Origin of the sequence: Microcoleus sp. D2_18a_B4, assembly GCF_036702475.1 — a bacterium.
Classification (GTDB): Bacteria; Cyanobacteriota; Cyanobacteriia; order Cyanobacteriales; family Microcoleaceae; genus Microcoleus.
In genome coordinates, this window is record NZ_JAUBTL010000005.1 from 1 (window position 1) to 57,671 (window position 57,671).

The window sequence follows — 57,671 nt, forward strand, 5'->3', positions numbered from 1 at the left end:
GTCAACAGTCAACAGTCAACAGTCAACAGTCAACAGTCAACAGTCAACAGTCAACAGTCAACAGTCAACAGTCAACTATTAACTAATGACTAGAGAGGCTTATTAGTAGGTTTAAAGCCCTGCTTTTGAAAATAGGTTCGGAATACCTCTTGAGCAATTGGTGCCGCCGATACAGAACCAAATCCGCCGCCTTCAACTATAACTGCGATCGCAACTTCCGGTTTGTCAGCAGGAGCAAAACCCACAAACATAGAATTGTCAGGATGACCGGGCATTTCCACCGTCCCAGTCTTACCAGCACTTAAAGGAATAGTACCATCATTCATGCGTTTGCCAGTACCTTTTTTCACCACGTCAATCAATCCCTGGCGAACAACATTCAAAGTTGCAGGCTTAATACCTGTGGGAACTTTTTTGGTAATAGGAGTATTGGTTTGAGAAGCCAATAAATGCGGCTGAACTCGATAACCGCCATTAGCAACAGTTGACACCATCACAGCCAATTCTAAGGGAGTACAAAGTACCAAACCTTGACCGATCGACATTGTTACTGTATCGCCAACGTACCAATCTTCACCATACATTTTCTGTTTCTCAGCAGGTATCGGAACTTGACCGTGATTGGCGGATTCCAACCCCAAAAGGTCTAAATTAATAGTACCGCCAATGCCCATCGCTTTAGCCGCTTTTGCCATTTGTTCGGGGCCAGCAGCCATACCTACTTGATAGAAAAACGTATTGCTGCTGTATGCTAAAGCGTCGCGGAAACCGATAACGCCGTAACCGCCGCTGTGTTCGTTAAAAGAAATTCCGCCGATCGTAATTGAAGAAGAAGTAGCCACAGTCGAGTCAGGAGAAAACTTGCCCGACTCCATCCCCGCTATAGCAGTGACAATTTTAAAAGTGCTACCGACTGGATAGCCTTGAACCGCTCGATTTAAAAACGGTTTTTCTGGCCCTTGCAGTCGATCCCATTCTGTTTGAGTCACCTTGCGGGTGAAAATATTGGGGTCAAATGTCGGCCAACTAGCCATTGTTAAAAGAGCTCCGGTTTTTACGTCGATCGCCACAACTGCACCCAGGCGATCGCCCAAAGCTTTTTCTGCAGTTTTCTGCATATCTAAATCTAAAGTTAGCTGCACCGGTTTGCCGGGGATAGGGTCTTTGACACCTAAATCTTGGATTTCTTCGCCCTTAGCATTCACCTCGATTAAACGGTTTCCCCAAACGCCCTCTAAAGTTGAATTGGCTAATTTTTCAACTCCCATTTGACCCACGAGCATCCCCATCGGATATGCAGGATTAGCTTTTAATTGCTCTAAACTAGCTTCGCCGACGTATCCCAAAAGGTGAGCTGCTAATTGCTGGTGGGGATTGTCTCGGCTCGATTCTACGCGAATTTCCACTCCCCGCAAACTATTAGCTTGTTCTCCCAAAGCGACGAAAGTACCTACATCGATATCCTTACTAATTCGCACTGGCAGGGCCGATCTGTAGCCAGCGGCATCGATTTTTTTGACAATTTCGGCCGCGGGCAGTTTGACGATCGGGCCCAGTGTAGCGGCGATCTCTTGCCACTCCTTGGCAGATCGCTCTTTTGGCCACACATAGACCGATCGAGATACGCGGCTGGCCGCAAAAATTTTGCCGTTGCGGTCTAAAATTTGACCGCGAGTCGCTGGGACTGAAACAGGGCGAATGCGGTTATTTTCCGCCCGCTGTCGGTTGTAGGCTCCCTGTACCAGTTGCAGTTCGGCTAGACGAAATATTGGTAGCGCCATCAAGGTAGTGACGATCAGCATAAAAATCATAACTTGGAGCGATCGGCTGCGTTGCCGTGAAGCATTGTCCAAGCCATTTTTGTCGAATCGGACTTTAGAGTTAAAAGAAAAATCGCCAGCCATATTAATTAATCTGCTCTTTTTATTCAACTAACAGGTTGATACGGGCCCCATCCGGATGATTGGGCAGATGATTACAGGGATTATAACTTCTAACTCTTTAGTAACAGACATAAATTCTGTCGATTGGCAGACGAATCAGCCGGATTGTTTAATTAAGGTATATAAGATATATGTTAAATATCAGGTTTTTCTGACAATTCAACTGTTAAGGAGGTAGGGGCGCTGTGGAACCGATCGATTTTTTGATTGCTTGGCTGGTGACGGGCAGCAGCTTGCTGCTAATTTCTCAACTGCCGATCGGCGTACAAATTGACAGCACACCGAAAGCAGTAATTTCCGCTGCGGTTTTGGGAATGTTGAATGTTTTAATTTTGCCAATTCTGAAAGCAGTTTTTTTCGTGCCGAACTTGCTGACGCTGGGATTGCTTTCCGGCGCGTTTGCTTTTGTAATGAACGTGATTGTTTTTGCCTCGGCTGCGAAGTTAGTTGAAGGATTTAGTTTGCGGATGGGCCTTTGGAGCGCGGTACTGGGGGCGATCGCCTTGGCTGTAGTTAGCAGCTTTATCAACGGCGCGCTGATTTAGCAACTTCCCCTGATAAAGGGCGATTGAAATCGCCCGATATTTCCCACCATTACCTTGCGCGTTTCGTTTCTCTACAAGCGATTTCTATCGCCGAATCTTTCTCCCCCCTTCTTCCTTCAATCCGTTACATCCGTTACATCCGTTAAATAATCCGTTGCCGAACTTCCTTCAATCCGTTACATCCGTTACATCCGTTAAACAATCCGTTGCCGAACTTCCTTCAATCCGTTACATCCGTTACATCCGTTACATCCGTTAAACAATCCGTTGCCGAACTTCCTTCTTCCTTCCCCATCAGCGACTTATAGGCTGTCACCTTAACATCGATCCCAGTAATATCTGCCCCGACAACAACAGCCACCGCTCCTAAATCCAAGGCTTTTTTAGCCATTTCCGGCCCCGATATCCCCCCTTCGCAGATAACGGGAACCTTAAGCTTTTCTACCATTTCCGCAAGCAAATCAAATCCCGGCGGCGATAAATTTTCCGTCTGGGCAGTATAGCCAAAAAGAGTAGTTGCTACAGTATCTGCACCAGCTTCGGCTGCCGCGATCGCAGCTTCTATTGTATCTACATCCGCCATCACTAATTTGCCCAATTCACTGTGAATTTGGGCGATTAATGTCTTTAAATCTTCGCCGCCAGCAGGACGGTTTCTCAGAGTAGCATCAACGGCGATAATATCGGCTCCAGAAGCGGCGATCGCCCGCGCGTCTTCAAACCGAGGAGTAATGTAAATCTCGCATCCCGGCAATTGCTGCTTCCAAATCCCAATTATGGGAGCGGATATCTGTTTTCGCACCGCCGCAATGTGAGCCGGAGTGTCAATCCGCACGCCCGATGCACCTCGATTGATAGCGGTTCGAGCCATTGCCGCAATTACGATCGGATCGTGCAGCGGCGAATCAGTAGGTGCTTGACAAGAAACAATTAATCCTGTAGGAATTCGACAATTAATCATGGGGAATTGCGGATGGGGAATTGGGCATCGGGCATCGGGCATCGGGCATCGGGCATCGGGCATCGGGCATCGGGCATCGGGCATCGGGCTTTTTTTGTAATTTATTCCCTGTGCCCTATTGAACTCAAATAAGCGTTAAGTTTTGGTAGTAATTTATCGACAATTGGTTTAAATTTGCTTACTTCTTCGCTGGTGATAAGTTGTCTAGCATAGGCTAATCTTAACCAATTTATTGTTTCGTACAAAGAGCCTCTCGCAATTTTTACAAAACGCCGATTATCTTGGTCATTATAACGACCTCTTCCTTCAGCAATATTAGCACAGACACTATCAGCAGACCGAACGATCTGTTTGCCCATCGTATCTTTTGTGAAATTATCCCATTTTTTAACAATTTCCCAAATCTGATTCGCCAAACTTTCCGCCAACTTATAAACCTCTAATTCCTCAAAATCAGGTCTTCCCATAATTACCTAAAAAACTCAATTATATTAAATGCCCCATGCCCAATGCCCAATGCCCCATGCCCCATGCCCAATGCCCCATGCCCCATGCCCGATGCCCCATGCCCAATGCCCCATGCCCAATGCCCCATGCCCAATGCCCAATGCCCCATGCCCCATGCCCAATTACCCATTACCAATCCCAGCCATTAAAGAAATAATTTTGTCAAGCAATTGCTCAGGGTGAATCGGTTTAGCCAAACAATCGTTAGCTCCCGCCGTCACGAAAGATATCTGATCTGCGGGAATTTCATTAGCGCTTAAAGCCAGAATTTTGATATTTTCAGTAGCGGGTTTTTGGCGCAGTTGGTGAATTATTTCGCAGCCACTCATACCGGGCAAACGCATAGCGACGATCACAGCATTGGGCTGCAAAAGTTCAATTTGTTCCACCGCCGCCGAACCTTCAATCATCCACACCACTTGCATTCCTGCGACTGTCAGGATATCGCAAATCAGCATGGCAGTTTCTTCATCTTCTTCGACGAGCACGAGGCTGCCGCGCAAGGAGGAAGAATGCAGCGGTAAAGATGAATTCGATTTTTCATATTTAAATTTTGTGGATTCATCTTTGCTTTGAGTTTGGATGGGTATAAAAACGGTAAAAGTAGAGCCGACATCAACTGTAGAGTTAACTTCGATCGCACCGCCGTGAAGCTCTACTAACTGTTTAGTTAAAGCCAATCCTAGACCGGTGCCGCCGTATTCGCGGCGGTAGGGGGAATCCAACTGCTGGAATTTTTGAAACAAAAGCGATCGCTGATTTTCGGGAATTCCAATGCCGGTATCTTTGATTTGAAAAACAGCGGTACTGCCAGCAGGTGCAGTACCGGGCTGCCGCACTGCAGGCGTTCGATTTTTATCTTCTGTCACCCAAACTCGCAGGATTACTTGCCCGCCTTCGGGAGTAAATTTAATCGCATTTCCTAAAAGATTGAAGAGAATTTGTCTCAAGCGGCGCGGGTCAGCGATGAAGCGATCGCACTCTTGTTTTATCCGCTGTTCTTGCAGCAGTTCCACGCCTTTAGCTACAGCTTTTTCTTTGAGGGCGTGCAGGCTCTGAGAAGCTAATTTAGAAAGTGAAAATTCACTAATTTTTAATACTGCTTTTCCAGCTTCTACTTGCGATAAATCTAAAATATCGTTGATTAATTCTAATAAGTGGTCGCCGCTGTCTCGGATAGTTTGCAGGTACTGCCGCTGCTTTTCCACTGGAACTTCTTTACTGCCAACTTTGCCGTAAGACCACCGCAGCAGCGTGTCGGAAATGCCGATGACGCAAGTGAGAGGAGTCCGCAATTCGTGGCTCATAGCTGCCAAAAATTCGCTCTTGGCGAGGCTGGCAGACTGGGCGGCAACCAGTGCATCGCGCAGTTCTCGCGTGCGCTCTATTACGCGCTGTTCTGAGGTGCGCTTTTGCTGCTGGACTTGTGCATAAAGTTCGGCTTGGTAAATGGCGATCGCCAAATGTTCTGCTATTTGTCGCAAAAATGTTTTTTTGCTTTCTTCCCACTCGCGAAAAGTACACTGGTGGGCAATTAGCAGCCCCCACAAGTCGTCTTGAACTACGATCGGCACTAGCAACTTTGCCCGCACCTTCGCCCGCCGCATCAACTCTAAAAAACAAGGCTGCGAAGAGTAAGTTGTTTCCACATCCGCGACGCACAAAGCCAAACCTTTGTGATATTTCTCTCGGTCAATGACTCCCTGGGTAAAACACTGCGCGTCTTCACTAAAATTTAGTACAGACGAGATAGCATCGTTGGCTAAAGCTTCGTAGGTAACGCGACCTAAATACAAGTAAGACCCGGATTTTTCTGGGATTTCGCCAGACCCCGAAACCGCCGCAGGTATTTCTTTAGCTAACTCGCCCTTGTGCGGCGCTGGCACTTTTTCAAATTGATAAATTAACAGGCGATCGACCTCCAAAAACTCTCGCACTTGCTCGACTGCTTTTGACAAAATTACAGGCAATTCTAAACTCTGGCGGATTTGAGTTGTCACCTGATTCAAAAGTCGCTCTTGTTCGAGCTGCTGCTGCAAAGCATCTTCCACTGGCTGACAAAATGAAATGCAGGGAGTGGCTATTTGTAATTGATTGACTGCTTCGGCAATCTGGCTCTGTAGCGTTTCTGGATCTATAACTTTGGGCGCCGATTTTCCCTCTATTTCTGTTTGGCTGTGTAGGGGCAGGCGATTATTTGGGCTGGCATGGGCAGCGAGAATATCCAGCAAATTTAGGGTAAATTCGCTTTGAAGAACGGCCGAGTTGGGCTGTATATTTTTAATTGCTTGTTTGAGGGCGGGAATGTCAATTTGCCACGAGGGTGCGGGCGTTATTTCTGCGAGTTTGTCTGCGAGGGGAGACAGGAAATTGGCGATCGCCCCGGGGTCGAAAGTCAACTGCACATTCAATTGCGAAGGGAGATTTTTTTCGCTGTGCTTGTGTCCGTTGGTTGCGAACTCATCTAATAGATTGCCCTGCAGCAGCGCGCTAAAATGCTCTGATACTACTGCTGCAAACCTTTCCGACGAATTTTCCCGATTTTGAGAATCAGCGATCACATCGTCGGTCAGCCAAATCGCCCCTGGGATTTCAGCCATTTGCTGTAACAACTGGTAAGCAGCCTCAAAGGTTGCTAGTGGCAAAGTCCGATTTAAGGTTTTTGGTTTCAATCTAGATATTTTCCCGGTTGTTTTAAAGAACAAAATATGAATGCCCCTGTTGTGAGGACGGAACCTGGGGCACAGCAGGCGCGGTCGATCCAACAGACTGGAGATGACAGTAGTCAGAAAGTAGGTAATAGAAGGCCCCGGAGCCAGAGAGCTAATTTGTCCCTATAGTTGTCCTCTTTCTTCTGGGCGAGTGACCCGCGCTCCAGCGCTTTACGAGCGCGAAAGCGGTAGGAGAAAACGGGGGGAAGGGATACGGCTGTATAATCGATCGCTTCTGGTCGTGTTTGTGAACCGGGTTGTTGATGGAAACTAAGCAATTCCACTCCCATTGCTGGGGTGAAGTTAGCACGCGCCTTTGTTTTCTGAGCTGATTCGGCTAATGGTACGTCCTTAACCCAAATAAAAATGTTTAACCCTTAACGACAGAACAGGGGGCTAGCTACGCATCCGCTTGGTGTCATTACTGCTTTGTAAAACTTACCTAAACTTATCTAAAGCCATCTTTAGAGCATCCGAGTTTACTTCCTACGCTATTGGGTAGTCGGCTATCCCAAGATCAGTAGGCTATCCCCCTCCAGCCGAGGGTTCCCAGTTCAAAATATTTATACTGGCGTTGAGGTCGCGATCGATTGATATACCACAAGCAGGACAATCATAAGTCCGAAAACCCAATGACATATCTTTTTTGCTGCCACAATTAGAGCAAGTTTTAGAACTAGGAAACCATTGGTCTACCAGCACTAAATTCGCTCCATACATCAGGCTTTTGTAATCGAGTTGACGCTTGAACTCGTAAAACCCAATATCTGATATCGCCCCCGCCAGCTTGTGATTTGCCATCATCCCCAAGACATTCAAGTCTTCAATCTTGATTAAATTGAAAGTCTTGGCTAAGTAAGTTGTTAACTTGTGTAGGAAATCTTGACGAATACAAGCTATTTGTGCGTGAAGTCGGCTGATTTTATTGTAGGTTTTACGCTGGTTCTTGGAACCTTTTACCTGTCTTGAAGCTTTTCGCTGTAAAGTAGCAAGCTTGGTTTTCGCACTGGCTCTTAACGGTTTTGGTGCATCAAAAACTTGCTGGTTTGATAGCGTGGCCGCATATTTAATACCTACGTCAATTCCTACAGAGCTTTCAGGCTGTTGAATTGGTAGACGTTCTGCATCCACACAGAATGAGACAAACCAGCGACTTCCTTCTTTTGAGATAGTGAAAGTTTGAGACACGTAACCACATTCTAGGCCTTCGTAAAGTCTAAACGTTCCCAATGTAGGAATCTTGATGGTTTTGCCAGCACTTAGCAGAACTTTCCCATTGGATGAATCGACCCTAAAAGATTGGCCATTCCGGCGGCTGGCGAATTTTGGATGGCCTGCTTTCCCGGAACGATAGCGACTAAAGGCATCTTTCAAGTCAATTAAAGCGTTCTGGTAAACTCGGCTAGACAACTGGTTCATCCAAGCAAATTCAGGCTGTTTCTTGACGTGGTTAGTGAGAACTTTTTTAACTTCGTCTATCACCTTCGAGTCCGAAAGATTGCCCTCACTATACATTTGAGTCCGCAAGCTTAACCCGAAATTGAAGACGAGCCGCCTCCATCCTGCGTGTTTTGCCATCAAGGTCGCTTCGTTGTTATTCAATTGTAGCGCTCGTTTGACGGCAAACATAGTTAAGCTTACCTAGACTAGGGGGTTTGGTAAATTATAGACAAGTTTAGCAAACTATTTGGCGATTTAGTCTAACTCAAAAAACCTAGACATCAAAGGTGTCAGGCTGCTCAACTGAAAATGAAGTTTTAGGCCCGAAGCCCAGTCACTTCCGTGCTGGGTCGTTGACTACTTTCAACAATGTTATTCCAGTATAATATTAATATATAATTTGTTAACTTGTACTTAACACTATCCGGGTAAATGAGCAATCCAACTCAACTCACCCCCGATTTCACGATCGGACATCTGCCGTGTCACGACTTCCAAGTGAGCGCTGCAACTCTAGGACAGGTAGTGGCTGAAAGATTTGAGCAAGAACCCGACCTGCCGGGAGTCATTATTACTCATGAATCACAGGTATTGGGCATGATTTCTCGCCTCAAATTTCGAGAGCAAATGAGTTTTCCCGATCGCGTAGAACTTTACGGGTCACACCCGATTCGAGCCTTGTTAGATTTTCTGAGAATTCCGCCTTTGCTGCTTTCGGAAAACTGGAAAATTGACGATGCCGTGCAAGCGTCTTTCAACAGGCACAAAGACTTAATTTATGAACCGATTATTGTGGTAATGGAAAACCAAAGCTACCGCCTGTTGGACGTTCAAACTCTGGTAATTACCCAGTCACAACTTTTAGCACAAGCTAACAAAGTTCTTCAAAAATACCGAGTAGAAAGACACAAGTATTTGGCGCTACTTCAACAAGAACAGGCTAAGGTTCACGAATGTAATGAGCTTTTAAAAATCCAACAACGTCAAATAGAAAACTTGCATACGAATCCCAGTGCCCAGCAAGTGGCACTGGTCAAACAAGCTGAAGAAATTGCTCAAATGAATCAGCGATTTGTGAGGATTGCGAAACTGATTTCTTCCGAAGGTCGCCAAGCATTTCAAGCTACTTTTCAAGGTGCTACTTCTATTTGCAACAATACAGATAAAATTTTGGGCGTGGGCAAAGCAATAGCTAATGATTTAGAAACGGTTAACCGCACTTCCCGAACCATCCGGGAGGCGATCGAACAAGTCAGGCATTTAGCAGTACAGGTGGCTGTAGTTACCAATCAAATGGGAAGTCAGCCCAGCGGTCTGAGCAAAGTGAGTCTAGAAATTGGCAGACTGGCAAGTAAAACTTTTGAATTGGGGACTCAAATGGAGCAAATTGCCAGTCGGTTTAAACTGCGAGTTCACGAACTCACGGAGGCAGCAAGAGCGGGTGCTAATGTGGCTAAATCCGTGACGATCAAGATCGATCGCGCAGAAATGGCCCTGCTAGAGTTGGAAGAATTAATAGCGGAAAAAAAATTCAATTCATTGACCGCTATCCCAGAACCTTTGGCCGGCATAAAAAGTGTTACCGCTGATTCTTTAGTTCAAGAGATAGAACACGCCGAAGTAGCGGTCTCCGAGTTAGAAGACTTAGTTAAACATCAAGATTCCTCGCAATATCTGATTCAAAAGATTCAGCAGGCGCTGAAGTCCAAAAAGCCATAAAATCCCAGCCCGAATCTAATGAAATATTTCGAGAAGAAAACAAATAAAATAAAAATAATAATTTAGAATTATTCTATTTGCAGAAGACTATTTGTTATACTGAAGGTGGGGGATTTTTAAATTAAGTTGTAAAAAGGCTATTTAATTAGCCCCAAAAACCGATAAAAAGTTCCAATAATAGTTGGAAGGACAGGTGACGTTTATGAAAATCCTGCTGGTAGAAGATGACACAATTACAGTCAGTTTGCTGACTCAAGCGCTGAACTCTCACAATTACAATGTGAATGCTGCTGCCGACGGTGAAACAGCGTTGCATTTGGTGCAGGCATACGATTACGACCTGATTGTTTTGGATGTGCTGATTCCTAAACTCGACGGCATTAGTTTGTGTCGAAAATTGCGATCGTCCGGCTGCCAAATGCCGATTTTACTGCTGACAGCGCTAGATAGCAGCAACGATCGAGTCCAAGGTTTAGAGGCGGGTGCAGACGATTATGTGGTCAAACCCTTTAATCTCGAAGAATTAATCGCTCGAATTCGGGCTTTGCTGCGCCGGGGTAAGGCAACTTTGTCGAGTACAAATTTAACATGGGAAAAACTGCAAGTCAACCCGGACACTACGGAAGTAACTTATGCCGAAAAAGTGCTGCACTTGACTCCCAAAGAGTACAATTTGCTAGAACTTTTCCTGAGAAATCCTCGGCGCATTTTCAGTCGCAGCGCCATCCTCGATCGCATTTGGTCGGCCGGCGAATTTCCTCAAGAAGAAGCCGTTACCGCTCACATCAAGGGGCTGCGGCAGAAGCTGAAAGCAGCCGGGATGACAGTAGATTTAGTGGAAACAGTGTACGGATTGGGCTATCGGCTCAAAAGTCTGCCGGAGGAGATTGAGAGCCAACAAGTTGGGCAGGAAACGGCAGAAACTGCTAAAAATCAAGAGACTTTATCTCCTGAATCCAGCGAGTCGAGCCAGGAATTAAACAAAGACGATCGCCGTCTCAAAGTCTTGAATGCGATTGCCCAAATGCGGGAAAATTTAAAAGCTAATTTTATAGAAAAGGTGGCGATATTCGATCGCGCGATCGCTCAACTGAAAAACGGAAGCTTGGAGGGCGAAGTGCGCGAGGAAGCCCAGGCTCAAGCTCACAAATTAGTCGGTTCTTTGGGCACGTTAGGGCTGCCGAAAGGTTCGGAAGTTGCGCGCCAGATAGAACATTTGTTCAAGCCTGAAAACATCTGGAAACCGGATACGGCTCAGCAGATTGAAGGCTTTCTGCATCAGATCAAACAGATATTCGATCGCCCGTCGCCCGAACCAGAAGGCGATTTGGTTCCTGCGGTTTCCCAAAAGCGCCGAATGCTGATTGTTGAGGATGATAATTTTGGGAGCGATCAACTCAAAACAGTAGCATCCGGTTCCGGCTTCCAGATAGAAGTCGCCAACTCTCCGCAAGCGGCAAGAAATGCGATTTCTCAACAGCCTCCCGACGCGATTTTGCTGGATTTGACATTTTCCAAAGCTCAGGAAAACGGACTTTCTCTCCTAGCCGAACTCCTCCGTGAAAAACCCGAAATTCCGGTGATGGTTTTTAGCGGGCACAATCAATTGAGCGATCGAATAGAAGTTGCTCGTTTGGGAGCTTCGGGCTTTTTACACAAATCTATGCCCCCAGCAGATATACTCAAAGCAGTCGCCCAACTAATCGACCAGACTGGCCCTGCTGAAGCTAAAGTTATGGTGGTAGACGATGACGTGCATCTATTGGCTGCACTGCAAGTGATTCTAAAACCTTGGGGATTTCAAGTAACAACATTGGACGATCCCGAAAAGTTCTGGGAGGTACTCGAAACGACTTGTCCCGATTTGCTAATTTTAGATGTGGAGATGCCCGGTTACAGCGGTATCGAGCTGTGTTTGGCAGTTCGCAACGATTTGCGCTGGAGCAAGCTTCCCGTGCTATTTTTGACAGCTCATTCCGAATCGGAAATAGTGCGCCAAATGTTTGTCGCAGGTGCTGACGACTACGTGAACAAGCCGATCGTGAAACCGGAATTGATTGCTCGCCTCCTGAATCGTTTGGAGCGGACTCAACTGAGAAACAGACTGGCTCAGGCACAGCGCTAATCCCATTTTAGATTTAAAAAATTAAAGAATTAAAGAATTGAAGAAGTGGGAATGACTGATGAGATATGGGTTTCGATCGCGTACCTACACTTGTATTCTTTTTTTTTAATGGGATAACTAGGAGCAAATATGCAGTGCGTGTCCGAAACAAATCAGGAAGCCTTAGCCAAGACTGGGGATTGTTAGAGTGTGTGATTGCGACGCGGTGCTGTTGATTGATGCTAGCCCGCCGAGAACACAGACGGGAGCATCTCACTTATGCAGCCCTCCGCTAGAAATTGGAGCCAGGAGTCAGGAGTCAGGAGTCAGGAGGAAAGAAGAAGAAGGAAGAAGGAAGGAGGAAGAAGGAAGGAGGAAGAAGGAAGGAGCCATAATAAGTGTTTTTACAAATATGAGATGCTCCCACACAGACTAATTTAGAGAAGTATTAATCAGTTGAAAGCAATGGTATTGCCCTCAGACACAGGCACTCTCAATAACAGCGACTGCGAACTAATTTACGCCCCGGGTTCCATTCAACCTCACGGCATCCTTTTGGTGCTGGAATCTCCGGCGTTGAAAATTTTGCAAGTTAGCAACAATACTTTTGAGGCGATGGGCCTTTACCCCGAACAACTTTTGGATCAATTTTTAGAGGAATTTGTCGAGATTGAGGAAATTGAGGCTATTGAAAAAGCTTTATTTGAAAACGACCAACAACGTAACGCGCTCAGATTATCATTCAAAAGTCAAGACCGCAAGTCTTTTTTTGAGGGGACGCTGCATCAATCAAATTCAGCATTAATTGTTGAACTAGAGTCGGTTGTTTCCCCAAAAACGAGCGATTGTTTCAATTGTTATAATTTAGTCCAAGAGCCGATCGACAAAATCCACAAAACACCAAACCTGCAAGTGCTGTGTCAGACAGCAGTTGAAGAAGTGCGGAGGATCATCGGTTTCGATCGAGCGATCGTCTATCAATTTGATGCCACCGGGGCGGGACAAGTTGTCGCCGAAGACAAAGTAGAAAGTTTGGCTCCTTTATTGGGACTGCACTATCCGGCTACCGATATCCCCGCCCAGGCAAGAAACCTCTTCCACATGAATTTAATTCGGTTTATTCCCGATATTAACTGTCAGCCTGTAGAACTAATTCCTCACTGCAATCCGCTGACGGGTCGCCCTTTAGATATGGGCGGTTCTTTGTTGAGAACCGTTTCTCCTTGCCACGTTCAATATCTCACAAATATGAACGTTGCCGCTAGCATGACCCTAACATTAATCAAAGATAAAAAACTCTGGGGATTGATCGCCTGTCACCACCCAACACGAAAGTATGTCAACTACGAAACAAGAACCGCTTGCGAACTGCTAGCCAAGTTTGTAAATCTAGAACTCAGCTACAAAAAAGATAGCGAAGACCGGGAATATGCAATTTATTTAAAAGCACTTTGCCAAAAATTTATCACGGAAATTTATCAAAAAAACTGCTTTGTAGAAGGTTTACTAACATACCGAGATGAATTGCTGGCTTTAGTGGGTGCTACTGGTGGAGTTGTGTGTGCAAATGAAAGTTTAACAACCATCGGGCAAACCCCGGAATTGGTAGAAATCGAAAACTTAATTGCTTGGATAAAAACTCAAATAAATAATGAGGTTTTTTATACAGATTCTCTCTCAAAACTGTATCCGCCCGCCGAGAAGTTTAAAGAAGTTGCTAGCGGTTTGCTGGTACTTGCCATGTCCGAGATGCAAAATTATTACATTTTGTGGTTCCGTCCCGAAGCACTTCAAACTGTCAACTGGGCAGGTCCACCAGAGGGGCAAATTGAACTTAAAGCGGATGGCAGCCGATTGATGTCTCCTCGCATTTCCTTTGAGTTGTGGCAAGAAACTGTGAGGTCAAAATCTTTGCCTTGGCAGCCGTGCGAAATCGAAATAGCCCGAGAACTTCGAGTTGCTATTACTAGCATTGAGTTGCGGAAAACCAATGAGCAACTCAGCTTAGCTTTGTCGGCTACCAAAATTGGATTTTGGGACTGGGACGTGCAGAAAAATCGCATAGTTTGGTCGAGGGAACACGAAGAGTTGTTTGGGTTGATCCCGGGCACTTTTGCCGGAACTTATCAAAGTTTTGCAGCTTGCGTTCACCCAGAAGATATAAAAAGTATGGAGAATGCTATAAATCAGGCGATCGCCCAGCGAGGAGATTACTGTCACGAAAAGCGCGTGGTTTGGCCCGACGGCAGCATTCACTGGATGGAGGGGAAAGGTAAGTTTTTTTACAACGAAGCAGGCGATGCAGTGCGGATGGTGGGGACTGTTACAGAAATTACCGATCGCAAAGCTAGAGAATTACAGTTGCGCCTGTTGGAATTAGTAGTCACCACCACTAACGACGCCGTGTTAATTACCGAAGCTGAACCGATTGAGGAACCGGGCCCGCGAATTCTTTATGTCAACCCAGCTTTCACGCGGATGACCGGCTATACCCTAGAAGAAGTTGTGGGCAAAACGCCGCGCATCTTGCAAGGACAAAAAACAGATCGCGCCAGTCTCCATCGAGTTCGGACAGCTTTGAAAACCTGGCAGCCGGTGCGGGTTGACTCGATCAATTACCGCAAAGACGGGACGGAATTTTGGGTAGAAATGAGCATTGTGCCGATAGCGGACAAAAATGGTGAGTTTACCCACTGGGTATCAGTGCACCGGGATATTAGCGATCGCAAATTTGCTGAAGCCGCCCTCCAACAGCTCAACGAACGGTTAGAAATGCGAGTTTTGCAGCGCACCAGAGAACTAGAAAGCTCTCAAGCAGAACTCCGGGAAAGCGAAGCTTTATTTCGCTCTCTGAGCGAGAGTTCCCCCGTGGGTATTTTCAAAATTGATACTGAGGGGAAATGTACCTATACAAATCCTCGCTGTCAAGCAATTGGTGGCTTCACACCAGCAGCAGCTTTAGGAAACGGCTGGATGCGGTTTGTTCACCGCGAAGACCTCAAACTAATTCTGTCTAAGTGGCCCCAATCGCAATCGCTAGATGGGGAATTTTCCTGCGAATTCCGCCACATCCAGCGAGACGGAACCATCCGGTTTTGTCGGCTTAAAACAGCTCCGATTTTTTCCGACAGAGATCAACTAATTGGTCACGTCGGCACAGTCACAGATATCACAGAAAGTCGGGCAATTGAAAAAATGAAAAATGAGTTTATTTCGATTGTCAGCCACGAACTGAGAACGCCGCTTGCCTCGATTCGCGGTTCTTTAGGTTTGCTGGCGGCTGGGGTACTGAAAAATAAACCGGAAACTGCCAAACAGATGTTAGAAATCGCTTCGAGCGATACCGAACGGTTAGTGCGTTTGGTAAACGATATTCTAGACTTAGAGCGGCTCGAATCAAGCCAAGTTATCCTCGTCAAGCAGTGGTGCGATGCCCAGGTTTTGATGCGGAAGTCTGCAGAATCTGTACTTTCTTTGGCTGCTGAAAATAACATTGATTTGTCGATTTTGCCCCAAACAGCAAAAATTTGGGCTGACCCCGACAGAATCGTTCAACTCCTGGTAAATTTGTTGAGCAATGCGATTAAATTCTCGGCTCCAGGGAGTACAGTAACTGTCCGGGTTGAAGATTTGGGCGATTCCCTACGGGATAGCTACGCTTCACGGGTTTTATTTGAAGTCAAAGATCGAGGGCGGGGGATTCCTGCTGATAAACTAGAAACTATCTTTGGACGGTTTCAACAGGTGGATGCTTCTGACTCCCGCCAAAAAGGAGGTACGGGTTTGGGTTTGGCTATCTGTCGCAGCATAGTACAGCAGCACGGGGGCAGAATTTGGGTCGAAAGTGTTCTCTCAGAAGGAAGCAGTTTCTATTTCACAGTGCCCGCACAGTTGGAAGGCGAAGGGGGAAAAAGTTTGGAGTTTTGAGATTGCTTTCATAAGACATCGCGAAAGCTAACGTTCCTCGCAACGCACGCGGGGAGAATGAGTTTGCAAGGGCTATATATCGATTTTTCTGTTCTCGGTTTAAGTAGGTGAGCGGCATAATATAGCAACCGCGCCCGACGATTAGGACGTTTTTAAGTGCTGAAACTCTTAATTTTATTGCTTCTTCTTTCTGCTATATCTGTCAAGAAACCCGGTTGAGGAGGCAGCGTGCGTAAGTCCTTTTTCGGTTTACCATGATTAATTTAAAATTTGAGTTTTAATTATGTCAGCAAAGCGCATTCTGGTAATCGATGATGAAAAAAACCTCTGCAGCGTGATTCAGGCGTGTCTGGAACATTTAGGCGGCTGGACGGTACTAAGCGCGCCCGACGGCAGTCAAGGATTGCTTTTAGCTGAAACTCAACTCCCTGACGCTATTCTGCTAGATGTGATGATGCCGGATATGGACGGACTTACTCTGTTTGGTTTGCTGCAAAACAATGCGGCTACTCGCGGGATTCCGGTGATTTTCCTGACGGCTAAGGTGCAGGCGATGGATTTGAGCGAATTTGCTGATTTGGGGGTAGCGGGGGTGATTGCAAAGCCTTTCGATCCTTTGAGTTTGGCACAGCAAGTGGCGGAAATTCTGGGTTGGGAACCGTTGCTTTAAACTCGGGTAAAATACATCGCAGATAGGATATCAAACTCGGCAGTTGAAACCGCTACTAGACAAACAAAGTCGGCCCAGGCCGACGGAAGAATCAAAGTGGCATTAAAGCCGGATGACGATCGAAAATCCTTTTTCTCATTCCTTTGATTCTTGCAAAAATCACGCACTTATGTTAATAAACCGGGTTTATGCGTCTAGGAAAGTTCTAGTTTTTCCTGCTATTTTCATAATTTCCTCATTTTTTTGATTTAGCTTTGAGATGGATCGGTGATTGGTTAATTTAAACTCTGATTCCCTAGAAGTTCTAGAGATGATCTCAGGGAGTCGGGGTTTTTTGTTACCTGCAAAGCCGATCGGCTAATACCATATTTACAGGCAGAATAACTCCTCCAGAAGTTACACAGGTTGGCCTCAAGAACGGTTTTTTTTAATCCGAGATCACAGATGCAGCCAAGTTTTTTGCTAAAAAACCCGGTTTCAGCCTGCTAATCCAAGATTTACGCAGAGTTCCCTCAGAAACCGGGTTTTTTAACCCAGGATCACAGATGCAGCCAAGTTTTTAGCTAAAAAACCCGGTTTTTGCCTAAGTGTTGTAATCCCTGCTTCGGCAAAAGTATATTTATCAAAAAAAATGATGGTCTTCATAATTTCCTCATATTTTTTAGATAAAGTTTACTCCTAGCTCTGGATCTAAAGGTCGATCGCACTCTCAGCACCATTCCGCTGCCAAAGAGCGAACCTGTTGTCAGGAGAGTTCGGGGCAGTGACGGTACTTTCGATTAACTCGTGCCACAGCACAACCAACCTAAATAAGTCAGGATCTAGGCCCTGCATACCAAACAAACCGGGTTTTATACCGGGAAAAACCGGGTTTCTGCGCCATTCCTCTAAGTGTTGGCAGGATAACTAAATGCTACAAAAATTAATAACTGAAGATGTGATTCGCGCTCTCGAATAACACCCCAAAAATAAGTCGGTCGTTTGAACAAGAGCCAAACTCGTAATTGCTACTAACAGGCAAGGCCAAGTCTCAGTAAGTTTTTGAAAGAGTGTGGAGATTTTTTAAATGTCTGATCAGCTATCTTATAAAGGTAACAAGCAGATTCTGTGCTATTACGCAAATGTTAGCAACCAAGTTCAGGTGGTTCGGATTGGGAACATTCCTAATTGGTACTTTGAAAGAGTGATGTTTCCGGGACAGCGACTGATGTTTGAAGCTGCTGCTGAAGCAGTCTTAGAAATTCACACTGGTACGGTGGCAAGTGCTATTTTATCGGACAAGATTCCCTGCTACGTGCTGCGGGTTATAGAAGAGGTAAGTTCCGAGTTCGAGCTGGTGATGACCGAAGAACGATGGGCGGTATTAGCCGGTTAAAATTCATGAGAAATCAGACGAGAGCGAGAACGGCCACAAAAAGATTAGTTAACGAGTGTTTGGGGACGGGGAAAATGCAGAAAAATCTTGTCAATATTACCTTAGCTGTAGTCACAGAGGAAGTAGAAATTATCTTGGAGTCTTATCCGAAGCACCCATACCAACAAGCTTTTTCGCCTTCGGGATTGCGACAGGATTTAATTGCTTATGTACTCAGCCGAGTTCCTAATAGATATACTGCGATCGACTCCGGCGAGTCTGCGTCAAACCAAACAGTTCAGGTTCGCTGTTCTTCAGAACAGTTGCTGCACATAGAAAATTTGATTCATACTGGCATTCGCGACGTGCTGCACAGCTATCAGAAGATAGATTACCGCGTTCCTGAAGAAGTTAAATTCGATTCCAGAGTTGCGAGTTGGTTGTGATAGTTTGTTGCAAATGAGGGAGACGCCGAGATTCTCGGCACTCTCGGTTGGGCGAGGTGGAATTGTGTACTGACCGAAAGCATCCAGGATACAAGCCCCCGGATTCATCCGTCCAGAAATAAAAAACCTGTATCCGATAAAGGCGCCCCCGAATTTATCCGTGGGGTCAATGCTTAAAGGGAGCATCTCACCTTTGCAGCCCTCCGCTAGAAATTGGAGTTTTGAGGCAGGAGGCAGGAGGCAGGAGGCAGAAGGAAAGAGGAAGAAGGAAAGAGGAAGAAGGAAGGAGCCAGAAGAAGGAAGGAGCCAGAAGAAGTATTTTTACAAATATGAGATGCTCCCTGCTAAAATCTAAAATCTAAAATCTAAAATCTAAAATCGATTGACTTGATGGTTCAAGACTTTTGGTAATCGCAGCAGCAGTTGCACGGGCCATTGGGATTGACAGCACAGCGCAGAATTTCCGATCGAGCATTAAAGCGACAGCTAGCATCTCCGATAACCCAGATGCCGCTTACAAAAGTTCTTTCCGTCGGCGGTGTGGCCGACTGCACGTACAGGGCAATTTTTTGCAGTCGGTAGCGGCCGGATTTGAGTTGATAGCGGTGGTGGCGTTCCAAAACAGCGTAGGTTTGTCCCTCTAAATCTACATAGTTCCCCGGTTGTGGCGTCCAATCCAGCCGCAGGCTACCTAAATATTGGCGGGGGTGAGAGAGAATCACCTCTACGGGTAAAGTATTTTGTTCCATGTGGCGGTGCGTTGGCGAACTGAACTAAAGGGGCAAATAGTTGACTCAACCTACATCTTGTTCATCTAGAAAGATAAGTTTTTATAGAGAGAGTAATTTAGGTTTAGGCGCTCAACTTAACTATATAACTTTTGGCGATCGAGGAATAGGCGACTTATCTTGGGATAGCCGACTCCATCCACTACGTTGGGCCTCACATCTTGCACCATTCTCAATTAGCCTTTTCTGAACAGGCTTTCCGGCCTGTTCCACAAGAAAATTTATCTTTTGGGGAACAGGCCGGAAAGCCTTTTCTTGAGAATGGTGCAAGATGTGAGTTCCACCCAACAGGCGAGGAAATAAACTTCAACTCGCTTGAGGTAACTAAAGTTCAGTTCGATTAGGTTGTATAAAGCAGTACAGGGTGATGGTATCGCAACTCGCAGGTTCGATCGATACGCGGTTGAGATTCCTCAACAGATTTTAACAACGGTTTGCAGGACTTGGGGTGCTTCGGGTGCGTTTGTAGTGAGGACTTCAGTCCTCTGATTTGTATGAGGACTGAAGTCCTCACTACAAATAAAACCGATTTTTTGGCAATCAAAATTCCCAAAAATATGCCATTCCTTCCATGATTCCCCAAGCGCAAGCAGAACCAGCTAAATAATGATTTTCAGTGCCGCATTCGCGATGCCATTTTAAGAGTTCTGATAGAGCATTAGCGACGATTACTCCCCGGACATCCTGTTCAAACATACTGATATCATTGCCAGAATCACCGCAAACTAATGTTGCCTCTGATGGAATTTGTAGGCGTTTTTGTAAATAAGTAAGGGCATTGCCTTTATTGCTAGTTTGCGGTAAAAGATCCACATCGCTATTGCTGCTAAAAATGATTTGAGCTGGCAGTCCCGATTCAGTTAACTTTTCCTGCAAAGCCTGGACAGTCGAGCTATTTTCTGCTGCTGGTTCCAGACTATAACTGATTTTCCAAGGATTTTGTTCTTTTGGGGATTGGGGTTTAAGCTGGGAAAACTGCTGAGCTAAAGAGGCGATCGCCATTTTATCCCAGCCTTGAGAAAGATATTCCGCCCAATCTAAATCGAGGGTTCCGTCTTTGTAAATTTCACTGCCTACACCTGCGATCAAATAGTCCGGTGCTAGCAGTTGCTTTTGGGCAATTAATTCGCAAGTTGAAGCATAAGAACGCCCGGTAGCGTAAACCAAACAAATTTGCGATCGCTGTGATTGCAAGCGCTGGTTTAAAACTTGAGTTGCTTCGTCATCTCCGACTAGCGTGTTGTCTAAATCTGTAACTAATAAAAACTTCATTTGGGGAATTAGTCAGGAGTCAGTAGTCATCAGTGATTAGTGATTGGGAATCGCTCGCTTCCTAAAATAATTTTAACTATTTATAAGAATTTGTTAAACCCACTACATTTATAAGCAAGCTTATCGGTTAACATTGGCCAGATTTAATTTTCCACAAGTGGTGTGAGTTTTATGGTGAATAATGCAACCTCGGTTAAAGCTTTTTGGCTGTCTTTCTTGATTTCTGGTGCGGCAGTGCCTTTGGGGCCGATCTCCGCAACAGCTCAAATTCAGGATACCTCAACTCCAGAAGTTGCGCTAGAAGCGAGTGCCGTCCCTACGGCTAACCCAGACGCAGCGCTGGCAGCAGGTAAGATTGAGATATCGCAGTTAGCGGCGATTACCGCAGAGACTAACTCCGCAGTCGATCGCGCTTTACCCGAAACAGATATAGCATGGGTGAATCGCGCTTTACCCGAAACAGATGCAGCAACAGTCGATCGTGCTTTACCCGAAACAGATATAGCAACAGTCGATCGTGCTTTACCCGACACAGATGCAGCAACAGTCGATCGCGCTTTACCCGAAACAGATATAGCATGGGTGAATCGCGCTTTACCCCAAACAGATGCAGCAACAGTCGATCGCGCTTTACCCCAAACAGATATAGCAACAGTCGATCGTGCTTTACCCGAAACAGATGCAGCAACAGTCGATCGCGCTTTACCTCAAACAGATATAGCCACAGTCGATCGCGCTTTACCTCAAACAGATATAGCCACAGTCGATCGCGCTTTACCTCAAACAGATATAGCATGGGTGAATCGTGCTTTACCCAAACAAGATATAGCAACAGTCGATCGTGCAACAACCACCCCAGAAATAACGGAGGCAATTCGCGAATTGCCTCCACAGAAGTTAGAAATTGCAAACTCTCCTCAGTCTCAACAAGTTGCTGAAGCCAGCAAAGTTGCCGACATCAGCAGCGAGACAGGCACCGCTGATGACCTCAGCATACAAGAAGACGCAGCACAAGTCACTTCTGTTTCCCAACTCTCCGACGTGCGGCCGACAGATTGGGCTTTTCAAGCCTTGCAATCCCTAGTAGAAAGATACGGCTGCATTGCGGGATATCCAGACGGCACATTCCGAGGCAATCGCGCAATGACTCGGTATGAATTCGCCGCCGGATTAAACGCTTGCTTAGACCAAATTACCAAACAACTTGGCGGTTCTACTGGTAATCTAGTCAAGCGAGAAGATTTACTTGCTTTGCAAAGATTGCAAGAAGAATTTGCAGCAGAATTAGCTACATTGCGCGGTCGAGTAGATGCTTTAGAAGCCCGCACGGCCGAATTGGAGGCCAACCAATTTTCAACTACTACTAAACTCAACGGATTTGCTTGGTTTAATCTGAGTGGAGCTTTTGCGGGCGAGGGAGTCCGAGTTGAAGCAATAGATGGAAATGCTGCTCCGCTCGATCGAGTAGCCGGACGCGATCCTGTCACCAACAGACCGATCGTGCAGAGAGTGGACGACCCAGAAATTGCTTTCAGCCACTTAATTTGGTTAACCCTCACTACTTCTTTTACAGGCAAAGACCAATTGGTTACACAGCTAGCTGTAGGTAACGGAAATTCACCAGCAAATCAGTATACTTCTCCGGGTCTTTTTAATACCTTTGGCACTCCTTTTCTCGACCAGACTGCTGGGGTGAATCCCAATGAAGTTATCCTGCGAGAACTTTATTATCAGTTCCCGGTTAGCAACAGGTTGCAATTAGTAATCGGCCCGAGAATTAATTTTTACCGCTACTTTGACAACAATAATTTTAGCTTTTTCGTGGACGGTGCGAGCAGTTTTAATTCTAACAATAGCACTTTGTTAACTGCTACCAAACGCGGCGCAGGTGCTTTGGCTTTGTGGGATATCAGCCGCCGATTGAAACTGCGTTTAGGCTATTTGGGCGAGAGTATGGAATTTTTGCCCAGTTCGGTGTTTAATTCCGCTTCCAATCCGTCTCAAGGCTTGTTTGGTGGGACAAATACGAGTACCGCCGAACTAACATTCAGTCCGAGCGATCGGGCAAATTTGCGGTTTTTGTACAGCCGTTCCAACATCCAGCAAATTGGCGGGCTAATCGGAGCACCGAATGGCAGGCCCCTTAACGGTTTGGCAGATGACGGTTTCGGTGGCCGTCTCGGCAATGCTACTGCCAATACTTATAGCTTTAATTTCGATTGGTCGCTCAGCCGCCGTTTCGGTCTTTTCGGCCGCTACGGCTACGCCGAAACCAATATATTTCCCAAGACTGACCGACCCGACGGCACGATCAAAACTCAATCTTATATGTTAGGATTTGCACTTCCTGATTTATTCAAAAAAGGAGCTGTGTTTACAGCCTCATTTTTAGTACCTTTTGACATTACTGGCGGTCGGAGGTTTCTGGTTTCGGGCGGGGGAAATGGTGGCAACCAGTACGAAATTGAAGCCACTTATTATTTGCCTGTCACCGAGAATATTTCGCTCGTACCGGCATTTTATGCGATCTGGAATGCTAATAATTTCGATAACAACCCGACAATTTTTGTGGGGAATTTGCGGACTCAGTTTAGTTTTTAATTTCCAGAATAAATAGATACCGTATGGTGCGTCGCTACCCTCCCATCTGCAATTAAAATAGAAAATCTGGTAGCGACGCACCATACAAGATACCCACGTTGCAGCCAAAAGAAACCGGGTTTTTCCAAAAAACGCGGTTTCTGGATATCGTACTGCGTCCAGGACTGTTCCTGATTCCTTCTACGGGAGCATCTCACTTTTGCAGCAAAGCTCGAAATTGGAATTAGGAGTCAGGAGTCAGGAGCCAGGAGAAAAGAGTCATAAGGAAGAAGAAAGAAGTGTTTTTGCAAATATGAGATGCTCCCCCTTCTACTTAATTGGAATTTCGATGATAAATTCAGTACCTTTACCGGGTTCGGAGAGGCACTGCAATTTGCCGTTGTGTTTTTCAACGACAATTTGGTGCGAAATTGATAAACCCAAACCTGTGCCTTTACCTACGGGTTTTGTGGTAAAAAACGGGTCAAATAAACGAACAATCTGATCTTCGGGAATGCCCTGACCGTTGTCTTTAATCCGAATTAAAATGCACTTGTCATCAATCGTTTCAGTTTGAATGGTAATAGTAGGAAAGATAGTATTTCCGGTGTCTTGTGCTTGGCAGCAGCTTTCTTCCAAGGCGTCGATCGCATTTGCCAATACATTCATAAATACCTGATTTAAGAGTCCGGGATGACAGTTTATTTGGGGCAGTTCTCCGTATTCTTTAATCACTTTAATGCCCTGCCAGTTGGCCTTGGCTTTCAGCCGGGTGTTCAACATTAACAAGGTACTTTCTAAACCTTCGTGAATGTCGGCAGTCTTGATTTTCGCTTCGTCCGCCCGCGAGAAATTTCGGAGAGTTTGAATAATTTCTACAATGCGCTCGCATCCGGTCTGCATCGAATTGAGCAATTTGGGCAGGTCTTCTGCTAGAAATTCTAAGTCTATATCATCGGCTTGTTGCTGAAGTTTTGCTGGGGGATTTGGGTACTCTTCTTGATAGACTTGCACGATTTCTAACAAGTCGAGAACGTAGCCTCGGACGTGGCAGAGGTTGCCGGCGACAAAGCCAACTGGGTTGTTAATTTCGTGGGCAATTCCTGCTAACACCTGTCCGAGGGAAGACATTTTTTCGGTTTGTACTAACTGCATTTGAGTTTGCTGCAAGTCGCTCAAAGCGGTTTGCAATTCTTGGGATTTTTGCCGATCGCGATCGGCGGCGGCGGCCCGTTCTTCCTCAACTCCGATCGCCCCGGCAATAATTCCGATCAGCTTGCAGTCGGCTTCTGTGGGCGCGATCGACTCAGTGTTGACAACGCACACCGCACCCACGTAATCGTCGCCCCGCCGCACTGCTTGTCCCAGATAGCTTCGCAGTTGGTAGCGGATGACAGCGGGATCGGTTTGGGCGTAGATCGTGTTCTGCAAATCAGGAATGGCAACAGCCCGATCGCTTCCTTTGCTGCATACGTCGGTGCAGATGTGGCCCTCGGCGCGATCGACTAGCGGGTAGTCCGGCGGCGCTTGCCAAGTCCCGATCGCGCGCAGCAGACCGTCACCGACGCGGCTGTAGATGGCGCAGCTTCCGCCCAAAAGCTCGCCGGCTAAGGATGTCAGGCGCTGGATGTTATCAGTGGCGTCGGTGGTGAATCCCAAAAAGCACTCGTTGATTTTGCTGAGGCGGTACTCTGCTTGCCTGCGCGCCGTCATGTCGCGGGAGTTGATCACAATTCCTTTCACAGCGGGGTCTGCTAGCAAGTTGATGCCGACACCTTCGAGAAAACACCAAGAACCGTCAGCGCGCCGGAACCGACCTTCTAGGGCGATCGGATCGCCTGGATTTGCGATCAGTTTTTCGCCGTCGGACATCACCGAGGGCAGGTCGTCAGGGTGGATCAAATCGAGAGCAATTTGACCGGCGACTTCATCGGGTTCGTAGCCTAAAACTCTTTCTACAGAAGGGCTTTCGTAAACAATGCGACCGCTGGCGTCGAGAATAGTAATGATGTCGGAACTGTTGAGAATTAGCGATCGCCACTTAGCCTCATTTTGGAACAAAGCTGACTCGGCTTGTTTGCGATCGGTAATATCCTCTACCATTTGCAAAATAAACTGTGGCGTTCCCTGACTGCTGTCGATGACAGAGGCGCTGAGGCGTCCCCACCTGATGCTGCCGTCTTGGCGGAGGTAGCGCTTCTCGATTTGGTAAGCTTCGCGGGAGCCCGCGACCAACTGTTGGCGCAACTCGCGCGAAGTTGGTGCGTCTTCCGGGTGCGCGCAGTCGTCGAGGCCGACACCCCGCAGTTGAGCTTCCGAGCTCCCCAGCATAGCTTGAAATGCCGGATTAGTGGCGATCGCAACACCTTCGAGGGTAGCGACTACCATGCCGATCGCAGCGCGTTCAAAAATTGCCCGAAACCGCTGTTCGCTGTCTCGCAAAGCTGCATCCGCTTCCACTTCCTGCGTGATGTCCCGCCCCGCCACTGCCAAACCTTTGCGCGAACCGTCGGGGTTGAACAGTGGCACTTTCCGCACTTCAAACAAATTGCTGCCGCCTGTGGGCAAGGAAACAATTTGGCGGCTGGAGGTAAGAGTACCTGCTTGCCAGGTGGTTTCGTCGGTTTCCTGCCAAGTTAGCAGGATTTCTCTAACTCTCGGATCGGCGGCGGCAGCGAGTTCGGCAGTAGTTTTACCCTGGTAGTCTGCGGTTTCCCAGCCCAAAAGTTGGAGGGCGCAGTCGTTGGCAATCAGCCAGCGCCCCTCGCTGTCTGTGAGGTTAATCGCGTCGGGGACGGCGTTGATCGCGGTTTTGAGCCAGTATTCTTGATTTCGCAGGGCTGCTTCGGCGCGCTTGCGATCGGCGATTTCGGCGACGGTTCCTTCGTAGTAAAGGAGTTCGCCGTTTTCGTCGCGAACTTCGCGCACGTTTTCCGAGATCCAGGTAGTGCTGCCGTCTTTGCGCCGGACGCAGGACTCAAACTCTTTCAGGGAGCCGTTTTTGCTGATTTCTGCCATGAAGGAAGCGCGACGGGTGCGATCGGTGTAAAGGTTTTTCGCCGAACATTTTGCGATGAGTTCTGACGGGGAATCGTAGCCGTACATTCGGGCGAGTGCCTGGTTGGCGCTGAGGTAGCCCCCGTCTGGGGCGGTTTGAAATATTCCTTCGGTGGCGTTTTCAAAGATGCTGCGGTATTTTGCCTCGGCTTGTTTGAGGGCTTCTTCTGCTTGTTTACGATCGGTGATATCAGATTGGACGCCGATGAAGTGGGTAACGAGTCCGCTGCTGTCGCGCACCGGCGAGATGGTGAGTTCGTTCCAGAAGGCGGTGCCGTCTTTGCGGTAGTTTTTCAGAACTACTTTGCAGTCATGCTGTTCTTTCAGGGCCACGCGGATTTGATCGACGGCAGCGCCATCGGTATCCGGGCCTTGCAGGAAGCGGCAATTCTGCCCGATTATTTCGCTGCGATTGTAGCCTGTAATCCGCTCGAAAGCCCCGTTACAGTAGACTATAGGCTTGTCCGGCCGGGTAGCGTCCGCGATCGCGATGCCGTTGCTGGTAGCTGCCAGGGCGCGATCGTACAGCCTCCAGACTTCTTCTATTAAATTCGGTGTGCCGCCAGTACGAGTCGGCGATAGCGTTTCAGAAGGAATGCTTATATCTATCTGCATGAGTTTCTATAAATTGAGTTTATTGTAGATACCGACTGCCAGCACACCCTAGATTTTAACAAAATTGTCTGTTTTCCGAAGGCTGAAGTTAAAAGGCTATCATGCAGAATTTTGGCGGTAAATTCTACATAAAAAAAATCTGGCTTACCTCGTTTTTTTTTCCTTCTGCCTTCTGCCTTGTGCCTTCTACCTTCAAAGGAATCCTAGTTGTTAATTTATAATAGTTGTTCCCGCGATAACTCTATCTCTGGTATAGTTTACTTGGCAGATTTTGGGCTACTTACAAGTTCGGTTATTTATTTTTGCACTTAAATAAAACCTACCTCATCCGGCTCTAGTAAAAAAAATAATTAAATACTTTATAGTTAAATGAGTCAAACTCTTCTCTAAAACAAACCGAGGAAAAATTAATTTTGAACGAACACAGCAAGTTCTGAAATATCGTCGATCGCGAAAGTCGGTTCTAGGGCAAGACACTGAGCGCGATCGCCATATCCGTAAGCCGCCCAACAAACATCTATCCCAGCATTTTTAGCAAACAGCAAATCAATCGCTGTATCGCCAACCATTAAAATTTGACTGTTATCCAACTCCGGGAACAGCGGTTTAATAATCGAGTGAAAAACAGTCGGGTTTGGTTTCATAATTATTTCTCCGTTGTCACCTAAAATTAAATCAAACAAACTGTGAATTTTCAGTTTTTGCAGTAACAAATCAACAAAACTAACGTGTTTATTGCTGAAAACTCCCAGGCTCAATCCCGACTGACGCGCCAACTGCAACACTTGCTTTGTCCCGGTAAATAACTCTACCTGCTTTTCACCTTCCGTCCGATAATAAGAGCGGTAAGTTTCAACCCATTCAGGAATTGCGCTTTCCGCGATCGCCGGATGGAGGATTTTAAAACTATTTGGTAAATTGATGCCGATCGTACCTATAATAGTATCAGCAGCAGGCGGGGTAATATTGAAACTTTCAAAAGTTTTGGTAAAGCAAAATACAATAGCTTTGTGAGTAATTGCCAAAGTGCCGTCGAAGTCGAAAATAATTAACTTGTACTGACTCATATTTCTGAAAATTTTCTATATAGCAATCGGAGGTTTCCAATGACCTAATAGCATAATTAATCTCTGATTCCCCAATGATACAGCATATTCCATGTATGTGCGGTACACACAATCTTGTAGTAAGTAAGGTGCGTCGCCACCAACAATCTCCAAGTTCCATTTAAAAGGTCGCAGCGACGCACCCTACATATTAAAATCACTATATAGCAATCGGAGGTTTGCCACGACATAATAGCATAATTAATCTCTAAGTCACTAATTATAAGTATAATCTTTAAACATTCAAGAGGTCAACATGAGTGTCACCGAAAAACCCGAACTTTTAGTAACAGATTTTACAGATTTCCCAGACCACACTCAATTACCCGACTCCGACGGTACTTTTGTGAAAAACTTTCAAGAACACCCTCAAAGCATCCTGTTAACAACATCAATTAGACCAATTTTAGACCAAGTTCATCCCGACGGGCAATACTGCATCGGTCAAGATTCCGGTATTTATTGGCGGGTAGCCCAACCCCCGGAACCGCCAGAAAGAGGAGCCGAAGCACCTGATTGGTTTTACGTGCCAGACGTGCCGCCAACTCTTGACGGAAATCTGCGTCGCTCCTATGTAATGTGGCGGGAATTAATTCCGCCTCTGATTGTACTTGAATTTGTTTCTGGTGATGGCAGTGAAGAAAGAGATAGGACTCCTCGCCAGGGCAAATTCTGGATTTACGAGCGGATAATTCGGCCTGCTTTTTACGGCATTTATGAAGTCACCAAAGCACAAGTTGAAGTGTATCATTTGGTAGAGGATCGCTTCGAGTTAGTCCCACAAAATCAGCGCGGACATTACCCGATCGCACAAATAGGAGTGGAATTAGGCATTTGGCAAGGGGTTTATCAGGGGGTAGAACTGCCTTGGCTGCGCTGGTGGGATGCTTCCGGGAATTTGCTGCCGGCGGCCGAGGAACGGGCAGAACAAGCCGAATTAGTGGCAGAACGAGAACGACAAAGGCGCATAGAAGCTGAGTTGCGAATTCAAGCTTTGGAAGCGCGTTTGCGAGAGTTAGAAGGCGAGTAATTCGATTTTAGATTTGAGATTTTAGATGTTAGATTGGGGATGACTGATGATTATCGGGATTGGGTTCTTCCTAAGTCATTGGCAATTCTTCAATTCTTTAATCAAAAATCTAAATTCCCATCAGTCGCAGGTTCCGGTAGGGACACGGCAATTCAGTGTCCCTAGGAATATCATGTGCGGTAAAAACCCGATCGCCTAGCAGCCTCCTCAGAAACGATATAAACATTCATCGGTTATTATCAAAAATTTGCGTATATTAACTTAAGCATTGCATCACTTTTTGTGTAAGTCCTATGGCACTAATTGTTCAGAAATATGGCGGAACCTCGGTTGGTACAGTCGATCGCATTTTGGAAGTAGCCCGACGAGTTGTAAAAACAGCACAGCTCGGCAACTCTCTGGTTGTCGTACTTTCAGCGATGGGCAAAACCACCGACGGTTTAGTTAAACTCGCCAAGGAAATTTCCCCAAATCCCAACAAGCGGGAAATGGATATGTTGCTCTCCACTGGGGAACAAGTCTCGATCGCACTTTTGAGCATGGCATTGCAGGAAATGGGACAGCCCGCCATTTCCCTCACCGGCGCCCAAGTCGGCATTGTCACCGAAGCCGCCCACACCCGCGCCCGAATTTTGCGAATCGATCCCAATCGGCTTGAAAGCCAGTTAAAAAGCGGTAAAGTCGTTGTGGTTGCGGGGTTCCAAGGTATCGCCGATGCCGGAGAATTGGAAATTACCACCTTGGGGCGTGGCGGTTCCGACACCACAGCAGTCGCCCTCGCTGCAGCGCTGCGGGCCGACAGGTGCGAAATTTATACCGACGTGCCCGGAATTCTGACTACAGATCCGCGCTTGGTTGCCGACGCGCAATTGATGGACGAAATCACTTGCGACGAAATGCTGGAATTGGCGAGTTTGGGCGCAAAAGTCCTCCACCCGCGCGCGGTAGAAATTGCCAAGAATTACGGCGTGCCCCTAGTAGTGCTTTCTAGCTGGAGTGACGCCCCCGGTACCCGTGTAGTGTCCCCACCCCCGCAACCCCGGCCTTTGGAGGGCTTGGAGCTCGCAAAAGCCGTCGATGCGGTGGAATTTGACTTGGATCAGGCGGGGGTGTCGCTACTGCGTTTGCCCGATCGCCCCGGCGTAGCAGCGCGGTTGTTTGGTGCGATCGCGCAACAAAACCTCGATGTAGACTTAATTATTCAGTCAATTCATGAAGGAAATACTAACGATATTGCCTTCACCGTGACGCGAAAATCTCTGCAACAAGCTACTGCCGTTGCAGATGCAATTATCCCCGCCCTCGGCAAGAATTCTCGCCCAGAATTGGGAGAACCGGAAGTGAAAGCAGAAGAGCGGCCAATAGCTAAAGTTAGCATTGCGGGTGCGGGAATGATCGGTCGTCCGAGGGTAGCGGCGCAGATGTTTAAGACTTTAGCGGATGCGGGAATTAACATTCAAATGATTTCTACATCCGAGGTTAAAGTTAGTTGTGCGATCGATGCCGAAGATTGCGATCGGGCTGTTGCCGAACTCTGCAAAGCATTTGATGTCGCCAACTCCCCTGTTGGGCTGCGTTCATCATCCCACAAACCGCCCGCAGTCCGCGCCGTTGCGTTGGATCTCAATCAAGCGCGTCTAGCAATTCGCCAATTGCCCGATCGCCCCGGAGTAGCAGCAAAACTGTTCGGACTTTTAGCCGAGGAAAATATCAGCGTAGACACGATCATTCAGTCGCAGCGCTGCCACAATATCGACGGCATCTTAACTCGCGACATTGCATTTACCGTCGCACAAATTGACGCCGAAGCTGCTAAAATAGTCCTCGAAAAAGCCGCCCCAGAATTCGGATGGGGGGAAGTAGTAGTCGATACACAAATTGCCAAAGTTAGCGTTGTCGGTTCCGGGATGGTAGCGCATCCGGGAGTAGCGGCAAAGATGTTTGAAGCGCTTTCCCGGCAGCAAATCAACATTCAAATGATTGCCACTTCCGAGATTAAAATTAGCTGCGTTGTGGATGAAGAGCAAGCCGTAACTGCTTTGAAGGCTATTCACGCAGCCTTTGAACTTGCCGGCACTGAAAGAATCCAAGTTCCAGCTTAATACTTGTTTGCAGTCGGGATGAAGAGTCCTAATAATGTAGGGTGGGCCTTGCCCACCTTACCCAATTGCAGAGCATTAGGCTGTGTTTTAATAAAATATGACCACTAAATCTTCTCGGACTGAATCCGAGTTTGAGAAATTACCCGATAATACTATAGCACCATCTACCCAACACCCAGTTTTTCAATTAATTCATTCCACTTGATCTTGTGAATAGGCTGCAACTCTGTATCAACAATGACCAGATTAGAGTAATTTGTCACAAAGTTTTCTAAAGAAATTAATCTTAAGTAATATTGAATCGTGGGAATGACTCCATTAATTATTATTTGACAGCCATGCTCTTCTCTAACTTGAGATATTATGTTGTTTATTTCGTTAATCTCAGAGGCTTTAATATCCTTACACGAAAGTATATAGTATCTTTTGGGATTAAACCTGATAATTTTTTCATAAGCTATTCGCACAATTGTTAAGTCAATTTCCCGATCGAGCTTTACTTCAATAGCTTCACAGATTTGCCCTTGTTCGTCAAATACTTCTATGTCGCCTGAACTTCTTGAAGTCAAGTCAGATGATGTGTGACTCCCTAAAGGTGCTAAAGTACAGTTTTCATATCTTTTCACTTCTGCCAGAAGAGACTTGTACGTGGTATAGATAGCCAGAACAGGCAACTTTGAGCCACCGCGAACTTTATATTTAGTAAAAAAATGCTCCTCCAGACAAGAAACTATACTCAGTATGTTCAGAGTGTCAGGATTAACTAATTGGGCTACGTTTACACTATTTTTAGCTTGTACTTCAATAACTTTATTCAAGATCAAGCGCAGCACATTATCTACCTGTTCAGGTCTGCTTTCAACATAATCAATTATATTTAAAAATGCTTTTTTTACTGCCTTGTTGCTTATTTTGCCCTGGTAGTCTAAATTGTACGGGTACGGTTGTTCTAAAGACCTGGTGAGCCAACCGCTTTCAGCCATAGAGGGAAGTCCCAGTTCTTTTAATGTAGGTGTAATATATAGAGTGTCAATAGTTCTTCCCGAAAAACCACCCGGCATACTACTCTGATGTTTTCTGATGTCCTGTTTAGGGAATAAAGACTTGTGAGTTAGAAGAGAAACCAAGACGGTATAGACGCCCTTTTGTTTGTATGCTTGTTCACCAATTAGTAAAATATATTCAAGGTATTGTTGAGGAATATCCTTGATATCAGCAATTGAAAAGGACAAGCTGTATATATTCTTCAGTTTTTCTTTGTGGTTCATTTGGCTCATTTGACAATAAATTTTGACTTAATATTTCTTGCGCGATCGCCTCCACCACCGGTACACAAACCGAATTCCCAATTTGCTTGTAACTTTCCCCCGCACTCGGATAACTCTTAAAATCTTCAGGAAAACCCATAAGACGGTAACATTCCTTCAGCGTCAATTTTCTCACCATATCTTGCTCAGGAATGTAGATAAAAAACCTGCCAGAGGTTTCTTGCGAAGGAATAGTCGGATGCACTCCATCTACCGAATAAATGCGATTAGGCTGTCTGTGAACTCTCGATAAATGTTCTGTATTGGGCCTCACGCCAGTTTTCCAAGTACCTTTATTTCTGTAACCTACAAACAAAAGTCCCGAATCTTGCTTTCTCGGATAATCAATTAAAGTATACTCTGATTTGTCCAATATTTCAAAATCCCCTGTCTCGTCTAGAAATTCCCTGAGTTGCGGAGGAAACTTACTTTTAAGTCGAGAAAAATTGAATTCTTTACCTTTAGTTGCAATAATAAATATTCTTTCACGATGTTGAGCTATTCCAAAGTCTTTAGCATTCAGCATTTTGTAATTCACGCTGTACCCCAACTCTCTAAGACTAGCAATAATTACTTTTAATGTATTTCCCTTGTCGTGATGGATTAAGTGCTTGACATTTTCGAGAACAACTACTTGAGGTTGCTTTATTTTGATAATTTTACAAATATCAAAAAATAGCGTCCCTCTAGTATCTTCAAAACCTAGCTTTTTGCCACAGATGCTAAAAGGTTGGCACGGAAACCCGGCGACTAAAACATCAAAGTCTTCTAACTCGACGGGATTAATTTTACTGATATCTCCAAAAGGAACCTCACCGAAGTTCTCCGTGTAAACTTGTCGGCATTTGCTGTTAATCTCGCAGGAAAAAACGCATTCAAAGCCTATTTTTTCAAACCCTTGTCTGAAACCTCCTATTCCTGAAAACAAATCTATAAATTTCATTTTGGCTCAGCTTTAACACAAACAAATCATCTATACAATAATAACCGATTTTGCATCATAGATAAGTGAGCAACGGCTAAAAAAACAGAATTCCCAGATCCCCGACTTCTTCAAGAAGTCGGGGATCTAACAGCGATCGCGTCTTAAGTTCACTCATCAATTTCTCGGTCGAGCCCGATCGACTGTAGCATAGGAGCGATCGGCAAATTGCAGGAATTGTCGATCGCCCGAAACTTCCCCCGCATTCAACCAACCAACCTGCCAAACTTGTCCCGCAGCCGACTAAACTAGAAATAGCAGAACAAATCACAGCTATTGTTTACTTTTTTTCACGAACCATGAGTCAAACCTTGGAAAACCTCACCGCAATCGATGACAAGCTATCCAAACGCCACATCGACCTCGATCCGGGCGGCTACTTCATCATTTATCTCGATCGCGAAACCAGCTTAATCTGTGCCAAACATTTCACCAACATCATCGACGATCGAGGCCTCGCCATCGATCCCGAAACTGGTAAACCCATCCCCGCCCGTGGCAAAGTAGAACGCACAGAGGTCACACTTTTTACCGGCAGAACCGCCAAAGAACTTTGTGTCAAAATCCTAGAAGAAACCCGCCCCAGCCCGGTGACAATGTTAGATCACGCGGCTTATCTGGGACGGGAATTTGTACGGGCCGAAATTGCATTGTTGAGCGATCGAGAATACGTTCAAGATTAGTGCAGCCCTGCCAGAATTTCTGGACAAAATGGCAACTTATCGGACTTAGCAGCACCGATTACGAAAAACCTTGATACCAGAAATAAGTCACCATCGGAATCACTGTCGCCAATACCAACAGCACAACCACAACAACTGTGGCATTACCTTGGTCTGTTTCTTCAGCTTTTTTAAACGTGCCTTCAACTTGAATGTTGTCAACAACTTCAGGAGCACCCGGATCGGGTTCGCCCGACAAAACAGTTGCAATGCGCGTACTTGCAGCCGCAAATGCCTCGTTGTATTTATTGGCTTCCCGCAGCGGCACTTGCACGGTTTCCCCAGCCACACTCTGGGCAATTTCATCGGTTAGCAGGGATTTCACCCCTTCCCCCGTCCGAATTGCCGCACTGTTGGTAACAGTGTCGAGAACGAGTAAAATTTGATTAGTCTGGTCTTCTTTTGCGGGAAACCACTGTTCAAACAGTTGGTCGGTGAAAGTGGCTGTCGTTTCGCCGTAGTCTAAGCGGTGGATGGTGACAAATCGGACTTGTTTCCCTGTTTTGTTTTCCAGGTTGTCGAGCACGCTGCTGATATTGCTTTCGCTGCTGCGGCTGAGCACGTCGCCTTTGTCGAACACCCAAGTTCGATCGCCCGCCGACAACACCGGTATTTCGTAAACGCCAGTCGCCAATGCCGGCAATACCGCCATCTGGGATGCGATTAGGGCGATCGCGATCGCCGCGGCTAAAGGTTGGAGATATTTTCTCCAGTTAAATAATTGCTTCAGGAGTCGGGTCATGAGGTTAACCGTAAAACTGACTTTTTTCCAAAAATACTATAGAAACCCCCGTAAAATTCATTTTATGCAGGGCAATATTTACAATTAGCTCGCCTGTGGAACTCCCCCCCGATTATTTTAGGATTCTAACTATGGAACCAGCAGACACTTATAAAGGTTGGATTATTCAATCCCAGAAAGTCTTCTACGTCGAGGTTTGGGATAGCCACGGCAACCGCCACGTCGCCGTCCAAAATGCCAAGACTGAGGAGGAAGCTTTGGAATTGGCCAAAAAGTGGATAGACAAATATGAGTCAAAACCCGGAAGAATGCCGATCGACGTACCCCATCCTTTCGGAGACATGATCGATATGCCATTTTGAAGTCAGTTGACTGTTGACTGTTGACTGTTGACTGTTGACTGTTGACTGTTGACTGTTAACAGTTAGTATGACAGCTTGTAGGGTGCTCTACTAGAGAAAAAACCTCTTCAAATCGAGCAATTATGGCAACTGACGCATCCGAATAATATGCCAGTTGCGTCCAAGAGTGCGTTTTTCCTGAAATACAATTACGGAATTCCTCGCAATTTCCGCGTATTTTCTACTAAACTCCGAGCAAATTCGTCGAACCTTTCAGACAGTTTCTCATCCAATAATTTACCATCAGGACTAAAAGCTTTCCAAGCTTGTCCGATCGCAATTTGTTCGGGAATTACCCAAGCGTGCACCCATCTCAAAATGGTTCGCAAATCGTTGAGTGCGTTGCTGTTAACTTGCCCTCCCAAAACGCTAATCGCACCCGCAACTTTCCCGTCCAAATGCTCAAAACTCATCAAATCCAGGGCATTCTTGAGAGCACCGCTGACGCTACCGTGATACTCCGGCGTTGCCAAAATCAAGCCGTCGGCTTGCTTAACCGCATTTCGCAGCTTTTCCACATCCGGGTAATCGAGATAATCATTCTCACCGTCGCAGAAGGGCAGATTGAGCGATCGCAAATCCAATATTTCAACTTCCGCGCCCAGGGCCTCGGCCCGTTCTGCTGCCACCTTCAACGCTAACTGGCTGTAGGAGCCAGCCCGCAAACTTCCACCAATGCCGACAATTTTTACCATAAAGCTTAAAAACAATAACTGCTTGACTAAAGCGTACTCATTACGACTATGCTTAAGATAGCAAGTTCAATCGGCAACTGTCAATCGATTTGAGATTTGAGATTTGAGATTTACCGACGGAACCCAGAAACCGGGTTTTTTGAGCAAAATCCATCGATTTGAGATTTGAGATTTGAGATTTGAGATTTACCGACGGAGCCCAGAAACCGGGTTTTTTGAGCAAAATCCTTGGTTATAGCCCGCAGATTACATAAAAAACCCGGTTTCTTGAGGATGCGTGGGTAAGTTCAGTGAAGGGGGCCCAGAAACCGGGTTTTTTGAGCAAAATCCTTGGTTATAGCCCGCAGATTACGTAAAAAACCCGGTTTCTTGAGGAAGCCGTGGATTCAAAACCCCCCCTCTTGAGGGGCATCTTAAGATGCCCGCGAGAGATAAACCCATTCAACACCCGCCATCTTGTTAAAATAAATGAACGTAGCAAACCACAAGCGGTCAATCTTGGCAGTCTTCAACCTTGGGCAAAGCAATATGAAAAATTCTTGGAAACACGCATGGCTGGGGCATCTAGCTGTAAACAAAGACAAGTCGAGCCAGAATCCTAAAAAATCAATTCCAGGACGGAATCTTTGGCGCATCCTGGGCAGTTTGGTGATTTCTCAAGGAATATTGCTCTCGACCCCGGTGTTTGCCGACAGCGCGCCAAACACCATGAGTTACAGCCAACTGATCGACAACATAGAAAAAGGGCAAGTCAGTAAAATCGAAGTAGACGAAACTCAAAAAACTGCCAAGGTTAAGCTGAAAAATCAAAAAAGCGATCTAACCCAATCAGTTAGTCTGTTCGACTACAACAACCGAGAACTGTACTCGCAAATCCGCGCCAAAAAAATTGACTTTGAAGTTAAACAAACAGCCGACAACGCCGCCGCAGTCAGTTTAGTAGTAAACTTGCTAGTGATTTTTGCAGTGTTGGCAGTGCTGATGGCAATCCTGCGCCGATCGACCCAATCTCAAGGAAATGCCATGAACTTCGGCAAATCCAGAGCCCGTTTCCAAATGGAAGCCAAAACCGGCGTGATGTTCGACGACGTAGCAGGCATCGAAGAAGCTAAAGAAGAACTGCAAGAAGTCGTAACCTTCCTCAAAAAACCCGAACGCTTCAACGCCATCGGCGCCAAAATTCCCAGAGGAGTTCTGTTAATCGGGCCTCCAGGAACCGGCAAAACAATGCTGGCAAAAGCCATCGCAGGCGAAGCAGCCGTCCCCTTCTTCAGCATCTCCGGTTCGGAATTTGTCGAAATGTTTGTCGGAGTTGGCGCCTCCCGCGTCCGCGACTTGTTCAAGAAAGCTAAAGAAAATTCGCCCTGCATCGTCTTCATCGACGAAATAGACGCCGTAGGAAGGCAGCGCGGCGCTGGTATCGGCGGCGGCAACGACGAACGGGAACAAACTCTCAACCAGTTGCTGACAGAAATGGACGGCTTTGAGGGTAACAGCGGCGTGATTGTGATTGCAGCTACTAACCGGCCCGACGTGCTCGATACCGCCCTGCTGCGGCCCGGCAGGTTCGATCGACAAGTAACGGTAGATTTACCCAGTTACAAAGGGCGTTTAGGGATTTTGCAAGTTCACGCGCGCAACAAAAAACTCGACCCAGAAGTTGCCCTAGACACGATCGCCCGCCGCACTCCCGGCTTTTCCGGCGCCGACTTGGCAAACTTGCTCAACGAAGCAGCTATTCTCACTGCGAGGCGTCGCAAAGACACTATTACTAATCTAGAAGTTCACGACGCGATCGACCGGATCACGATCGGGCTTACCCTTAACCCGCTGCTGGACAGCAAGAAAAAGTGGATGGTAGCATACCACGAAATCGGACACGCCCTAGTCGGGACGATGCTCAAAAATACTGACCCAATAGATAAAGTGACGATTATCCCCCGTTCCGGCGGCATCGCAGGCTTTGTTAGCTATGTGTACGACGACGAAATGATCGACAGCGAAGGTTTGATGAGTCGGGCTTGGCTGTTAAGCCGGATTACAGTAGCTTTGGGGGGAAGGGCGGCGGAGGCTGAAATTTACGGCGCTGCCGAAGTAACTCTGGGTGCCAGCGAGGATATCAAACAAGTCACCAGCCTCGCTAGGAAGATGGTAACGCTTTATGGAATGTCGGATTTGGGGCCTGTGGCTTTTGAAAGTCAGAACAATGAGGTGTTTTTGGGGCAGAACTGGAATTCCCGAAGTGAGTATTCCGAAGACATGGCAATCAAGATCGATCGCCAAGTCCGGGAAATTGCCTTTGAGTGCTACGAAGAAGCTCGCCGAATTATCCGCGAAAACCGCGCTTTGGTAGACAAACTTGTCGAAGCGCTGTTGGATGAAGAAACGATCGACGGCGACGAATTCCGCCAAATTGTAGCTCGGTACACCGAGTTGACAAAAAAAGAGTTAGCCCCAACGTAAAGAGTCAGTTGGCAGTTGGCAGTTGGCAGTTGGCAGTTGGCAGTTGGCAGTTGGCAGTTGGCAGTTGGCAGTGGTCAGTGGTCATTAGTTATATCATGTCCGCCTAATCACTTACGATATGTCCGCAGGGAGTGAAACGAAGCAATCGCAATGTTTCTGCGATTGCTTCTCTACGGTCGCAATGACGTTTAACCGGACAATTTATTATTGGTAAGAACTGTCAACTGACAACTGTCAACTGTCAACTGACAACTGACAAATTAAGATTGTTGGGAGTACATTTCCCGGAGTACCAAAGCCGGGTCTACCCAGCGGCCGCCGTACTTCAATCCCCAGTGCAAGTGAGGCCCACTCGTGCGGCCGGTCATCCCAACTCTGGCAATTCTCGCACCCGCAGGCACTGTTTGACCTTGCCAAATTTGCAAAGTACCTTCGCGATCGGTATAATAACGCCCGCCGTTAGCCGTTAGCACTCGGCCTCTAAGGTGACAGTAGATGTGTTCCCAATTTCCCGATCGCACCACCATACCAGTGCCGCATCGGCCATCTTCCCAAACTTCCACAACTTGCCCGCCCCACCAATTGCGGATATAGCTGCCTTCCGGGGCGGCCAAGTCCAACCCGTAATGAAAATCCCCGCCACGGGGGCCGAAGGGGGAAGTGTATGTTTCAAAGTTTTCGACTGGAAAAGAAGCTTCTTGCCACAAATTACCCGTCGCTACTCTGCTTGGTAAGCCTGACTGAGCTTTGACCACCTGCTGCTGCAAATAAGGGCAGATCAACACAATGCCGATCGAAAGTGCCAGCAGCAGCATCTGTCTGAGACGAAAAAAGCGTTTTGCCGTCAGCGGGCCTCTAGAGTCTTGCAGGATTTTTTTCACGGCTCAAAGTTAAATGTGTGTGCGAGTGTGCGTTGTCTGTTAGGCTCACATCTTGCACCCTTGTCAATAAAGCTTTCAGGGGCGGGCTTTCCGGCCCAACCCACAAAAAAATCATTGTTTGTGGAACGGGCCGGAAAGCCCGTTTCGGAGAAGGGTGCAAGATGTAAATTATGCCAATTCGCTGCAAGATTGGCTTTGAGCTCTACCCGCGATCGCGAATCAGTTTATCAACAACGTGTATCTTACTCCATCCAAAACCCGTGTCAAGGCTTCCGGGTAAATAGCCAGGGGTGATAAAAAAAATTCGCCGAGGAATTCGTGCTGCGGTTGAATTCGATCGAGCTTTTGCTTGACACTATAGTTAAGTTCGGGGATTTTGGATAACATCCAAAATCTCAAATTCATCACAAACATTCAAGCAATGCTTACTGAAATTTTTCCCTTTAGTTTTGCCATAGACGCAACTGCGATCGCCGGTGCGTCCTTGTGGTCTTTGGCCCTGTACTGGGGCCTGTCGCCCCTCACAGAATGGGTAATCCTGCAACTCAACCGCTGGATGAATTTTGCTGAGAGATCCCTCTACACCTCGGAAGCCGAGTTTGAAAGAACCCGCCAAGCCAGAGAAGCCCAAAATGCGTTTTACGCTTCGCTGTTGAGCATTGTGCCCTTTTTGATTGTGGGCGGATTGTGCAATTGGGGCGTAGAATTTTCTCTGGGTACTGGTTGGGCGGTATCTATGGGTACGATCGCCTGTATTGGTGGCGGCGTGTACGAGCTCGGCCGCCGAGACGGCGAGGAGTCTTAGGGGATTTTGGATTTTGGATTTTGGATTTTGGATTGCTCAAGATATTCGGAGATTTACCATTCTCTAGAATGGATGATAATCTCAAATCCAAAACTCCAAGTCTCAAATAACTTTGACCTTATAATGTTAATGGATTTGTGACAGATATTTTTTTTTATGAACCGCAGAGGGCGCAGAGGACACAGAGAAAGAGAAGAAAAGAGAAAGGAATAGAAGAGAATAGATGGTGTTCACATTTCTTCTAAGGCTTGCTATACAGGTAATCAAACAAAATTAGCCATGTATTTTAACCGTAATTTGACTCAGGATGTTTGCCTAAAAGCCGCAGTTGCCGTTCAGTAGCGGTAGCGATAATTTCGGGGTTAAACTGCCACGGCCAAGGCGAAAATTTCTGCGCGATGTTGCGGTGGGAATAATGCACTTGCAGTAAGTAGCGAGTTCCATCTGTTGTCGTATTTTTGCCGCCGGAGTGCCAAATTTCACTGCGGAAAAATAACACATCTCCTGCTTTGCACAAAACTGGTTCTGGGGAGTGTCCGTTCCAAGTTTCTTCCCCGCGTTCTGGTTTTCGACCAGATTTGTGACTACCAGGAATAATGTAGGTAGGACAGAGGTCTTCTGCGATGTCGCTGAGATAGAAATGGGCTGTACAAATCCATACTGGTAGTTGAAAAGTGCGATCCTCTTCGAGGGCTCCGCTAACGGCAAACACGCTTTCGGGCAGGGGTACAAACACCTGATCGACGTGGACGCGCCAACCATCATAACCGGGCCCGCTTTTCCACGCAGTCATGCCGATAATATGGCAATCGCTGCCCATTAATGCTTCGGCTAATTCAATTATACCCGGTCGATCGACATAGGAAAGCCACAGGCGATCGCGATTAAATACGCACTTAAAATGCTGGTTCAATTCACTCCAACTGCTACCATCGAGTCCGAAGGGTTGCAGGCGATCGAGTGCTTCCTTTGTTTGCGCCACTTCCGACGGACTGAGTACACCGGGAATCAGCGCAAAACCCTCTTCGCGCACCGCATCTACGGCCCCCGCTGTATCGAAAAGATCACAAGTCTTTTGCCGATAGCTGAAAACTTCGCTTAACGTGCTTGCGTTCATACTTAAAAAAGTAAAATTATTAACTGTTATTAAATTAACACTTATTCTGCTCGATACTTGCATACTATGAAACCAGCCACCCGGTTTCTTGTTTCTGGGTTTCTTGTTTCTTGGGGGAGCATCTCAATGAAAGCAGCAAAGCTCGCAATTGGAATTAGGAGTCAGGAGTCAGGAGCCAGGAGAAAAGAGTCAGAAGGAAGAAGAAAGAAGTGTTTTTGCAAATATGAGATGCTCCCGTTTCTTGGTACATCAGGACTTACACAAAATTTAATTATGTAGGGCACGCACTGCTCACATTACGTCGGATTTGGGGATAAATCAAATGAAAGACCAACAAGAACTAACATCATTAAATCAAGCCCGCGCTGCCTTCCAAAAAATTTGGGGATACGACGACTTTCGACCGCCCCAAGGAGAAATCGTCGGTAGTTTATTAGCGGGAAAAGATACAATAATAATTATGCCGACTGGTGGCGGCAAATCAATCTGCTTTCAACTGCCAGCTTTGTTACAAACAGGCTTAACGTTGGTAGTTTCGCCGTTAGTCGCACTGATGGAGAATCAAGTACAAGAATTGCGCGATCGCAATCTGCCCGCTTCCCTCCTCCACAGTCAATTGCCAACAGCGCAGCGCCGACAAACTATGCAGTCGCTGCAACAAAATAAATTAAGATTGCTGTACCTATCTCCCGAAACATTACTCAGCAAACCTGTTTGGGAAATTATCAGTCAGCCACAAATCCAAATCAACGGTTTAATATTAGATGAAGCTCACTGTTTAGTGCAGTGGGGTGATACTTTTCGACCAGCTTACCGCCGTTTGGGAACAGTGCGATCGGCTTTGTTGAAAGCTAAACCAGCAAATAGTAAAATTGCGATCGCAGCTTTTACCGCTACCGCCAACCCGGAAGCACAGCAGACAATCAAAAATGTCTTGCAACTGCAACAACCCGAAGCATTTTTGCTAAGTCCCTACCGTTCTAATCTGCACCTGCAAGTGCAAACAGTCTGGACGCCGAGAGGACGCAAGCAGCAGTTATTAAATTTTATTAAAGCTCGACCAAAACAAGCAGGTTTAGTCTATGTCCGCACGAGAAAAGATAGCGAAAGCTTGGCGGATTTGTTGGAAGCAGCAGGTTATGAAACAGCAGCATATCATGCAGGTTTAAGTCCCGAATCACGGCGAAAAATAGAAAACGCTTGGCTGAACAATGAGCTAAAATTCGTAACTTGTACCTCAGCATTCGGGATGGGAATTAACAAGCCCGATGTCCGGTGGGTTGTTCATTATCAAGCACCTTTGCTATTATCGGAATACATTCAGGAAATTGGTAGAGGCGGACGCGACGGCAAATCTGCGATCGCCCTGACATTGATTAGCGAACCGACGGGTTTGCTTTATCCCGAAGATAAACAAAGAAAGGAATTTTTTCAAGATAAATTGCGATCGCAATACCGAGAAGCTCAGCAATTAGCCCAAAAACTGCCAGTTAAAGGGGATATAGAAGCAGTTTCCCGCGAATTTCCTGAAAGCACGATCGCCCTTTCGATTCTCCACAGCAGCGGACAATTAACATGGCAAGATCCTTTTAATTATGCGATCGACAAATCCGCACAGCAAAAAGGCGAAAAACCCAACTTTAGCGCAGCGGAAGAAATGGCAAAATATCTCAAACATCGCGAGTGTAGGTGGCAATTTTTGCTGCAAGCTTTTGGGTTTGCCAAGGAAGCTAAATCAATGCGCTGCGGCCACTGCGACAATTGTCGATAGAATAGACGATTATACTCAAACGACTTAACCGCTCCGACCAAAGAAACCGGTTTTTTTACCCAGTCTGCGGGCAGAAACGAAGTATTGCCGTGAAAAAACCCGGTTTCTCGCTACCCGTGCGATCGCGAACTAACTCACAGATGTTATGATTAAGATAGTTAATGCTCTCAGAAATCCGGTTTATTCCTATATTTACCGTGACTCGTCGCAAAACTCGTAGAAACCGGGTTTCTCACCCCCATGCGTAAGCCCAAAAATTGGCAAAACCTAGTAAAAAGTAAATGATAGAAACAGACACTGCGGCACAGATTTACACAGTAGAAAATACAGAGGAATTCGATCGCAGTAATGTCAATCAGCGATTAGATATTTGGCTGTCAAACCAGATACCGGACTTATCCCGATCGCGAATCCAAAGCCTCATATCACAAGGCAATGTCAAAGTCAACGACGAAACCTGCACCTCGAAAAAAATCTCAGTAAAAACGGGCGATCGCATCCACCTCACTTTACCTGAAGCCCAGCCCACAAAGTTGCAGGCCGAAGCAATTCCCCTCGACATCCTCTACGAAGATGACAGCCTAATTATCATCAACAAACCAGCCGGATTAGTCGTCCACCCAGCCGCCGGACACCAAGACGGTACATTAGTCAACGCCCTCTTAGCCCACTGTCCCCTAGCAGAAATAGGCGGAGTTCAGCGGCCGGGAATCGTACACAGATTAGACAAAGATACAACAGGTGCGATCGCGATCGCCAAAACCGACATTGCTCACCAACATCTGCAAGCCCAACTCAAAACTAAAACCGCCCGCCGCGAATATTTAGGCATAGTTTACGGTGCTCCCAATACCGAAACAGGCACAATAGACCTACCCATCGGGCGGCATCCCACAGACCGCAAAAAAATGGCAGTAGTACCAGTAGAAAAAGGCGGTCGCCCCGCAGTTACTCACTGGACAATCAAAGAAAGAATCGGCAACTATTGCTTAATGCACTATCAATTAGAAACCGGCCGCACCCATCAAATTCGCGTGCATACAGCGGAGATAAAACATCCCATTGTCGGCGACCCGATGTACAGTTCTAACCGTTCGATCGGCGTCAATTTAACCGGACAAGCCCTCCACGCATGGCGGCTGACTTTGCAGCATCCCGTAACAGGAGAATTAATAGAGGCGATCGCACCTTTACCCGATCAATTCAACACCTTGTTAAAAATATTGCGCCTGCGATCTCACACTTGATAATTGGTATAGCAGTCGCCAAAGCTGTTATGACAAGCCGCCATCAGGCGTTGAGAATTTTATCTACCTTGATGGCTTTGTTCAACATTCCCTCCAGGATATTGTTTCTACTTTAATTTTTTTTAATACCACAAGTATCACTTAGATGCTAGTGCAAGTCTGGGACGGTAGTGCTCTGTGCAAATTTGTTGATGTCAAACATATCGATGCAGCCGTTGTTCTCATTTGTCCCCATCTTATCTAGTTTTATAGGTGCGATCGAGTTCTTGCAACCCTGACACCAGATTGCCCAGTTCCATGACGTAAGCACCCCTAATCTTCTTTTTGTTGCTCAAAATCACTTTGGCATCGCTAAATACAACTACTGGAGTGACCTTGGTTAACTTCTTAGCTTTTTTGATAGCCGTAACTTCTTTGGCAATCTGTGCCAGAAAATCTTTCTCAAAATCTCTCAATTTCCCGTCGTAAGATTGACGCTTGAGCACATCGCCCTCCAACAGAACTACGGTTGAGTGAGACTTCACATCAAGGATAAAATTGACTCCTTTAGGCGATCGCAGCCACACATCGATATCGCCTACTTCCGGCAATCTTAAATTGTACTCAGCTATCCATCCAGATTGGATTAAGGACTCCAAAACTTGCTGAATCTTTTCTTCACCACAGGCCCCTTGGTCAAATCTCTGAGACGACTTCCAAAACGTTTTCCCGTCCTCAATCAACGGAAGGGCGATTAATGCCGCTATCAAAAGAGCCGCGACCAAAAATAAAGGAGCAAAAGGTGCTACCGCGTATACCAGCAGTGGCAACAACACCAACCCTGTTGCGGCACCGTACCTGTATAAGGCTTTGGTACGAAGCTGTTGAGCATGGCGACGCAATGGTTTTCCAGCACCTTCGTTATATTGCGGCTGCATAAATGCACCTATGTACTTATAGTTAACAATGGGAAAAGGTCGAATTATTTTTCTTCCTTCTTCCTTCTTCCCTCTTCCTTCTTCCTTCTTCCCTCTTCCTTCTTCCCTCTTCCTTCTTCCTTCTTCCTTCTTCCTTCTTCCTTCTTCCTAATAAAAAAAATTATGAGTCCCGAGTTTTGGATTCCAAGTTTATCAAAAAACTCAAACCTCAAAACTCAAGACTCAAAACTCTCTCAGCCTAAAAGCCGATCGATTCAGTTGATCGCCCGACACAAATAATTGCATCAGACAGGATCAATTAGCGGCGAGGAACCATCGTGGCAATATTGATATTAGCCAGAGGCACGCGCTGCGGTGGAGTAGCAGGCGTGGGCATACTGCGCGCCATACCCAAATAGTTCGACGGATCGCCAGCCTTCGCCTGCTGTTCTTGAGGAACAAAACGGCGGACACTTGTCTGCCAGATGATTTGCGGGAAGCCAAGCTGCGAACGGTGGTACTCACCGTAGCGGGGCGTCTTCAAGTTGAAAGGAGTGTCCCCTCCAACTCGCTGAGGCAAAATTCGGCGCTGTTGGTAAGGTACTGTGTCGTAGCCGAACTTTTCCAGGTACTCTTCGCTATTGACCAACTCGTCAATAAAGCCTTGAGGCCCCTTATTAGCTACCACGATCGACCAAGCAATCTTTTCGCGTTCGCTGTACACATCCCGGCCCAAAACGCGCTGCACGCACATTTCTACAAACCGGTAATTGCTGTTAGTTTGATAATTCCGCTCCAAGAAAGGAGCAGAAGTTGCCAAACCGCGAATAAAGTCCCGCACTGTAATTTGGCCGAACTTGAGTTGCGACTCCAAAGACTTTTGGCGGTTGCTCTTGAGGATTTGGTGTTCGCTGTAAATCTGGCGATATGCAGCCCAAATCAAATTATCCATGTCTCCAGGCGAGAGCACATTTTCAGTTGTGAAAATTCTCGGCTGCTCGTCGCCGCCTACTTCAAAACCAGCAACGCGCTGGTTTTGGCTCTTGGGGGCGTAGCTTAATAAAGGAAGCGCCACGTTAAAATCTCCGTTATCTCAAATTTCAGAAATAGTTGACACCGTGAGCTGCCAGCAAAACGGATACAACTAACCAACATACAGATTAGGGGATTCCCGCAATCTAAATCTGATTTTCCTGAATTTTTGCAACAATCTGTAACATTTGTTGACTGTTGTCAGTTGACTGTTGTCAGTGGGCAGTGGGCAGTGGGCAGTGGGCAGTGGGCAGTCAACAGTCAGCAGTCAGCAGTCAACATCCAACAGCCAAATTACCAACCCAGAGCCGAATAAAACTCGCTGCCGGCCACTTGATCTCCTGCTGCTTCTGATGTTGCATCCGAGTCTGGTTGCACCCGAATTTCGGTACAAAAAGTCGATGTGCTGAAACCGCCAAAGCGTTTTACGGTACTCGTCCGCATCCGCACGTTCGGATTAGCAAACCAGAAACGCTCGATCGAACTCATCGTCTCGTATTCGGTAATCAGCAGCAGCCCATCCTCATCATCCATCTCAAAACGGCCAGCCACCGGCACAATTTCCGCATAGCCCCGTTCCCGCAACATCAACCCCTGCCGGGGATTATCAGGATCGGGGACGATCGCGAACACGGTAGACCCTTTATGATTCTCATCATCCTTATCCCACGCCATAGAGCCGTGCCAAGTCACAAAAGCCCCCCCAGCAGCCCGGCTCGGATCGACTTCGTGCATCTTGCAAATATCGGCCACTCGCGCGTCATCCGCACCCAGGGCCGTTACCTGAATATTTGAATCCCCAATCTCCGCTTGGCGGAAAGCGAGGTGGTGAGTGCTGCGCTGAGAACGCCATTCCCCAGCACTGCTTTGAAAAAACTCCATTGCATCCATACGAACTAGCTCCTTTGGCTTAGGCTTCCCTGTCTTTACGCCTTTTTATGATAAGGCTCCCCCCACTTTGATGTACTTTTGCGACACAAATTAGTTTCAAAATGTCTACTTTGGACATATTGTCAAGGGAATGTTATGATAGTTTACAATGTAGGAGACACAACAAATCCTGCGAAACGTCATTCCGATCAATTTCGCATTAATCTCAGCAAACTGGAGGAGCGATTTATGGATATGCCTACAACCAGCCTCAGCATGGAACAGCAGTTCAAACTTCAAGTGCTGCGCGAAGAAGTCAAAAGGTTAAGCCAAGACCAAGCTCAGGAATACTTGCTCGAAGTTATGCGGCAAAGTATGGTTAAAGAAAACCTGTTCAAGCATTGGATGAAGAATATTTGACACTCCCCGCGCTGAAGCTGCGGGGATTCTTAAGACCATAATTTAAGTCTTAAAGGCGCTGACAAAGCACCCCTACCGATTCCGCTTAGATCGAGTCCAAGCATTATCGCTACTTTTCTACCAATGTTCCCACAACCATTGCAATCTGCATTAATCAACCAACCTTGAGCTGTTCTGTACAAACCACGCTTAACTCGTTTGCCAGTTGGAAGCCACCCTTCGGGTTTTTCGCCGAATGTAGGTAGCGAATCATTATCAACAAACGACGCTTTGGATGAATAAGATTCTTCCGTTTCCACAAATTTCAATCCGTACTGCTCACAAAGTTGAGCAATTCTATCTTTTAATCGGCCCGTAGGGATTTGCACAAACTTTTGATTAGTTGTGTTTCCCATATTGGCAGATTTTTTTTGTCCCTTATTCCAGCCGCATACAATCGTTCCTATCCGATTTTTTAAGCTGTGGTTTATTACCTTCCTTGCTGCCTTATTGACGGCATCTCGCATTTGGCGGTTACGTTTCTCTGTTAAGCAGGCAAGTCTTTTAGACCAGAATTCATTGGCTTTTCCCTTCATCAGAAATGCCACCCGTTTGTTGTATCCCTGATTGAGCGATTTTAAATGCCTGCCATCAACAATAAAACTTGTACCGACATTGCTCACGCAAGTTAGCCAGTTATCTACGCCGTGGTCAATCATTAAGCACTTAGTCGGGTCTATATCTGCCTGTATTTGGTTTACTTTGTAGACCAATTCTAGGTAGAAACAGCCGTTACGAGGAAGAATGCGATACTCTCGAATCGACTTAAAATCAAGATTAGAGGGTATCGGTAAAAAGAACGCATCTAAGCCGAACCACGCTTTAACCTTGCTTCCAAGGGGGAATCTCAACATTCCATCTTTGAGTTTTACCGACCTACCTGTAAATGTCACAAGTGCCCTTCCGCCTTGACGATATTTTGGTAGTTTCGGGCGTTCCGTAATTACCCCACTTTTAAAAGCTCTTAGTAATCCCATAAATGACTTAAAAGACTCTGCTACGCCCGTCAATATTTGTTGGGCAGTATCAGAGTAGAACGCTTGATAGTGTCGGTTCCGATTTTCAGTCCCCAAAACTTTGTGCAACTGAGCACGGCTTGGGATTTTACCAGTTTTAAAGTATAGCTGGCGGCCATAGTAAGTTCCGCAATTAGAAAGCTTGGCAGCTTCGGAACACAGGTATTCAAGAATAGCTTGAACATCTGAATCAGCCCGAATTACATTTTGTTGACAGCCAAACATGAGTAGTCCTCTTTGTTGTAATATAATACAGCAAAACACCGGAAAAGAGCGTCATGAACCCCATGCCTAAAGGCAGGGGCTTGTAGACTGTCCGACTAACGCAAGCGGGATACAAGCCAGAACACGACCAGCCTCAGACGCAACGAGCGTCTACGTTTTCAAGGTCACGATACCTACAAATGCGTCGCTAGTTTGTAGCCCTATCGTTGGTTGTTAAACATCTGTAATGGGTTAAGGAAGTGCAGCCAACATGACAAGCCTTGAAAACATTGGCGAAGCGAACGTTACGAGCAATCAGAGGAGACGCAACAATGTCTAACTTTGTTTTTGTAATGTGCGATTCGTTTAACCTAAAATAAGTTGAAACGCTTATGGGACGGTTAGCCCAGTTGATAAGACTGGTGATAACTGATTACATTTGGAGGTGAACCGCCGTGCGGTAAATCCTTCCCCTCAAGTGCAGAGGTGAAAGCATAACCCCTAGTTAGATGGGTAGCAACCATTAAGCTAAAGCGGGGTTAAAAGGCAGAACTACTAGAAGCCAAATCCGGTAACTGTCGAGCAAGAGTCCATGCGTAGCGAAAGCAAAGATACGTCTGAACCACCGTTAACGAAAATGGTGTAACTGGCTGAAACAAGGCATAAACCCGTTGAAAAATACGGTAAAAGCTAATTAACACCAAGCCAAAAGGCAAGGATAGGGCATAAGCGGTTAGACGATCGACTTATAAGCACCGCTCAGAAACCCGGTGGAAAGTATCACGCTAAAGACTCAATCAAATATGTAATCGGAACGAAGTAACCCCTAATTATCTCTGGTCAGGTCGATAACCAGTAAGTAGCTAACGAATGATGGCTGGGGGAGGGATTGTATCAAAAGCGAATGCCTCACTGTAATGGTGTGGATATGCTGACAGATACACGGTAATTCCAAACGGAATAGAACAAGTAGCAATGAATATATCTAAAACGCTGAACAATCAGACGGTGGAGTGGAAAGACATCAACTGGCGAAAGCTAGACCGGGTGACTTTTAAGTTGCAAAAACGCATATTCCAAGCGAGTGAACGTGGTGATGTTAAAGCAGTTCGCAAACTTCAGAAGACCCTGATTAGGTCTTGGTCTGCAAAGTGTATTGCGGTACGTAGGGTGACACAAGATAACCAAGGTAAAAATACGGCTGGTGTGGATGGCGTTAAATCGCTAAATCCAAAGCAACGTACTAACCTGGTTGATAAGTTAAAGTTGGAAGGCAAGGCAAAACCCACTCGTAGGGTTAATATTCCCAAACCCGGAACAACCGAAACTAGACCATTAGGAATACCTACAATAAACGACCGCGCTTTGCAAGCGTTAGTCAAGCTAGCGTTAGAGCCGGAATGGGAGGCAAAGTTTGAGCCAAACTCTTACGGTTTTCGACCAGGGGTGCGATTCGTTGGGTAGAAACTAGCCCTGAAATGGGTAGAGGATTACCCGCAAGTAACATAAGAACCTTGACAATTTGATAGTCATGTGGGTGAGAGAAAAGTATCCTAGAACCGCTCAAGTCCCACCCTCCAGGTGCAGGAGTGAAAGCACACAGATCGCAGTTCTGAACTGTGTCCCCCAGGGTAGCGACTAGCCATCAATCCTTGAAGCGGGGGTGAAAGGTGTCCATGCTGGAAGCCTAATCTGGCAATCACCAAGCAAGAGTTCATGAGTAGGCATACGAAGGTACGTTTAACCATCGTCAGGAATAACCAGCGGAATCAGGCTTACACGCTGGGAGTCCCAAACAGGGCAAGGATAATGGGGAGTTGGCAATTCCTGGTTGACCAACAAGCACTTCCTCCAAACCCGGTGGAGAGTACCGCTCTAAAAACTCTATCAATGGCTATCAGAAACGAAGTAACCTCTCGTAAGCTCTCAGTCAGGTTGATGACTGAGTAGGTGCTAACCGGATGCTGCGAGTAGGAAAGATTGAGTCAAAAGCCAAAGCCTGAAGTAATGTTCAGGATATGCAGACAGACTCACGATGTTTTGGAAGATAGAGACTCAAGTAAGGAGTATAAATGTCTAAAACGAGTTTAAAGACTACGGTGGAATGGCGCTCGATTAACTGGCGCAAGCTAGAGCGGCGAGTTTACAAGCTCCAAAAGAGAATCTATCAAGCCTCTCAACGTGGTGATGTAAAGGCATTACGCAGACTCCAAAAGACGTTGATGAATTCTTGGTCAGCAAGAGCATTATCGGTTCGTAGAGTTACCCAAGATAACACTGGCAAAAAAACAGCAGGAGTGGATGGAATTAAATCCCTATCCCCAGCAGCTCGTTTGAAGTTAGTAAACAATTTAAAACTTGGTTCTAAGGTCAGCCCGACCCGGAGAGTATGGATTCCAAAACCGGGAACGGAAGAGAAGCGACCTCTAGGTATACCTACAATGAAAGACCGAGCCTTGCAAGCGCTCGTCAAGATGGCACTAGAGCCTGAATGGGAAGCGCGATTTGAACCCAATAGTTATGGATTCAGAGCCGGAAAGTCATGTCATGATGCAATCGAAGCAATATTCAACGAGATTAGGTATAAAGCCAAATACGTGCTAGATGCCGACATCTCCAAGTGTTTCGACAAAATCGACCATGTAGCACTGCTAAATAAACTTAATACATTCCCCACCATCCGCCGTCAAATACGAGCCTGGTTAAAAGCGGGAGTGATGGACAATATGCAGCACTACGAGACATCTGAGGGTACTCCACAGGGTGGGGTCATCTCCCCACTACTAGCAAATATTGCCCTCCACGGGATGGAACATCGGATTAAGCAAGCTTTCCCCAGAAGGACAATAGTCAAGAAAGGGAAATACTCTGGTTATCAATCAGGAGCAACATTAATCAGGTATGCAGATGACTTCGTGATTCTCCACGAAGACATAACCGTTGTCCAAAGATGCCGAGAGATAATCTCGGAATGGTTAAAAGACATAGGCTTGGAATTGAAGCCTAGTAAAACCAGATTGACACATACCCTCTCAGAAATAGAGGGGGAGAAACCAGGGTTCGACTTCCTTGGTTTCAATATACGTCAGTTTCCCAAAGGAAAACACCAATCAGGTAAAAACACTCAAGGGGAAAAACTAGGATTCAAAACCATCATCACCCCAAGCCAAAACAAGATTAAGGTACATTATGACCTCATCGCAAGAGTTATTGACGCCCAAAAGTCAGCACCGCAAGCGGCGCTAATCAAACGAATAAACCCCATAATACGGGGATGGGCAAACTACTATGCGACTGTAGTAAGTAAGGAAGCTTACGCAGAATTAGACGACCTGGTGTATCGAAAACTTGTAGCTTGGGCAACCCACCGCCACCCAAAGAAATCAAAGTCATGGGTGTCAAAGAAATATTGGCAATCTATTGGCGGGGACAACTGGGTATTCGCAACCAGGAAAGAGGGTACAAGCCCACTTCGGTTACTTGACCATGCCCACACTCCAATAGTGCGTCATGTGAAAGTTAAAGGCGAATCGTCACCATACGACGCGAACCTAGTTTACTGGAGTACAAGAAGGGGTAACAACCCAGAAATGCCAATTAGGGTATCAAAACTCTTGAAAAGGCAAAAAGGGAAGTGCGCCCACTGCGGATTGTTTTTCCGTGAAGACGATGTGATGGAAATTGACCATAAAATCCCTAAATCGCAAGGTGGAAAGGATTCATACGATAATTGGCAACTCCTTCACAGACATTGCCACGACACAAAGACAGCCAATGATGGCAGTCTGGGCAACCAATCTGGCTGTAATAGTGCCAAGCCTAAGCCCTCCAAAAAGCTCGAAAGAGTTGAGGATAAATGGGTAATGAGGTATGCGTGACAAGCACCAAGTCATCGAGGAGCCGTGTGAGGTGAAAGTCTCACGCACGGTTTTGAAGACCAGCGGGACTGGTGACAGTCTCGCTGAGTTTAATCGCTCATGTCACGATGCGATAGGAGCAATATATCTCAGTATCAGACAAAAAGCCAAATATGTGCTTGACGCTGATATTGCCAAATGCTTTGATCGTATAGACCACAAAGCGTTACTATCCAAAATACACACATACCCCACTCTAAGCCGCCAATTAAAGACGTGGCTAAAAGCAGGGTACTGTGTAGGAAACGAATTATTCCCTACTAACGAAGGTACACCACAAGGCGGGGTAATTTCTCCCCTACTTGCGAACATTGCCTTACACGGTATGGAAGAAAGAGTAAAGCAGTACGCGGAAACACTAAAAGGACAAAAAGCGATCAATCGCCCAGCCCTCAGCCTAATCCGTTACGCTGATGACTTCGTGATTATCCATGAGGATTTGAACGTGGTTAAGAAATGCCAGGAGATAATCGCAGAATGGTTAAGTGACATGGGATTAGAGTTAAAACCAAGTAAAACAAAATTAACCCACACCCTCATTGAGATTGATGGCAATGTTGGGTTTAAGTTCTTAGGTTTCCATGTACAACAACACAAAGCAGGGGCATACAGATGTGCCATCGGTTCAAATGGAACACTACTAGGTTTTAATACATTAATCACCCCCTCAAAAGCCAAGGTAAAAACCCATCTAGCCAAGATTGCCGAAATAATAGATACCCATAAAACCGCCCCTCAAGCTGCCCTAATTAGCAAGCTGAATCCAATCATTAGGGGATGGTCAAACTATTATTCGACAGTTGTAAGCAAGGAAACCTTCTCAAAGGTTGACCAGTTAGTTTACGATAAATTAAGAGCTTGGGCAAGAGCGAGGGGAAAAGGGAACATCAATAAGGATAAATACTGGCGAACAGTAGGCGACCGCAATTGGTGTTTTAGTACCGAGAACGGAATAGAACTAACACAGCACTCAGATACGCCAATCGTAAGACATATCAAAATAAAGGGTGTTGCTAGTCCGTTTGATGGAAACTGGACTTATTGGAGCAAGCGTAGAGGTGAATACCCAGAAACTCCTAACCGGGTTGCATTCTTAATCAAGCGTCAAAAGGGTATTTGTTCTCACTGTGGTTTGTATTTTACCAGTACAGACATTGTAGAAGTTGACCATATTAAGCCAACATCATTAGGTGGAAAGGATACCTACGATAACCTACAACTTCTGCATAAACACTGCCACAACACAAAGACAGCAACAGACGGGTCAATGCGCTCTAAAGGAAGTGTTAAAACCTGATAGTTGGTCTTAAATCGTACCTATAACAAAGGTGGAATTATCAAGGAGCGGAATGATGCGAAAGTATCACGTTCCGTTCTGAAGGAGAGGTAGGAGTGGTAACACTCCTATCGACTCTAACTGATACCAATCGCAAACCGCTATCACCCTGTAAACCAGGAATGGCAAGGTCATTGCTGAAAGCTGGAAAAGCAGCGGTATTTCTCCGCTATCCGTTTACGATTGTTTTGAAAAAAGCAGTTGAGACGAATCATGAACCGCTAGAACTGAAATTAGATCCGGGATCGAAAGTCACGGGGGTTGCAATCAAACAGGACAACAAGATTATCTTCGGAGCCGAACTGCAACACCGGGGCCAGCAAATTAAAGATGCACTTCTCTCTCGCCGTCAACTTAGGCGAGGAAGACGCAATCGCAAAACTCGATACCGTAAGGCGCGATTCCTCAATCGCACTCGCCCCGATGGTTGGCTCGCTCCATCGGGGCAACACCGAGTCGAAACAATACTTACATGGGTTCGCAAATTGATTCGACTCGCTCCCGTTGCCAGCATTGTTCAAGAGTTAGTGCGGTTTGATTCTCAACTCATGCAAAACCCTGAAATCTCAGGCGTTATGTATCAGCATGGAGAATTGCAGGGTTACGAAGTCCGGCAGTATCTCTTGGAAAAATGGCATCGGCAGTGCGCTTATTGCTCGGCTGAAAATGTACCTTTTGAGGTTGAGCACATTCAGCCCAAGTCAAGAGGTGGCTCTGACAGGGTTTCCAATTTGACACTGGCTTGTCACGATTGCAATCAAAAGAAAGGCAATCAGGATGTTCGAGCATTCCTGGCCGCTAAACCCGACCTGTTAAACCGCATCCTCAAACAAGCAAAGCTACCACTCAAAGATGCAGCAGCGGTCAACTCAACCCGATGGGCATTATTTAATGCACTTAAAGAAACGGGATTGCCCGTCACTACTGGCACGGGCGGACAAACTAAGTTCAATCGCCATCGGTTAGGGTTGGCTAAATCGCACTGGCTTGATGCTGCGTGTGTGGGCAGCGTTGACACGCTCAAAGTATTGACTTCAAAGCCTTTGTTGATTGTGGCAAAAGGTCAGGGGACACGACAGATGTGCGGCACAAACCCGTACGGATTTCCCATTCGGCACAAGTCCAGAGTGCAAATTCACAAAGGGTTTCAGACTGGCGATATTGTCAGCGCAACCGTTACCGCAGGGAAGAAAGTCGGCTCTTATACAGGGCGGCTTCTATGCCGTGCTTCAGGCAGTTTTGATATTGTAACGAAGGCTGGGAGAGTAACAGGTATTAGCCACAAGTATTGCAAAGCAATCCACAAAAAAGATGGCTATAGCTATGGGTTTTAAAAATATTTCAAGGCGACTGAAGTCGCTGCCGCTTTCCTCCCCATGTCTAAAGCCAGGGGCTTCTCGCTCGTTTTTCGGTGAACAAACGTTGAGATTTTTTAGATGCAGGAATCTAAATTTGCACTCGTTGAAGATGGCTGTAAATCTGTAGGTAGAACTAAAACTGATGTATTTATAGTCAATCAGGAGCCTCAAGGTTAAGGAAAAGCCGTCCTGAAAGGACGGGGCTTCAGCCCTCCGCTACGCTCCGCCCAGTTTTTTGGTGAAATCTTCGAGCATTTCTTCACAAAAATCAGCGGCTTGTATCTGCAAAAAGTGCGATCGACTCACATCTTGCACCATTGTCAAGAACAGGCTTTTCGGCCTGTTCCACAAAGAGTGAATTTTCTTGTGGAACAGGCCGAAAAGCCTGTTCCTAAAAAGCTTATTGAGAATGGTGCAACATCTCCGATCGAGCTATTAAACATAAAACCCAGAATCCCGCCTTCTCCAAGAAAGCGGGATTCTAAATTCAGAAAAGTTTTACGAGGTTTTTTTTGTCGCTAGCATACTCAGCAAATTAAATGTTTTTAGTCTCCTAGATAGGGACTTCGTTTTTGTAGCGACAGGCTTCAACCTGTCGCGGAATCAACCAAAACGACCACTGACATAATCTAAAGTAGACTCTTCCTTCGGAGTTTGGAAAATTACCTCAGTCTTGTCACACTCCACAAGATAGCCAAACCGCTTCCCATCGTCAGAAAGTTTAGCATTGAAAAAAGCAGTCAGGTCAGAAACCCGAGAAGCCTGCTGCATATTGTGAGTAACGATCACAATCGTATACTTCTCCTTGAGTTCCCGCATCAACTCCTCAATCTTAATCGTAGAAATCGGGTCAAGAGAAGCGCAAGGTTCATCCATTAACACTACATCAGGATTAATCGCGATCGCCCTAGCAATACACAAACGCTGCTGCTGGCCACCGGAAAGAGAAAAACCGCTTTGCTTCAACTTATCCTTCACCTCATCCCACAAATAAGCTTGGCTGAGCGATTTTTCCACCAGCTCATCCATATCTCCCTTATAATTGTTCACCCTCGCACCGTAAGCAATATTGTCATAAATCGACTTCGGGAAAGGATTCGGTTTTTGAAACACCATGCCAATCTTGCGGCGCACCGCCACAGCATCAATATCAGGATCGTAAAGATTTTGACCGTGGTAATCAATTCTACCCTCTAAACGAAAACCGCTAACTAAATCGTTGAGGCGGTTAAAACATCGCAGAATTGTACTTTTACCGCAGCCAGACGGCCCAATCAACGCAGTAATGCGATTTTTAGGAATCTCCATAGAAACATTTTTAACCGCGTGAAAAGCGCCGTAAAAAATATTGATATTTTCTGTCCGTAAAACTGTTTCCGTTTGCTTGTCTAAATCCATCATCATACAGATAATACTCCAATCGAATTTTACAAATTACCGCTGAACAACGATCTCAATTCCGGTAGATTGCTTATAATATCTTGGCCGGGGCGGCTTTACTGGAACTCGGGTTTGTATTGAATATCTTGGCGAACCCGCCCCTACAATAATTATATTTATTTAACCGGAAATGATATGACAACTGACAACTGACAACTGACAACTGTCAACTGACTAATACACTTTTTTGTGAGTAGCCCAGCGAGAAAGAATACTCGTCAATAAAACCATAATAACCAAAATCAAAGATGCCGCCCAGGCCAATTCTTTCTGTGCCTTAAAAGGAACCGTTGCAAAGTTGTACACCAAAACCGAAAGACTCGGAGTTGGCTTATCAAATCCTGCCGGCCAAAAAGGCGAATTCAGCGCCGTAAAAATCAAAGGAGCAGTTTCTCCAGCAGCGCGAGCAATTGCCAGCGTCACACCCGTTAAAATAGCCGGAATTGCCGCAGGCAAAACCACCTGCAACACCGTTTGATAATTAGAAGCACCCACACCAACCGACGCCCATCTAATATCTTGCGGGACGATTTGTAGAGCTTCGTCAGTAGTCCGCACAATCGTCGGCAACATCAGCACGGCCAGCGCCGCGCCCCCTGCAATTGCCGAAAAACCTCCCATATTTACCACGAACAAACCGTAGGCAAATACCCCTGCAATAATCGAAGGAACGCCGCTGAGGACATTAGTAGCAAAGCGTACCCAGCGAGCTACTTGGCCGCTGCTGAATTCCGACAAATAAACGGCGGCCAATACGCCAAAAGGAACAGCAATTAAAGAAGCAATTCCCACCGTCATCAATGTACCGAGAATTGCATTAGCAATACCGCCTCCCGATAGTCCGGGCGGGGGTGGCAGCTTGGTAAACAAGTCTAAATTCAGGCGATTGAAACCTTGTACGGTGACGTAGGAAAGAACTGCAAACAAAGGCAGCAGAGTGATGGCCAGACTAGCTCCAGCCAATACAGTCATCCCCAGACTAAACAGCGCTTGCGGGCTGTTTTTAACCTTCTTTAAACTGCCTGTTTTTGATACCAAAGGATTCTCATCGGAGACGCTATTTGACATAAACTAAAAATATGTAGGAAATGGCGGCAAACTTCTAGTTGTACTTCGCTCTTACTTGAGAAACA

The 57,671-nt window shown here is 46.3% G+C and carries 50 protein-coding genes and 1 pseudogene (1 of these 51 running past the window's edge); 24 read left to right on the forward strand and 27 right to left on the reverse strand.

The window, feature by feature from the left end; translation table 11 throughout:
- Positions 1 to 89 precede the first annotated feature (89 nt).
- A complete protein-coding gene (gene mrdA, locus QUB04_RS04135) occupies positions 90 to 1,904 on the reverse strand; it encodes a penicillin-binding protein 2 (RefSeq protein ID WP_333281412.1) in 1,815 nt (604 codons plus the stop codon).
- Positions 1,905 to 2,128: 224 nt separating this feature from the next.
- Between mrdA and QUB04_RS04140 the strand changes: the two genes are divergently transcribed.
- Entirely contained in the window at positions 2,129 to 2,488 is a 360-nt protein-coding gene (locus tag QUB04_RS04140; RefSeq protein ID WP_333281415.1) for a phage holin family protein, read from the forward strand.
- A 220-nt stretch (positions 2,489 to 2,708) separates the two neighbouring features.
- Here the strand turns inward: QUB04_RS04140 and QUB04_RS04145 are convergent, their stop codons facing one another.
- From QUB04_RS04145 to QUB04_RS04165, 5 genes are all read right to left on the reverse strand, one after another.
- On the reverse strand, positions 2,709 to 3,449 hold the full coding sequence (locus QUB04_RS04145; protein ID WP_333281784.1) for an N-acetylmannosamine-6-phosphate 2-epimerase: 741 nt from the start codon (positions 3,447 to 3,449) through the stop codon (positions 2,709 to 2,711).
- A gap of 101 nt (positions 3,450 to 3,550) precedes the next feature.
- Positions 3,551 to 3,916 carry a four helix bundle protein gene (locus QUB04_RS04150; RefSeq protein ID WP_333281419.1) on the reverse strand — a complete coding sequence of 122 codons (366 nt, stop codon included), beginning with the start codon at positions 3,914 to 3,916 and terminating at the stop codon, positions 3,551 to 3,553.
- A gap of 2 nt (positions 3,917 to 3,918) precedes the next feature.
- Positions 3,919 to 4,086, reverse strand: a complete 168-nt coding sequence (locus QUB04_RS04155) for a hypothetical protein (protein ID WP_333281421.1) — start codon at positions 4,084 to 4,086, stop codon at positions 3,919 to 3,921.
- Positions 4,079 to 6,628 (reverse strand): ATP-binding protein, encoded by a 2,550-nt coding sequence (locus tag QUB04_RS04160; RefSeq protein ID WP_333281424.1) that lies wholly within the window; start codon positions 6,626 to 6,628, stop codon positions 4,079 to 4,081. Before QUB04_RS04160 ends, QUB04_RS04155 begins: the two co-directional genes overlap by 8 nt.
- Positions 6,629 to 7,192: 564 nt before the next feature.
- Positions 7,193 to 8,296 carry an RNA-guided endonuclease TnpB family protein gene (locus QUB04_RS04165; RefSeq protein ID WP_333281427.1) on the reverse strand — a complete coding sequence of 368 codons (1,104 nt, stop codon included), beginning with the start codon at positions 8,294 to 8,296 and terminating at the stop codon, positions 7,193 to 7,195.
- A 243-nt stretch (positions 8,297 to 8,539) separates the two neighbouring features.
- On the opposite strand from QUB04_RS04165, the gene QUB04_RS04170 reads away from it, so the two are divergent.
- The 5 genes from QUB04_RS04170 to QUB04_RS04190 all read left to right on the forward strand — a co-directional run bounded on the left by QUB04_RS04170 (position 8,540) and on the right by QUB04_RS04190 (position 16,527).
- Positions 8,540 to 9,826: a chemotaxis protein gene (locus tag QUB04_RS04170; RefSeq protein ID WP_333281430.1), complete on the forward strand. Its 1,287-nt coding sequence runs from the start codon at positions 8,540 to 8,542 to the stop codon at positions 9,824 to 9,826.
- A 202-nt stretch (positions 9,827 to 10,028) separates the two neighbouring features.
- Positions 10,029 to 11,951, forward strand: coding sequence for a response regulator (locus tag QUB04_RS04175; protein ID WP_333281433.1), 1,923 nt, complete (start codon positions 10,029 to 10,031; stop codon positions 11,949 to 11,951).
- A gap of 258 nt (positions 11,952 to 12,209) precedes the next feature.
- The gene (locus tag QUB04_RS04180) at positions 12,210 to 12,371 is read left to right on the forward strand and encodes a hypothetical protein (RefSeq protein WP_333281436.1); all 162 of its coding nucleotides are present in this window, start codon (positions 12,210 to 12,212) and stop codon (positions 12,369 to 12,371) included.
- A gap of 24 nt (positions 12,372 to 12,395) precedes the next feature.
- A complete protein-coding gene (locus QUB04_RS04185) occupies positions 12,396 to 15,857 on the forward strand; it encodes a PAS domain S-box protein (protein WP_333281439.1) in 3,462 nt (1,153 codons plus the stop codon).
- 283 nt (positions 15,858 to 16,140) lie between these two features.
- Positions 16,141 to 16,527: a response regulator gene (locus QUB04_RS04190; protein WP_333106528.1), complete on the forward strand. Its 387-nt coding sequence runs from the start codon at positions 16,141 to 16,143 to the stop codon at positions 16,525 to 16,527.
- 690 nt (positions 16,528 to 17,217) lie between these two features.
- Here the strand turns inward: QUB04_RS04190 and QUB04_RS04195 are convergent.
- Complete coding sequence (locus QUB04_RS04195) at positions 17,218 to 17,361, reverse strand: hypothetical protein (protein WP_333281442.1); 144 nt, start codon at positions 17,359 to 17,361, stop codon at positions 17,218 to 17,220.
- Positions 17,362 to 17,593: 232 nt separating this feature from the next.
- Between QUB04_RS04195 and QUB04_RS04200 the strand changes: the two genes are divergently transcribed.
- From QUB04_RS04200 to QUB04_RS04210, 3 genes are all read left to right on the forward strand, one after another.
- The gene (locus tag QUB04_RS04200) at positions 17,594 to 17,902 is read left to right on the forward strand and encodes a DUF1830 domain-containing protein (protein WP_333281445.1); all 309 of its coding nucleotides are present in this window, start codon (positions 17,594 to 17,596) and stop codon (positions 17,900 to 17,902) included.
- Between the two features lie 74 nt (positions 17,903 to 17,976).
- Complete coding sequence (locus QUB04_RS04205) at positions 17,977 to 18,327, forward strand: late competence development ComFB family protein (protein ID WP_333281448.1); 351 nt, start codon at positions 17,977 to 17,979, stop codon at positions 18,325 to 18,327.
- A 169-nt stretch (positions 18,328 to 18,496) separates the two neighbouring features.
- On the forward strand, positions 18,497 to 18,682 hold the full coding sequence (locus QUB04_RS04210) for a hypothetical protein (protein WP_333106532.1): 186 nt from the start codon (positions 18,497 to 18,499) through the stop codon (positions 18,680 to 18,682).
- A gap of 40 nt (positions 18,683 to 18,722) precedes the next feature.
- On the opposite strand, the gene QUB04_RS04215 is transcribed toward QUB04_RS04210, so the two are convergent.
- Entirely contained in the window at positions 18,723 to 19,076 is a 354-nt protein-coding gene (locus tag QUB04_RS04215; RefSeq protein ID WP_333106534.1) for a DUF6464 family protein, read from the reverse strand.
- 579 nt (positions 19,077 to 19,655) lie between these two features.
- Complete coding sequence (locus tag QUB04_RS04220; RefSeq protein WP_333281451.1) at positions 19,656 to 20,387, reverse strand: sucrose-phosphate phosphatase; 732 nt, start codon at positions 20,385 to 20,387, stop codon at positions 19,656 to 19,658.
- A gap of 171 nt (positions 20,388 to 20,558) precedes the next feature.
- On the opposite strand from QUB04_RS04220, the gene QUB04_RS04225 reads away from it, so the two are divergent.
- Positions 20,559 to 22,988, forward strand: a complete 2,430-nt coding sequence (locus QUB04_RS04225; protein WP_333281454.1) for an iron uptake porin — start codon at positions 20,559 to 20,561, stop codon at positions 22,986 to 22,988.
- 309 nt (positions 22,989 to 23,297) lie between these two features.
- On the opposite strand, the gene QUB04_RS04230 is transcribed toward QUB04_RS04225, so the two are convergent.
- Complete coding sequence (locus QUB04_RS04230; protein WP_333281457.1) at positions 23,298 to 26,639, reverse strand: PAS domain S-box protein; 3,342 nt, start codon at positions 26,637 to 26,639, stop codon at positions 23,298 to 23,300.
- Positions 26,640 to 27,046: 407 nt separating this feature from the next.
- Positions 27,047 to 27,706, reverse strand: coding sequence for an HAD family hydrolase (locus tag QUB04_RS04235; protein WP_333281460.1), 660 nt, complete (start codon positions 27,704 to 27,706; stop codon positions 27,047 to 27,049).
- Between the two features lie 295 nt (positions 27,707 to 28,001).
- Here QUB04_RS04235 and QUB04_RS04240 point away from each other — a divergent pair, with 295 nt between their 5' ends.
- Positions 28,002 to 28,775: a Uma2 family endonuclease gene (locus QUB04_RS04240; RefSeq protein ID WP_333281463.1), complete on the forward strand. Its 774-nt coding sequence runs from the start codon at positions 28,002 to 28,004 to the stop codon at positions 28,773 to 28,775.
- 293 nt (positions 28,776 to 29,068) lie between these two features.
- Positions 29,069 to 30,877: an aspartate kinase gene (locus tag QUB04_RS04245; protein ID WP_333281466.1), complete on the forward strand. Its 1,809-nt coding sequence runs from the start codon at positions 29,069 to 29,071 to the stop codon at positions 30,875 to 30,877.
- A 164-nt stretch (positions 30,878 to 31,041) separates the two neighbouring features.
- On the opposite strand, the gene QUB04_RS04250 is transcribed toward QUB04_RS04245, so the two are convergent.
- The 3 genes from QUB04_RS04250 to QUB04_RS04260 all read right to left on the reverse strand — a co-directional run bounded on the left by QUB04_RS04250 (position 31,042) and on the right by QUB04_RS04260 (position 33,437).
- A complete protein-coding gene (locus QUB04_RS04250; RefSeq protein ID WP_333281469.1) occupies positions 31,042 to 32,145 on the reverse strand; it encodes a hypothetical protein in 1,104 nt (367 codons plus the stop codon).
- Positions 32,090 to 33,127 (reverse strand): DNA (cytosine-5-)-methyltransferase, encoded by a 1,038-nt coding sequence (gene dcm, locus QUB04_RS04255; RefSeq protein WP_333281472.1) that lies wholly within the window; start codon positions 33,125 to 33,127, stop codon positions 32,090 to 32,092. The genes QUB04_RS04250 and dcm overlap by 56 nt, the downstream gene beginning before the upstream one ends.
- A gap of 76 nt (positions 33,128 to 33,203) precedes the next feature.
- Positions 33,204 to 33,437, reverse strand: a complete 234-nt coding sequence (locus tag QUB04_RS04260; protein ID WP_333281475.1) for a hypothetical protein — start codon at positions 33,435 to 33,437, stop codon at positions 33,204 to 33,206.
- A gap of 28 nt (positions 33,438 to 33,465) precedes the next feature.
- Between QUB04_RS04260 and QUB04_RS04265 the strand changes: the two genes are divergently transcribed.
- Positions 33,466 to 33,849, forward strand: coding sequence for a DUF4346 domain-containing protein (locus QUB04_RS04265; RefSeq protein ID WP_333139627.1), 384 nt, complete (start codon positions 33,466 to 33,468; stop codon positions 33,847 to 33,849).
- A 58-nt stretch (positions 33,850 to 33,907) separates the two neighbouring features.
- Here the strand turns inward: QUB04_RS04265 and psb32 are convergent, their stop codons facing one another.
- Positions 33,908 to 34,630, reverse strand: a complete 723-nt coding sequence (psb32, locus tag QUB04_RS04270) for a photosystem II repair protein Psb32 (RefSeq protein ID WP_333281478.1) — start codon at positions 34,628 to 34,630, stop codon at positions 33,908 to 33,910.
- A 131-nt stretch (positions 34,631 to 34,761) separates the two neighbouring features.
- On the opposite strand from psb32, the gene QUB04_RS04275 reads away from it, so the two are divergent.
- Positions 34,762 to 34,992: a hypothetical protein gene (locus QUB04_RS04275; protein ID WP_333083630.1), complete on the forward strand. Its 231-nt coding sequence runs from the start codon at positions 34,762 to 34,764 to the stop codon at positions 34,990 to 34,992.
- 188 nt (positions 34,993 to 35,180) lie between these two features.
- Here the strand turns inward: QUB04_RS04275 and QUB04_RS04280 are convergent, their stop codons facing one another.
- Positions 35,181 to 35,726 carry an NADPH-dependent FMN reductase gene (locus QUB04_RS04280; protein ID WP_333281481.1) on the reverse strand — a complete coding sequence of 182 codons (546 nt, stop codon included), beginning with the start codon at positions 35,724 to 35,726 and terminating at the stop codon, positions 35,181 to 35,183.
- Between the two features lie 528 nt (positions 35,727 to 36,254).
- On the opposite strand from QUB04_RS04280, the gene ftsH reads away from it, so the two are divergent.
- Positions 36,255 to 38,189: an ATP-dependent zinc metalloprotease FtsH gene (gene ftsH / locus QUB04_RS04285; RefSeq protein WP_445301032.1), complete on the forward strand. Its 1,935-nt coding sequence runs from the start codon at positions 36,255 to 36,257 to the stop codon at positions 38,187 to 38,189.
- Between the two features lie 260 nt (positions 38,190 to 38,449).
- On the opposite strand, the gene QUB04_RS04290 is transcribed toward ftsH, so the two are convergent.
- Both QUB04_RS04290 and QUB04_RS04295 read right to left on the reverse strand, forming a co-directional pair.
- Positions 38,450 to 39,004, reverse strand: a complete 555-nt coding sequence (locus tag QUB04_RS04290; protein WP_333281787.1) for a M23 family metallopeptidase — start codon at positions 39,002 to 39,004, stop codon at positions 38,450 to 38,452.
- A gap of 285 nt (positions 39,005 to 39,289) precedes the next feature.
- A complete protein-coding gene (locus QUB04_RS04295) occupies positions 39,290 to 39,457 on the reverse strand; it encodes a hypothetical protein (protein WP_333281487.1) in 168 nt (55 codons plus the stop codon).
- Positions 39,458 to 39,491: 34 nt separating this feature from the next.
- Here QUB04_RS04295 and QUB04_RS04300 point away from each other — a divergent pair, with 34 nt between their 5' ends.
- Complete coding sequence (locus QUB04_RS04300; protein WP_333052219.1) at positions 39,492 to 39,875, forward strand: hypothetical protein; 384 nt, start codon at positions 39,492 to 39,494, stop codon at positions 39,873 to 39,875.
- Positions 39,876 to 40,161: 286 nt separating this feature from the next.
- Here the strand turns inward: QUB04_RS04300 and QUB04_RS04305 are convergent, their stop codons facing one another.
- Positions 40,162 to 40,992, reverse strand: coding sequence for a phytanoyl-CoA dioxygenase family protein (locus QUB04_RS04305; protein ID WP_333139534.1), 831 nt, complete (start codon positions 40,990 to 40,992; stop codon positions 40,162 to 40,164).
- 126 nt (positions 40,993 to 41,118) lie between these two features.
- Here QUB04_RS04305 and QUB04_RS04310 point away from each other — a divergent pair, with 126 nt between their 5' ends.
- The 3 genes from QUB04_RS04310 to QUB04_RS04320 all read left to right on the forward strand — a co-directional run bounded on the left by QUB04_RS04310 (position 41,119) and on the right by QUB04_RS04320 (position 44,010).
- Positions 41,119 to 41,271, forward strand: coding sequence for a hypothetical protein (locus tag QUB04_RS04310; RefSeq protein ID WP_333281490.1), 153 nt, complete (start codon positions 41,119 to 41,121; stop codon positions 41,269 to 41,271).
- Positions 41,272 to 41,314: 43 nt separating this feature from the next.
- Positions 41,315 to 42,763 carry a RecQ family ATP-dependent DNA helicase gene (locus tag QUB04_RS04315; RefSeq protein ID WP_333281493.1) on the forward strand — a complete coding sequence of 483 codons (1,449 nt, stop codon included), beginning with the start codon at positions 41,315 to 41,317 and terminating at the stop codon, positions 42,761 to 42,763.
- 281 nt (positions 42,764 to 43,044) lie between these two features.
- Positions 43,045 to 44,010, forward strand: a complete 966-nt coding sequence (locus QUB04_RS04320; protein ID WP_333281495.1) for an RluA family pseudouridine synthase — start codon at positions 43,045 to 43,047, stop codon at positions 44,008 to 44,010.
- Between the two features lie 236 nt (positions 44,011 to 44,246).
- Here the strand turns inward: QUB04_RS04320 and QUB04_RS04325 are convergent, their stop codons facing one another.
- The 4 genes from QUB04_RS04325 to QUB04_RS04340 form a co-directional block, all read right to left on the reverse strand.
- The gene (locus QUB04_RS04325) at positions 44,247 to 44,927 is read right to left on the reverse strand and encodes an NERD domain-containing protein (protein WP_333281499.1); all 681 of its coding nucleotides are present in this window, start codon (positions 44,925 to 44,927) and stop codon (positions 44,247 to 44,249) included.
- A gap of 44 nt (positions 44,928 to 44,971) precedes the next feature.
- The gene (locus tag QUB04_RS04330) at positions 44,972 to 45,139 is read right to left on the reverse strand and encodes a hypothetical protein (protein WP_333281502.1); all 168 of its coding nucleotides are present in this window, start codon (positions 45,137 to 45,139) and stop codon (positions 44,972 to 44,974) included.
- An 86-nt stretch (positions 45,140 to 45,225) separates the two neighbouring features.
- Positions 45,226 to 45,981, reverse strand: a complete 756-nt coding sequence (locus tag QUB04_RS04335; protein WP_333281504.1) for a phycobilisome rod-core linker polypeptide — start codon at positions 45,979 to 45,981, stop codon at positions 45,226 to 45,228.
- Between the two features lie 251 nt (positions 45,982 to 46,232).
- Positions 46,233 to 46,829, reverse strand: a complete 597-nt coding sequence (locus tag QUB04_RS04340; protein ID WP_333281507.1) for a phycobiliprotein lyase — start codon at positions 46,827 to 46,829, stop codon at positions 46,233 to 46,235.
- A 135-nt stretch (positions 46,830 to 46,964) separates the two neighbouring features.
- Between QUB04_RS04340 and QUB04_RS32475 the strand changes: the two genes are divergently transcribed.
- Entirely contained in the window at positions 46,965 to 47,228 is a 264-nt protein-coding gene (locus tag QUB04_RS32475) for an NblA/ycf18 family protein (protein WP_445301031.1), read from the forward strand.
- A gap of 29 nt (positions 47,229 to 47,257) precedes the next feature.
- Here QUB04_RS32475 and QUB04_RS04350 read toward each other — a convergent pair whose 3' ends face one another.
- Entirely contained in the window at positions 47,258 to 48,508 is a 1,251-nt protein-coding gene (locus QUB04_RS04350) for a transposase (RefSeq protein WP_333281510.1), read from the reverse strand.
- A gap of 954 nt (positions 48,509 to 49,462) precedes the next feature.
- Here QUB04_RS04350 and QUB04_RS04355 point away from each other — a divergent pair.
- From QUB04_RS04355 to iscB, 4 genes and pseudogenes are all read left to right on the forward strand, one after another.
- A pseudogene (locus QUB04_RS04355) lies at positions 49,463 to 49,933 on the forward strand (reverse transcriptase N-terminal domain-containing protein); the annotation flags it as partial.
- A gap of 626 nt (positions 49,934 to 50,559) precedes the next feature.
- Positions 50,560 to 52,365: a group II intron reverse transcriptase/maturase gene (gene ltrA, locus QUB04_RS04360; RefSeq protein WP_333281514.1), complete on the forward strand. Its 1,806-nt coding sequence runs from the start codon at positions 50,560 to 50,562 to the stop codon at positions 52,363 to 52,365.
- The gene (locus tag QUB04_RS04365; protein ID WP_333281517.1) at positions 52,358 to 53,701 is read left to right on the forward strand and encodes a reverse transcriptase domain-containing protein; all 1,344 of its coding nucleotides are present in this window, start codon (positions 52,358 to 52,360) and stop codon (positions 53,699 to 53,701) included. The genes ltrA and QUB04_RS04365 overlap by 8 nt, the downstream gene beginning before the upstream one ends.
- A gap of 95 nt (positions 53,702 to 53,796) precedes the next feature.
- The gene (gene iscB, locus QUB04_RS04370; RefSeq protein ID WP_333281520.1) at positions 53,797 to 55,074 is read left to right on the forward strand and encodes an RNA-guided endonuclease IscB; all 1,278 of its coding nucleotides are present in this window, start codon (positions 53,797 to 53,799) and stop codon (positions 55,072 to 55,074) included.
- Positions 55,075 to 55,701: 627 nt separating this feature from the next.
- Here the strand turns inward: iscB and pstB are convergent.
- The 3 genes from pstB to pstC form a co-directional block, all read right to left on the reverse strand.
- On the reverse strand, positions 55,702 to 56,502 hold the full coding sequence (gene pstB, locus QUB04_RS04375) for a phosphate ABC transporter ATP-binding protein PstB (protein ID WP_333281523.1): 801 nt from the start codon (positions 56,500 to 56,502) through the stop codon (positions 55,702 to 55,704).
- Between the two features lie 210 nt (positions 56,503 to 56,712).
- The gene (gene pstA / locus QUB04_RS04380; RefSeq protein WP_333107069.1) at positions 56,713 to 57,606 is read right to left on the reverse strand and encodes a phosphate ABC transporter permease PstA; all 894 of its coding nucleotides are present in this window, start codon (positions 57,604 to 57,606) and stop codon (positions 56,713 to 56,715) included.
- A 34-nt stretch (positions 57,607 to 57,640) separates the two neighbouring features.
- Positions 57,641 to 57,671 carry the 3' portion of a phosphate ABC transporter permease subunit PstC gene (gene pstC / locus QUB04_RS04385; protein WP_333139487.1) on the reverse strand. The gene runs 926 nt beyond the window's last position, so only the last 31 of its 957 coding nucleotides appear in the window; its start codon lies off the right edge, out of view; the stop codon is at positions 57,641 to 57,643.

Bases quoted from the DNA above. Each gene is read 5' to 3' on its own strand.
- QUB04_RS04185 (WP_333281439.1), top strand. From the start codon at position 12,396: ATGGTATTGCCCTCAGACACAGGCACTCTCAATAACAGCGACTGCGAA.
- mrdA (WP_333281412.1), bottom strand. From the start codon at position 1,904: ATGGCTGGCGATTTTTCTTTTAACTCTAAAGTCCGATTCGACAAAAAT.
- QUB04_RS04145 (WP_333281784.1), bottom strand. From the start codon at position 3,449: ATGATTAATTGTCGAATTCCTACAGGATTAATTGTTTCTTGTCAAGCA.
- pstB (WP_333281523.1), bottom strand. From the start codon at position 56,502: ATGATGATGGATTTAGACAAGCAAACGGAAACAGTTTTACGGACAGAA.
- QUB04_RS04190 (WP_333106528.1), top strand. From the start codon at position 16,141: ATGTCAGCAAAGCGCATTCTGGTAATCGATGATGAAAAAAACCTCTGC.
- QUB04_RS04350 (WP_333281510.1), bottom strand. From the start codon at position 48,508: ATGTTTGGCTGTCAACAAAATGTAATTCGGGCTGATTCAGATGTTCAA.
- QUB04_RS04340 (WP_333281507.1), bottom strand. From the start codon at position 46,829: ATGGATGCAATGGAGTTTTTTCAAAGCAGTGCTGGGGAATGGCGTTCT.
- ltrA (WP_333281514.1), top strand. From the start codon at position 50,560: ATGTCTAAAACGAGTTTAAAGACTACGGTGGAATGGCGCTCGATTAAC.
- pstA (WP_333107069.1), bottom strand. From the start codon at position 57,606: ATGTCAAATAGCGTCTCCGATGAGAATCCTTTGGTATCAAAAACAGGC.
- QUB04_RS04240 (WP_333281463.1), top strand. From the start codon at position 28,002: ATGAGTGTCACCGAAAAACCCGAACTTTTAGTAACAGATTTTACAGAT.
- ftsH (WP_445301032.1), top strand. From the start codon at position 36,255: ATGAAAAATTCTTGGAAACACGCATGGCTGGGGCATCTAGCTGTAAAC.
- QUB04_RS04155 (WP_333281421.1), bottom strand. From the start codon at position 4,086: ATGGGTAATTGGGCATGGGGCATGGGGCATTGGGCATTGGGCATGGGG.
- QUB04_RS04280 (WP_333281481.1), bottom strand. From the start codon at position 35,726: ATGGTAAAAATTGTCGGCATTGGTGGAAGTTTGCGGGCTGGCTCCTAC.
- dcm (WP_333281472.1), bottom strand. From the start codon at position 33,127: ATGAAATTTATAGATTTGTTTTCAGGAATAGGAGGTTTCAGACAAGGG.
- QUB04_RS04200 (WP_333281445.1), top strand. From the start codon at position 17,594: ATGTCTGATCAGCTATCTTATAAAGGTAACAAGCAGATTCTGTGCTAT.
- QUB04_RS04320 (WP_333281495.1), top strand. From the start codon at position 43,045: ATGATAGAAACAGACACTGCGGCACAGATTTACACAGTAGAAAATACA.
- QUB04_RS04180 (WP_333281436.1), top strand. From the start codon at position 12,210: ATGCAGCCCTCCGCTAGAAATTGGAGCCAGGAGTCAGGAGTCAGGAGT.
- QUB04_RS04275 (WP_333083630.1), top strand. From the start codon at position 34,762: ATGGAACCAGCAGACACTTATAAAGGTTGGATTATTCAATCCCAGAAA.
- QUB04_RS04310 (WP_333281490.1), top strand. From the start codon at position 41,119: ATGAAAGCAGCAAAGCTCGCAATTGGAATTAGGAGTCAGGAGTCAGGA.
- QUB04_RS04365 (WP_333281517.1), top strand. From the start codon at position 52,358: ATGCGTGACAAGCACCAAGTCATCGAGGAGCCGTGTGAGGTGAAAGTC.
- QUB04_RS04250 (WP_333281469.1), bottom strand. From the start codon at position 32,145: ATGAACCACAAAGAAAAACTGAAGAATATATACAGCTTGTCCTTTTCA.
- QUB04_RS32475 (WP_445301031.1), top strand. From the start codon at position 46,965: ATGATAGTTTACAATGTAGGAGACACAACAAATCCTGCGAAACGTCAT.
- QUB04_RS04265 (WP_333139627.1), top strand. From the start codon at position 33,466: ATGAGTCAAACCTTGGAAAACCTCACCGCAATCGATGACAAGCTATCC.
- QUB04_RS04215 (WP_333106534.1), bottom strand. From the start codon at position 19,076: ATGGAACAAAATACTTTACCCGTAGAGGTGATTCTCTCTCACCCCCGC.
- QUB04_RS04220 (WP_333281451.1), bottom strand. From the start codon at position 20,387: ATGAAGTTTTTATTAGTTACAGATTTAGACAACACGCTAGTCGGAGAT.
- QUB04_RS04170 (WP_333281430.1), top strand. From the start codon at position 8,540: ATGAGCAATCCAACTCAACTCACCCCCGATTTCACGATCGGACATCTG.
- QUB04_RS04175 (WP_333281433.1), top strand. From the start codon at position 10,029: ATGAAAATCCTGCTGGTAGAAGATGACACAATTACAGTCAGTTTGCTG.
- QUB04_RS04150 (WP_333281419.1), bottom strand. From the start codon at position 3,916: ATGGGAAGACCTGATTTTGAGGAATTAGAGGTTTATAAGTTGGCGGAA.
- QUB04_RS04165 (WP_333281427.1), bottom strand. From the start codon at position 8,296: ATGTTTGCCGTCAAACGAGCGCTACAATTGAATAACAACGAAGCGACC.
- QUB04_RS04195 (WP_333281442.1), bottom strand. From the start codon at position 17,361: ATGCAGGGCCTAGATCCTGACTTATTTAGGTTGGTTGTGCTGTGGCAC.
- QUB04_RS04290 (WP_333281787.1), bottom strand. From the start codon at position 39,004: ATGCTGCTGCTGGCACTTTCGATCGGCATTGTGTTGATCTGCCCTTAT.
- QUB04_RS04225 (WP_333281454.1), top strand. From the start codon at position 20,559: ATGGTGAATAATGCAACCTCGGTTAAAGCTTTTTGGCTGTCTTTCTTG.
- QUB04_RS04205 (WP_333281448.1), top strand. From the start codon at position 17,977: ATGCAGAAAAATCTTGTCAATATTACCTTAGCTGTAGTCACAGAGGAA.
- QUB04_RS04300 (WP_333052219.1), top strand. From the start codon at position 39,492: ATGCTTACTGAAATTTTTCCCTTTAGTTTTGCCATAGACGCAACTGCG.
- psb32 (WP_333281478.1), bottom strand. From the start codon at position 34,630: ATGACCCGACTCCTGAAGCAATTATTTAACTGGAGAAAATATCTCCAA.
- QUB04_RS04295 (WP_333281487.1), bottom strand. From the start codon at position 39,457: ATGTTATCCAAAATCCCCGAACTTAACTATAGTGTCAAGCAAAAGCTC.
- QUB04_RS04315 (WP_333281493.1), top strand. From the start codon at position 41,315: ATGAAAGACCAACAAGAACTAACATCATTAAATCAAGCCCGCGCTGCC.
- QUB04_RS04210 (WP_333106532.1), top strand. From the start codon at position 18,497: ATGCTTAAAGGGAGCATCTCACCTTTGCAGCCCTCCGCTAGAAATTGG.
- QUB04_RS04305 (WP_333139534.1), bottom strand. From the start codon at position 40,992: ATGAACGCAAGCACGTTAAGCGAAGTTTTCAGCTATCGGCAAAAGACT.
- QUB04_RS04245 (WP_333281466.1), top strand. From the start codon at position 29,069: ATGGCACTAATTGTTCAGAAATATGGCGGAACCTCGGTTGGTACAGTC.
- QUB04_RS04230 (WP_333281457.1), bottom strand. From the start codon at position 26,639: ATGCAGATAGATATAAGCATTCCTTCTGAAACGCTATCGCCGACTCGT.
- QUB04_RS04235 (WP_333281460.1), bottom strand. From the start codon at position 27,706: ATGAGTCAGTACAAGTTAATTATTTTCGACTTCGACGGCACTTTGGCA.
- QUB04_RS04325 (WP_333281499.1), bottom strand. From the start codon at position 44,927: ATGCAGCCGCAATATAACGAAGGTGCTGGAAAACCATTGCGTCGCCAT.